The 54,261-nt window shown below is 64.8% G+C and carries 60 protein-coding genes, 1 pseudogene and 1 riboswitch (2 of these 62 running past the window's edge); of the genes and pseudogenes, 13 read left to right on the forward strand and 48 right to left on the reverse strand.

Features of this window, described 5'->3' with window-relative positions; all coding sequences use genetic code 11:
• The 6 genes from CK498_RS10760 to cobD all read right to left on the reverse strand — a co-directional run.
• Positions 1–713: the 5' end (the start) of a TonB-dependent receptor domain-containing protein gene (locus tag CK498_RS10760; RefSeq protein WP_095620875.1), read on the reverse strand. It extends 1,147 nt beyond the left edge of the window; 713 of the gene's 1,860 nt are visible here — the first part of the coding sequence; the start codon lies at positions 711–713; its stop codon lies beyond the left edge, outside the window.
• A 51-nt stretch (positions 714–764) separates the two neighbouring features.
• Positions 765–1,001: riboswitch (cobalamin riboswitch) on the reverse strand.
• 207 nt (positions 1,002–1,208) lie between these two features.
• Positions 1,209–1,625 carry a bifunctional adenosylcobinamide kinase/adenosylcobinamide-phosphate guanylyltransferase gene (locus CK498_RS10765; RefSeq protein ID WP_095620876.1) on the reverse strand — a complete coding sequence of 139 codons (417 nt, stop codon included), beginning with the start codon at positions 1,623–1,625 and terminating at the stop codon, positions 1,209–1,211.
• Positions 1,580–2,230 (reverse strand): histidine phosphatase family protein, encoded by a 651-nt coding sequence (locus CK498_RS10770; protein ID WP_095620877.1) that lies wholly within the window; start codon positions 2,228–2,230, stop codon positions 1,580–1,582. Before CK498_RS10770 ends, CK498_RS10765 begins: the two co-directional genes overlap by 46 nt.
• Positions 2,182–2,937, reverse strand: a complete 756-nt coding sequence (locus CK498_RS10775; protein ID WP_095620878.1) for an adenosylcobinamide-GDP ribazoletransferase — start codon at positions 2,935–2,937, stop codon at positions 2,182–2,184. The genes CK498_RS10770 and CK498_RS10775 overlap by 49 nt, the downstream gene beginning before the upstream one ends.
• Positions 2,934–3,470 carry a bifunctional adenosylcobinamide kinase/adenosylcobinamide-phosphate guanylyltransferase gene (locus CK498_RS10780; protein WP_095620879.1) on the reverse strand — a complete coding sequence of 179 codons (537 nt, stop codon included), beginning with the start codon at positions 3,468–3,470 and terminating at the stop codon, positions 2,934–2,936. The genes CK498_RS10775 and CK498_RS10780 overlap by 4 nt, the downstream gene beginning before the upstream one ends.
• Positions 3,467–4,582, reverse strand: coding sequence for a threonine-phosphate decarboxylase CobD (gene cobD / locus CK498_RS10785; RefSeq protein WP_095621302.1), 1,116 nt, complete (start codon positions 4,580–4,582; stop codon positions 3,467–3,469). Before cobD ends, CK498_RS10780 begins: the two co-directional genes overlap by 4 nt.
• A 156-nt stretch (positions 4,583–4,738) precedes the next feature.
• Between cobD and CK498_RS10790 the strand changes: the two genes are divergently transcribed.
• Positions 4,739–5,203: a hypothetical protein gene (locus CK498_RS10790; protein WP_095620880.1), complete on the forward strand. Its 465-nt coding sequence runs from the start codon at positions 4,739–4,741 to the stop codon at positions 5,201–5,203.
• A 22-nt stretch (positions 5,204–5,225) separates the two neighbouring features.
• Here CK498_RS10790 and cbiB read toward each other — a convergent pair whose 3' ends face one another.
• The gene (gene cbiB / locus CK498_RS10795) at positions 5,226–6,236 is read right to left on the reverse strand and encodes an adenosylcobinamide-phosphate synthase CbiB (protein ID WP_095620881.1); all 1,011 of its coding nucleotides are present in this window, start codon (positions 6,234–6,236) and stop codon (positions 5,226–5,228) included.
• Positions 6,237–6,247: 11 nt separating this feature from the next.
• Positions 6,248–7,294: a nicotinate-nucleotide--dimethylbenzimidazole phosphoribosyltransferase gene (cobT, locus tag CK498_RS10800; RefSeq protein WP_095620882.1), complete on the reverse strand. Its 1,047-nt coding sequence runs from the start codon at positions 7,292–7,294 to the stop codon at positions 6,248–6,250.
• 128 nt (positions 7,295–7,422) lie between these two features.
• On the opposite strand from cobT, the gene CK498_RS10805 reads away from it, so the two are divergent.
• The 3 genes from CK498_RS10805 (at position 7,423) to CK498_RS10815 (ending at position 10,784) form a co-directional block, all read left to right on the forward strand.
• Positions 7,423–8,505, forward strand: coding sequence for a PA0069 family radical SAM protein (locus tag CK498_RS10805; RefSeq protein ID WP_095620883.1), 1,083 nt, complete (start codon positions 7,423–7,425; stop codon positions 8,503–8,505).
• Complete coding sequence (locus tag CK498_RS10810; protein WP_095620884.1) at positions 8,505–9,533, forward strand: alpha/beta hydrolase; 1,029 nt, start codon at positions 8,505–8,507, stop codon at positions 9,531–9,533. Before CK498_RS10805 ends, CK498_RS10810 begins: the two co-directional genes overlap by 1 nt.
• A gap of 111 nt (positions 9,534–9,644) precedes the next feature.
• Positions 9,645–10,784, forward strand: a complete 1,140-nt coding sequence (locus CK498_RS10815) for a cation diffusion facilitator family transporter (RefSeq protein ID WP_095620885.1) — start codon at positions 9,645–9,647, stop codon at positions 10,782–10,784.
• Here CK498_RS10815 and CK498_RS10820 read toward each other — a convergent pair.
• Positions 10,781–11,473, reverse strand: coding sequence for a glutathione S-transferase family protein (locus CK498_RS10820; protein ID WP_095620886.1), 693 nt, complete (start codon positions 11,471–11,473; stop codon positions 10,781–10,783). The genes CK498_RS10815 and CK498_RS10820 overlap by 4 nt on opposite strands.
• A gap of 147 nt (positions 11,474–11,620) precedes the next feature.
• Here CK498_RS10820 and CK498_RS10825 point away from each other — a divergent pair, with 147 nt between their 5' ends.
• Positions 11,621–12,868: a glycosyltransferase gene (locus CK498_RS10825; protein WP_095620887.1), complete on the forward strand. Its 1,248-nt coding sequence runs from the start codon at positions 11,621–11,623 to the stop codon at positions 12,866–12,868.
• Between the two features lie 44 nt (positions 12,869–12,912).
• Entirely contained in the window at positions 12,913–13,710 is a 798-nt protein-coding gene (locus tag CK498_RS10830; RefSeq protein ID WP_095620888.1) for an inositol monophosphatase family protein, read from the forward strand.
• 93 nt (positions 13,711–13,803) lie between these two features.
• Here CK498_RS10830 and CK498_RS10835 read toward each other — a convergent pair whose 3' ends face one another.
• Complete coding sequence (locus CK498_RS10835; RefSeq protein ID WP_095620889.1) at positions 13,804–15,474, reverse strand: bifunctional metallophosphatase/5'-nucleotidase; 1,671 nt, start codon at positions 15,472–15,474, stop codon at positions 13,804–13,806.
• Between the two features lie 167 nt (positions 15,475–15,641).
• Here CK498_RS10835 and CK498_RS26170 point away from each other — a divergent pair, with 167 nt between their 5' ends.
• Positions 15,642–15,791 (forward strand): hypothetical protein, encoded by a 150-nt coding sequence (locus CK498_RS26170; protein WP_176475773.1) that lies wholly within the window; start codon positions 15,642–15,644, stop codon positions 15,789–15,791.
• A gap of 6 nt (positions 15,792–15,797) precedes the next feature.
• On the opposite strand, the gene CK498_RS10845 is transcribed toward CK498_RS26170, so the two are convergent.
• The 3 genes from CK498_RS10845 to CK498_RS10855 all read right to left on the reverse strand — a co-directional run bounded on the left by CK498_RS10845 (position 15,798) and on the right by CK498_RS10855 (position 19,703).
• Positions 15,798–16,916 carry an ABC transporter ATP-binding protein gene (locus tag CK498_RS10845; RefSeq protein WP_095620891.1) on the reverse strand — a complete coding sequence of 373 codons (1,119 nt, stop codon included), beginning with the start codon at positions 16,914–16,916 and terminating at the stop codon, positions 15,798–15,800.
• On the reverse strand, positions 16,913–18,655 hold the full coding sequence (locus CK498_RS10850) for an ABC transporter permease (protein ID WP_095620892.1): 1,743 nt from the start codon (positions 18,653–18,655) through the stop codon (positions 16,913–16,915). Before CK498_RS10850 ends, CK498_RS10845 begins: the two co-directional genes overlap by 4 nt.
• Before the next feature lie 64 nt (positions 18,656–18,719).
• A complete protein-coding gene (locus CK498_RS10855; RefSeq protein WP_095620893.1) occupies positions 18,720–19,703 on the reverse strand; it encodes an extracellular solute-binding protein in 984 nt (327 codons plus the stop codon).
• Positions 19,704–19,866: 163 nt separating this feature from the next.
• Between CK498_RS10855 and CK498_RS10860 the strand changes: the two genes are divergently transcribed.
• Positions 19,867–20,427 carry a hypothetical protein gene (locus CK498_RS10860; RefSeq protein WP_095620894.1) on the forward strand — a complete coding sequence of 187 codons (561 nt, stop codon included), beginning with the start codon at positions 19,867–19,869 and terminating at the stop codon, positions 20,425–20,427.
• Here the strand turns inward: CK498_RS10860 and CK498_RS10865 are convergent.
• From CK498_RS10865 to CK498_RS10910, 10 genes are all read right to left on the reverse strand, one after another.
• Positions 20,420–22,210: a TRAP transporter permease gene (locus CK498_RS10865; protein WP_095620895.1), complete on the reverse strand. Its 1,791-nt coding sequence runs from the start codon at positions 22,208–22,210 to the stop codon at positions 20,420–20,422. The two genes, CK498_RS10860 and CK498_RS10865, sit on opposite strands and share 8 nt — an antisense overlap.
• Before the next feature lie 92 nt (positions 22,211–22,302).
• Positions 22,303–23,268 (reverse strand): TAXI family TRAP transporter solute-binding subunit, encoded by a 966-nt coding sequence (locus CK498_RS10870; RefSeq protein ID WP_095620896.1) that lies wholly within the window; start codon positions 23,266–23,268, stop codon positions 22,303–22,305.
• A gap of 138 nt (positions 23,269–23,406) precedes the next feature.
• Complete coding sequence (locus tag CK498_RS10875; protein WP_176475774.1) at positions 23,407–24,072, reverse strand: SDR family oxidoreductase; 666 nt, start codon at positions 24,070–24,072, stop codon at positions 23,407–23,409.
• Positions 24,073–24,140: 68 nt separating this feature from the next.
• Positions 24,141–25,646 carry a tripartite tricarboxylate transporter permease gene (locus CK498_RS10880; protein ID WP_095620898.1) on the reverse strand — a complete coding sequence of 502 codons (1,506 nt, stop codon included), beginning with the start codon at positions 25,644–25,646 and terminating at the stop codon, positions 24,141–24,143.
• 17 nt (positions 25,647–25,663) lie between these two features.
• On the reverse strand, positions 25,664–26,155 hold the full coding sequence (locus CK498_RS10885; RefSeq protein ID WP_095620899.1) for a tripartite tricarboxylate transporter TctB family protein: 492 nt from the start codon (positions 26,153–26,155) through the stop codon (positions 25,664–25,666).
• Between the two features lie 66 nt (positions 26,156–26,221).
• Positions 26,222–27,190 (reverse strand): tripartite tricarboxylate transporter substrate binding protein, encoded by a 969-nt coding sequence (locus CK498_RS10890; RefSeq protein ID WP_095620900.1) that lies wholly within the window; start codon positions 27,188–27,190, stop codon positions 26,222–26,224.
• 73 nt (positions 27,191–27,263) lie between these two features.
• Positions 27,264–28,094: a citryl-CoA lyase gene (locus CK498_RS10895; protein ID WP_095620901.1), complete on the reverse strand. Its 831-nt coding sequence runs from the start codon at positions 28,092–28,094 to the stop codon at positions 27,264–27,266.
• Between the two features lie 11 nt (positions 28,095–28,105).
• On the reverse strand, positions 28,106–29,281 hold the full coding sequence (locus CK498_RS10900) for a CaiB/BaiF CoA transferase family protein (RefSeq protein WP_095620902.1): 1,176 nt from the start codon (positions 29,279–29,281) through the stop codon (positions 28,106–28,108).
• 193 nt (positions 29,282–29,474) lie between these two features.
• Positions 29,475–30,176 carry an RraA family protein gene (locus tag CK498_RS10905; protein WP_095620903.1) on the reverse strand — a complete coding sequence of 234 codons (702 nt, stop codon included), beginning with the start codon at positions 30,174–30,176 and terminating at the stop codon, positions 29,475–29,477.
• Positions 30,173–31,144 carry a hydroxyacid dehydrogenase gene (locus tag CK498_RS10910; protein WP_095620904.1) on the reverse strand — a complete coding sequence of 324 codons (972 nt, stop codon included), beginning with the start codon at positions 31,142–31,144 and terminating at the stop codon, positions 30,173–30,175. Before CK498_RS10910 ends, CK498_RS10905 begins: the two co-directional genes overlap by 4 nt.
• 215 nt (positions 31,145–31,359) lie before the next feature.
• Between CK498_RS10910 and CK498_RS10915 the strand changes: the two genes are divergently transcribed.
• Positions 31,360–32,010 carry an IclR family transcriptional regulator gene (locus CK498_RS10915; protein ID WP_095620905.1) on the forward strand — a complete coding sequence of 217 codons (651 nt, stop codon included), beginning with the start codon at positions 31,360–31,362 and terminating at the stop codon, positions 32,008–32,010.
• A 12-nt stretch (positions 32,011–32,022) separates the two neighbouring features.
• Here CK498_RS10915 and CK498_RS10920 read toward each other — a convergent pair whose 3' ends face one another.
• From CK498_RS10920 to CK498_RS10955, 8 genes are all read right to left on the reverse strand, one after another.
• Positions 32,023–32,613, reverse strand: coding sequence for a GNAT family N-acetyltransferase (locus CK498_RS10920; RefSeq protein WP_095620906.1), 591 nt, complete (start codon positions 32,611–32,613; stop codon positions 32,023–32,025).
• A gap of 96 nt (positions 32,614–32,709) precedes the next feature.
• A complete protein-coding gene (locus tag CK498_RS10925) occupies positions 32,710–33,378 on the reverse strand; it encodes a dihydrofolate reductase family protein (protein WP_095620907.1) in 669 nt (222 codons plus the stop codon).
• A gap of 396 nt (positions 33,379–33,774) precedes the next feature.
• Positions 33,775–34,062 (reverse strand): YciI family protein, encoded by a 288-nt coding sequence (locus CK498_RS10930; RefSeq protein ID WP_095620908.1) that lies wholly within the window; start codon positions 34,060–34,062, stop codon positions 33,775–33,777.
• A complete protein-coding gene (locus CK498_RS10935; RefSeq protein WP_095620909.1) occupies positions 34,062–34,655 on the reverse strand; it encodes a TetR/AcrR family transcriptional regulator in 594 nt (197 codons plus the stop codon). Before CK498_RS10935 ends, CK498_RS10930 begins: the two co-directional genes overlap by 1 nt.
• A gap of 234 nt (positions 34,656–34,889) precedes the next feature.
• The gene (locus tag CK498_RS10940; protein ID WP_095620910.1) at positions 34,890–36,341 is read right to left on the reverse strand and encodes a catalase; all 1,452 of its coding nucleotides are present in this window, start codon (positions 36,339–36,341) and stop codon (positions 34,890–34,892) included.
• 153 nt (positions 36,342–36,494) lie between these two features.
• Positions 36,495–36,842, reverse strand: a complete 348-nt coding sequence (locus CK498_RS10945; protein ID WP_095620911.1) for a hypothetical protein — start codon at positions 36,840–36,842, stop codon at positions 36,495–36,497.
• Positions 36,839–37,387 carry a cysteine hydrolase family protein gene (locus CK498_RS10950; RefSeq protein WP_217987752.1) on the reverse strand — a complete coding sequence of 183 codons (549 nt, stop codon included), beginning with the start codon at positions 37,385–37,387 and terminating at the stop codon, positions 36,839–36,841. The genes CK498_RS10945 and CK498_RS10950 overlap by 4 nt, the downstream gene beginning before the upstream one ends.
• Positions 37,388–37,662: 275 nt before the next feature.
• A complete protein-coding gene (locus CK498_RS10955; protein WP_095620913.1) occupies positions 37,663–38,412 on the reverse strand; it encodes a ferric reductase-like transmembrane domain-containing protein in 750 nt (249 codons plus the stop codon).
• A 286-nt stretch (positions 38,413–38,698) separates the two neighbouring features.
• Here CK498_RS10955 and CK498_RS26805 point away from each other — a divergent pair.
• A pseudogene (locus CK498_RS26805) lies at positions 38,699–38,854 on the forward strand (Glu/Leu/Phe/Val dehydrogenase dimerization domain-containing protein); the annotation flags it as partial.
• 65 nt (positions 38,855–38,919) lie between these two features.
• Positions 38,920–39,120 (forward strand): hypothetical protein, encoded by a 201-nt coding sequence (locus CK498_RS25760; protein ID WP_176475775.1) that lies wholly within the window; start codon positions 38,920–38,922, stop codon positions 39,118–39,120.
• Between the two features lie 12 nt (positions 39,121–39,132).
• Here CK498_RS25760 and CK498_RS10965 read toward each other — a convergent pair whose 3' ends face one another.
• The 9 genes from CK498_RS10965 to CK498_RS11000 all read right to left on the reverse strand — a co-directional run bounded on the left by CK498_RS10965 (position 39,133) and on the right by CK498_RS11000 (position 46,155).
• Complete coding sequence (locus tag CK498_RS10965; RefSeq protein ID WP_095620914.1) at positions 39,133–40,287, reverse strand: phospholipase D-like domain-containing protein; 1,155 nt, start codon at positions 40,285–40,287, stop codon at positions 39,133–39,135.
• Positions 40,287–40,757 (reverse strand): PepSY domain-containing protein, encoded by a 471-nt coding sequence (locus CK498_RS10970; RefSeq protein ID WP_095620915.1) that lies wholly within the window; start codon positions 40,755–40,757, stop codon positions 40,287–40,289. Before CK498_RS10970 ends, CK498_RS10965 begins: the two co-directional genes overlap by 1 nt.
• 95 nt (positions 40,758–40,852) lie before the next feature.
• Positions 40,853–41,011 (reverse strand): hypothetical protein, encoded by a 159-nt coding sequence (locus CK498_RS26525; protein ID WP_324615531.1) that lies wholly within the window; start codon positions 41,009–41,011, stop codon positions 40,853–40,855.
• A gap of 3 nt (positions 41,012–41,014) precedes the next feature.
• Positions 41,015–41,290, reverse strand: a complete 276-nt coding sequence (locus CK498_RS26530) for a hypothetical protein (RefSeq protein ID WP_229359044.1) — start codon at positions 41,288–41,290, stop codon at positions 41,015–41,017.
• The gene (locus tag CK498_RS10980; RefSeq protein WP_229359045.1) at positions 41,287–42,555 is read right to left on the reverse strand and encodes an amidase; all 1,269 of its coding nucleotides are present in this window, start codon (positions 42,553–42,555) and stop codon (positions 41,287–41,289) included. The genes CK498_RS26530 and CK498_RS10980 overlap by 4 nt, the downstream gene beginning before the upstream one ends.
• 30 nt (positions 42,556–42,585) lie before the next feature.
• The gene (locus CK498_RS10985; RefSeq protein WP_095620917.1) at positions 42,586–43,374 is read right to left on the reverse strand and encodes a sulfite exporter TauE/SafE family protein; all 789 of its coding nucleotides are present in this window, start codon (positions 43,372–43,374) and stop codon (positions 42,586–42,588) included.
• Between the two features lie 72 nt (positions 43,375–43,446).
• Entirely contained in the window at positions 43,447–44,427 is a 981-nt protein-coding gene (locus CK498_RS10990; protein WP_095620918.1) for an ABC transporter substrate-binding protein, read from the reverse strand.
• Between the two features lie 61 nt (positions 44,428–44,488).
• Positions 44,489–45,325, reverse strand: a complete 837-nt coding sequence (locus tag CK498_RS10995; RefSeq protein ID WP_095620919.1) for an ABC transporter permease — start codon at positions 45,323–45,325, stop codon at positions 44,489–44,491.
• Positions 45,322–46,155, reverse strand: coding sequence for an ABC transporter ATP-binding protein (locus tag CK498_RS11000; protein WP_229359046.1), 834 nt, complete (start codon positions 46,153–46,155; stop codon positions 45,322–45,324). The genes CK498_RS10995 and CK498_RS11000 overlap by 4 nt, the downstream gene beginning before the upstream one ends.
• A 271-nt stretch (positions 46,156–46,426) precedes the next feature.
• Here CK498_RS11000 and cobO point away from each other — a divergent pair, with 271 nt between their 5' ends.
• Positions 46,427–47,026: a cob(I)yrinic acid a,c-diamide adenosyltransferase gene (cobO, locus tag CK498_RS11005; RefSeq protein ID WP_095620921.1), complete on the forward strand. Its 600-nt coding sequence runs from the start codon at positions 46,427–46,429 to the stop codon at positions 47,024–47,026.
• A 165-nt stretch (positions 47,027–47,191) separates the two neighbouring features.
• On the opposite strand, the gene CK498_RS11010 is transcribed toward cobO, so the two are convergent.
• Together CK498_RS11010 and CK498_RS11015 are read right to left on the reverse strand one after the other, a co-directional pair.
• A complete protein-coding gene (locus tag CK498_RS11010; RefSeq protein WP_095620922.1) occupies positions 47,192–47,677 on the reverse strand; it encodes a YajQ family cyclic di-GMP-binding protein in 486 nt (161 codons plus the stop codon).
• Between the two features lie 120 nt (positions 47,678–47,797).
• Positions 47,798–48,271, reverse strand: a complete 474-nt coding sequence (locus CK498_RS11015) for a GNAT family N-acetyltransferase (RefSeq protein ID WP_095620923.1) — start codon at positions 48,269–48,271, stop codon at positions 47,798–47,800.
• Between the two features lie 156 nt (positions 48,272–48,427).
• Here CK498_RS11015 and CK498_RS11020 point away from each other — a divergent pair, with 156 nt between their 5' ends.
• The gene (locus tag CK498_RS11020) at positions 48,428–49,915 is read left to right on the forward strand and encodes a RimK family protein (RefSeq protein ID WP_095620924.1); all 1,488 of its coding nucleotides are present in this window, start codon (positions 48,428–48,430) and stop codon (positions 49,913–49,915) included.
• Positions 49,916–49,926: 11 nt separating this feature from the next.
• Here CK498_RS11020 and CK498_RS11025 read toward each other — a convergent pair whose 3' ends face one another.
• The 6 genes from CK498_RS11025 to CK498_RS11050 all read right to left on the reverse strand — a co-directional run.
• On the reverse strand, positions 49,927–50,724 hold the full coding sequence (locus CK498_RS11025; protein WP_095621303.1) for a DUF2797 domain-containing protein: 798 nt from the start codon (positions 50,722–50,724) through the stop codon (positions 49,927–49,929).
• Between the two features lie 32 nt (positions 50,725–50,756).
• Positions 50,757–51,008 (reverse strand): YeaC family protein, encoded by a 252-nt coding sequence (locus CK498_RS11030; RefSeq protein WP_095620925.1) that lies wholly within the window; start codon positions 51,006–51,008, stop codon positions 50,757–50,759.
• Between the two features lie 27 nt (positions 51,009–51,035).
• Positions 51,036–51,890 (reverse strand): rhomboid family intramembrane serine protease, encoded by an 855-nt coding sequence (locus tag CK498_RS11035; RefSeq protein ID WP_095620926.1) that lies wholly within the window; start codon positions 51,888–51,890, stop codon positions 51,036–51,038.
• A gap of 195 nt (positions 51,891–52,085) precedes the next feature.
• Positions 52,086–53,063: a metallophosphoesterase gene (locus CK498_RS11040; RefSeq protein ID WP_095621304.1), complete on the reverse strand. Its 978-nt coding sequence runs from the start codon at positions 53,061–53,063 to the stop codon at positions 52,086–52,088.
• A gap of 19 nt (positions 53,064–53,082) precedes the next feature.
• Entirely contained in the window at positions 53,083–53,964 is an 882-nt protein-coding gene (locus tag CK498_RS11045; protein WP_095620927.1) for an NAD(+) kinase, read from the reverse strand.
• Positions 53,965–54,045: 81 nt separating this feature from the next.
• Positions 54,046–54,261, reverse strand: partial view of a carboxylate/amino acid/amine transporter gene (locus CK498_RS11050; RefSeq protein WP_095620928.1) — the end only. Its footprint extends 666 nt past the window's final position; only the last 216 of its 882 coding nucleotides appear in the window; its start codon lies beyond the right edge, outside the window; the stop codon is at positions 54,046–54,048.

Consider the following 54,261-nt stretch of genomic DNA (forward strand, 5'->3'; position numbering starts at 1 on the left):
GTATGCGACATCCGCGCCAGCGCCGTCGTATTGTCATAGCCCTTGTCCTCACCTCCGCGGCGCACCGGCGTGCCGTCGGTACTGAAATGACTGCCGGCGAAGCTGTAGCGGGTGCCGCCCTCACTGCCGGTGAAGCCGGCACTGTAGCGCTGGGTGTTGAAGGAGCCACCACCCGCCGAGATGCGCGGGTGCGGGCCGCCCTCCTCGGCGTCGTGGGTGAACAGCTGCACCACGCCGCCCACCGCGTCGGCACCATAGAGGCTACCGCGCGGGCCGCGTACGATTTCGGCGCGCTGGAACATGCGTGGGTCCAGGAACTGCCAGGCCGCACCACCGGCGGTGGCCGAGCGCAGGCGAATGCCATCGATCATCAGCAGTGTCGATTCGTTGCCGGTGCCGCGTAGATAAACGCTGCTGTTCTTGCCGAAACTGCCGCTGGAGGTAACGTCGACGCCAGGCTGGCCGCGCAGCAGATCGGTCACGCTGGTGGGATCCTGGCGGCGCAGCGTGGCCTCGTCGAGCACCGTCACCGAGGTCAGGCTCTCGTCCGCGGTACGCGGCGCCAGCGCGGCGGTGACCACCATCGGGTTGAGCTGCTGCGGGTCGCTGGCATCATCAGCCTGTGATGCTGGCGAACTCTGGGCCTGGACGGCCAGCGGCAGCGCGGCCAGGGCGAAAGCCCCCAGGCCACGGGAAGAGAGTAGAGCGTTCATGGAGAGTCCCTTGCTCGCCGTGCTCACCCGCACGGCGTGATGTTCTTTAGGCTTGCACGAGGCTCTCGGGCCGGTCTCCGGGCTGACGAGCGAAGGCCACTGTGGGCCTTCTCGACCGTCGCCTTCCCATGCCCAAGCGGGCACAGTGGCATATCGACGGACGTTGACTCGATCACCGTTGCGGGGGCAGCGTCGGAGTGGCGAAAAACGATGGATAGGACTCGCGCACCGACTTCCCGTTTAACTGGCCGTGAGCTCACCGCCAGCACCTGAGAGTGGCGGTAAGCTAGCAATGCGCTTGGTAAAGGTCAATTCGTAGGGATTAGCGTCAATAATGCAGATAGCAACACCGCTCGGAACTGATCCGTCGGCAGGCCTACGAGGAGGCGCTGTAAACCCTTCCCTGGGCGCTACCTTGCGCCATCCATGGCGCAAACCTCCTCTTCGCCCTGCCCCCGGCGTTCCTCGCTGCGGGTTTATTGTCGTTGCCTTGGACTAACTCAACCTCCGATAGAGCCCGTGGCGCACATACCAGACCCGTTCGCAGCGTACCGCGGCGTCCTGGGCCAGCCAGCCGTTGAGATCGCGCAGGCGGCGCCGCGCAGCCCCCATCGGCACGATGCCGCGGCCCATCTCCTCGACGATCAGTACCACCTGGGCGGCCCGCTCGGCCTCGGCGGCCAACAGAACGTCGAGGCGCTCGGCCAGCGCCAGGCGCAGGGTGTCATCGTCATCTGCCCCACGCTCGACCGCCGCCTCGATCCAGGCCGCCCAGCCGCTCACCACCAGCCGCTCTCCCGGAGCCGGCAGTATGCCGTCCGCGGCACCCAGCAGATGCCAGCGCGCCTGTGGGTACCAGCCCCGGACTAGCGCGCGCTTGCCGGCGCAGGCACCGCCGATGACCAGCTGCATTGCCACGCCCCTCCCTGCTTGTCGAACATGAACCGCCGCCCTTCGGCCTGGGCGACGCTGCCGTCCCAGAAGTCGATGGCCTCGAAGCGGCGCCGCAGCTCGCGGATCACCCCGCCGTGGGTCACCACCAGCAGACGCTGCCAGGCGTGCGCCTCGGCGGCCTCGAGCAGGTCATCGAACCAGGCATCGAGCCGCGCGCGCAGCGCGGCAGCCGACTCCCCCTCGGGCGGTGCCTGCTCGCCCTGGCTGTCGATCCAGGCACGATAGGCCGGCAGGTCCTTGAGCTCCTCGTAGCACTTGCCCTCGTAGGCGCCAAAGTCCATCTCGCGCAGCCGCGGCTCGACGTGGAGCGCAGTATCCCCCTCGCGCCCCTCCAGCACATGGGCCAGGGTTTGGCGGCAGCGAATCAGGTCGCTGGAGTAGATCGCATTGAACGGCTGCTCGGCCTGATAGCGGCGCAGGTCATCGCGCAGGCGGTCGAGGCCCGGCACGGCATCCGGCAGCAGCAGCGGAATGTCGCGCTGACCCTGGTAGCGACGCTCGATATTCCAGGCCGTCAGCCCGTGACGGACGACAGTGATAGCCAAACGACCAGCAGCAGCCATAGTTCTCCTCCCTCGATGGCGGCACCGACGATATCGCCATTGATGCCCTTGAAAGCGCGTATGATCAGCGCGCCGTATGACAATAGAAAGAACAGCAGCGCCCCCAGCGCGAGCACCCAGCCGGGCGTCAGCCACCACAGCAGCGCCAGCGGCAGCATCGAGAGCAGCAGGTCGCGATGCCCGAGATGCTGCTGCCAGGACCACGCCAGCCCCTCTTTACGGGCCGCCGGCACCTGTACCAGCAGCGCCACCGCCGCCAACCGCCCCAGCCCCAGCACCGCCACCAGCCATAGCAGGCTAATGCCGGCCTCCAGCCAGGCCCACAGCAGCGCGCCCTTCCACGCCAGCTGGAACAGCAGCGCAATGATCGCGAAGCTGCCGACATGGGGGTCCTTCATGATCGCCCAGCGCTTCTCCAGCGGCGTATTGCTGCCCAGGGCATCGGCCACGTCCATCAGCCCGTCCAGGTGCAGCCCCCCGGACAGCGCCACCCACAGGCTGAGCAGCAGCAGCGTCAGCAGCGGCGCCGGCAGCCCCGCAAAGAGCTGCCCCGCCGCCGCCATCAAGGCGCCCAGCAGCATGCCCACCAGCGGGTAGCAGCGCACCGCCCAGCGGCTGGTGGCAAGCGTCCAGGGGCAGGCGACCGGGATCGGCACCCGGGTCAGGAACTGCAGTGCCAGCAGCAGCCCGTAGAACGCTGGCTTCATGGCAGGCTCCCCTTCCAGGCCTGGGGCAGGCCGGCGATCACCTGGATCACCACGTCGGCCTCCGCCGCCAGCTGGCAGTGCGCGGCCTGCAGCAGCGCCAGATAGCGCCAGCTGAGTTCATCGTCCGGCGGCATGCCCTCATTGAGGTCGTTGGAGACCACGACCAGGTCGATCTCCCGCGCCCGGGCTTGTGCCAGGGTGCCCTCCAGCAGCGCCGTGGCTGCGACTTGGTCAAGGGAGCTGTCGAACAGCACCCGGCTGGCCCACAGCGTCAGGCAGTCGAGCAGCACCACGCTGCCGGCCTCGACCTCGGCCAGGGCGGTGTTCAGCGCCAACGGCGCCTCTCGCGTGATCCAGCCGCTGCCGCGCTCGGCGCGATGCCGGGCGATGCGCGCCGCCATCTCGCCATCGTCCGCGCTGGCGGTGGCCAGGTAGTAGCGCGCCCCGCCGCGCTGCTGCTGCCAGCGGCGCACCAGCGCTTCGCCGTAGGCGCTCTTGCCTGAACGGGCGCCGCCGCTGACGAAGGCAATCATGATGGCCTCCAGGCGGCGAGCGCCTCCAGCAGTTGGCAATTGGCGTCGCGCTCACCCAGCGCCACGCGCAGCCAGCCGCCGTCGAGGCCAGCAAAGTTATGGGTGTGCCGGGCCAGCAGGCCGTGAGCGAGCAGGTGGGCGAACAGCGGGTCGGCGCTACCGGGGCCAGGCGCGGCGCGGGGATCGCGCAGCAGCAGGAAATTGGCCTCGGTCAACGGCGCCTCGAAGCCCAGACTCGCCACGCCCGCCTGCATTCGCTCACGCTCTGAGCCGAGCCAGGCCCGAGTCTGGCGCTGGTAGTCATGGTCTTCCAGTAGCGGTGCCACCAGGTCGGCGGCCAGGGCATTGACGCTCCACGGCAGCTGACACCCGGCGGCGCGCGCCACGCTGTCGGCACTACCGAGCAGATAGCCCAGGCGTAGCCCGGGCAGGGCGTAGTACTTGGTCAACGAGCGCAGCAGCAGCAGGTTGGGATACTCGGCCAGCAGCGGCGTCAGGCACTCGTCCTCTGCCGTAAAGTCGACGAAGGCTTCGTCGACGACCAGCTGGCAGCCGTGGCTCAACCCGGCGTGCAGCAGCGCCTCGATCTGCGCCCGCGGCACCAGGGTGCCGCTCGGATTGTTGGGCCGGCACAGCCACATCACGTCGGCCTCGGCCATGGCCGCCTCGGCGGCGACCTGATCGAGGGAGAAGTCCTGCGCCATCAAGGCCAGGCGCTGGATGCCGACACCGTAGTGGCGGCAGGCCCGGGCGTACTCGCCGAAGGTCGGCTCGACGATCACTCCGCGCTGGCCGGCGTGCAGCGCAGCGGCGAGAAAGATCGCTTCAGCGCCGCCGTTGGTCAGCAGCACCTGGGCCGGGGCCAGCCCTTCACGCTCGGCGATGGCCTGGCGGGCCTGGCGGTAGTCGGGATCCGGGTAGCGCGCCAGGGCCGGCAGGGTCGCGCGCAGCTGCGCCTCCAGCCAGGCCGGCGGACCCAGCGGGTTGATATTGGCGCTGAGGTCAATCAGCGGTCGGTCGCCGGGCCAGCCGTGGCGCTGGGCCAGGGCTGTAAAGGCGCCTGGCTGGCCACCGTGTAGCGGCCAGGCACCACGGCCTGTCGCATCGGTCATGTTCATGAATCTCCCTGCAACAGCAGCGACGCTACCATGAGCAGCAGGACATTGCCTGCCGACCTGATAACGGTCAAGGCGAACCGCCCTATTTCGGCTAGGGTGTAAGTAACGGCCACTATTCGAGTGCTGCCTCTTGCTGCGGGAGAATCCGCCATGCGCTTCCATCAAGTCAGGGAATTGGTGTCCTGGGCAGCGAATTTTCATGCCCGTATGGCTGAGCAGTATCGTCAGCTGGCGGCTATCTCCGAAAGCGAGCGTGAACGCATGGCGCTCGAGTATCTCGCACAGCGTGAAGATAAACAGCACACCGAGCTGACCCGCTATGCAACCGAGAATGGCGACCATCGAGCTGTGCTAGAGACCTGGTTCGACGACCCTACGGACTTTCCCCATCCGCCGGTTGTCGAGCGCTTGCCAGAGCGAATTGGCGGCAGCGAGATACAGAACGTGATGTCCACCGCCCTGACCGCGCACCGCACCTTTCAGGATCTCTACACCCACCGGGCGGAGCGAGCCGCCGGGGCCCGAGAGCTAGCCTTTTTTCAATCACTGGCTGACGGTCATGAAGCCGAAGTGCGCCACATCGTCAGGGACCTGCAGCGACTCGACGCCTACTGATAACGCTTTACGCTGAACTGGCTCACGGTACGACACTTCGCAGTATCAGTAGCGCCATGACCAGCAGCAGCAGGCTCACCACCCAACCACCGTGCATCAAGCGTATCGCAGCGCCGATATCCGCCGCGCACAGCGGCCGGTGCGGGCTGCCCAGGGTTGCGCGATGCGATACCTCGCCGGCGTAGTAATTGACACCACCCAGCTGCACGCCGAGCAGGTTGGCCACCATCGCCTCCGGCCAGCCGGCGTTGGGGCTGGGGTGCCGCGGTGCCTCGCGCCACGTGGCCGCCAGCGCCCCGCGCCGTTGCCACTCACCAGGCAGCCACCCGCTCGACAGCCAGATCGCCAAGGCGGTGAGCCGCGCCGCCGGCCAGTTGGCCAGGTCATCGAGCCGCGCCGAGGCCCAGCCGAAGTCGCGATAGCGGGCGTTGCGATAGCCGACCATGGAGTCGAGGGTGTTCACCGCCTTGTACGCCAGCGCCAGCGGTGCACCGCCGATCAGTGCCCAGAACAGCGGCGCGGTAATGCCATCGACGCTGTTCTCGGCGACGGTCTCGACGGCGCCGCGGGCGATTTCGCTCTCATCAAGCGCCTGGGTGTCGCGACCGACGATCATGCCCAGTGCCCGGCGCGCCGCGGGCAGGTCCCCCTCGGCAAGCGGTACTGCCACCGCGCGCCCGGCGTCGGCTAGGCCCTTGATCGCCAGGCAGCTCCACAGCAGCCATAGCTCAGCAGCCCAGCCAAGCCAGGGGTGCAGCCACCCCAGCAGGGTGAGCAGCGCCCAACCGACGGCATAGGCGCCCACTACCACCAGCGCGGTCATCAACGCCCCCCGGCGGCGGCGCGATGCAGCCGGGCCGTGGTTCCAGCGCGCCTCCAGCCAGGCGATGGCACGCCCGATACCTACCACCGGATGCGGCAGGCGCCGCGGGTCCCCCGCAAGCAGATCGAGAATGATCGCCGCCAGCAGCAGGCCCAGGCCGGCGAGGGTCAAGGGCACGGCGAGCGCGCCGGACAGCAGCCATTGCGACATGCGCGAGCCTCTTACGCTGGGCCGGCGCTGATGCCGGCGGTCTCGAAGGTGGCCATCTCGCTGAGCATGCGACAGGCCGCCTCCAGCAGTGCAAAGGCCAGCGCCGCGCCGCTGCCCTCGCCGAGGCGCAGCTCGAGGTCGAGCAGCGGGCTGGCCTCCAGGGCCGCCAGCGCCTCACCGTGCCCCGCTTCATGTGAGCGGTGGGCGAAGATCAGGTAGTCGCGCAGCTCAGGCGCCAACCGACACGCCAGCAGCGCCGCCACCGTCGCGATAAAGCCATCCACCAACAGCGGTACCCGCCGCGCCGCGCCCTCCATGAAGGCCCCGGCGATGGCGGCGATCTCCAGGCCACCGAGGCTAGCCAGCACGCCGAGGGGGTCGTCGGCATCCGGCGCCCGCGCGGCAATGGCCGCCTCGATCACGGCCCGCTTGCGCACCAGGCCGGCGTCATCGATGCCGGTGCCGCGCCCCACCAGTTCGGCGACCGGCCGCCCGGTCAGAACCGCCAGCAGCGCACTGCTGGCGGAGGTGTTGGCGATGCCCATCTCGCCGACGATCAGGCAGCGGCAGCCGGCCTCCACGGCGCGCTCGGCGGCGCGCTGCCCCACGCCGATAGCCTGCATGGCCTCGCCGCGGGTCATGGCATCCTCGACGGCGAAGTTGCCGGTGCCGGCACGAACCTTCTCGTCGACCACGCCCGCCCCCGACACGACGCTGGCAACCCCGACATCGATCACCTCGAGCCGCGCGCCGATCTGCCGCGCGAAGACATTGATCGCCGCCCCGCCGGCGACGAAGTTGGCGACCATCTGTGCCGTGACCGACTGGGGAAAGGCCGAGACGCCCTCGGCGGCGATGCCATGGTCGGCGGCGAACACCAGCACCCCGGGCGGGCTGACCCGCGGGAAGGATTCCCCGCGGATGCCGGCCAGCTGCACCGCCAGCGGCTCCAGCCGCCCCAGGCTGCCGGGTGGCTTGGTCAGGGTATCGAGATGTGCCGCCGCCTGCGCAGCGCAGGCGGCATCGACATCGGGAAGGGAAGAAAAGGCGTCGCTCACGTGCCGCTCCTGGCCGCAGGTCCTGGGAAGGCGCCAATGGTAGCAGAGTCGCCGGGGCAGTTACCTTGCAGGCTCGGGCCACACCTCTATACTGTATATCCATACACACATCCTGCGAGGTGCCAACGATGCCCGCCTCACACTCAGCCGACTACCGGGCCCCGCTCAAGGGCCGTGGCGCCACCTATGATCCTCACAATCGCTTCGCCCCCACCCACAGCGACGCGGTGGACGACGGCTGGTGGCAGGACGAGGCGCCGGCAACGCTGGCCACCGAGGTGCGCGAGGAGCATCCCAAGACGGCGCTGTCGTGGAATCGCTCGCCGGATCTCGGCTTCGACCGCTCGATCAACCCCTACCGCGGTTGCGAGCACGGCTGCGTCTACTGCTACGCGCGGCCCAGCCACGCCTACTGGGACCTCTCGCCGGGGCTCGACTTCGAGACCAAGCTGATCGCCAAGAGCGGCCTGGTGGAGCGCCTCGAGGAGGAGCTGTGCAAGCCGGGCTATGTATGCCGACCGATCAACCTCTCCGGCAATACCGACTGCTACCAGCCCATCGAGGCCGAATGGCAGACCACTCGCCGGGTGCTGGAACTGCTGCTGGCCTGCCGCCATCCGGTCACCCTGGTGACCAAGAGCGCGCTGATCCTGCGCGACAGCGAACTGCTGGCCGAGATGGCCGAGCAGCGCCTGGTGCGGGTCTTCGTCAGCCTCACCAGCCTGGATGCCAATCTCAAGCGCAGCCTGGAGCCGCGCACCGCCTCGCCCCAGGCGCGGCTGCGGGTGATTCGCGAGCTCAACACCGTGGGTGTGCCGGTGGGGGCACTGCTCTCACCGATGATTCCCGGCCTCAATGACCATGAGTTAGAATCACTGCTCGAGGCCGCCTGCCGCGCCGGTGCGCGCACCGCCGGCTGGATGCTGCTGCGCCTGCCCCACGAGGTGGCGCCGCTGTTCGAGGCCTGGCTCGAGGCCCACTACCCCGAGCGCGCCGCCAAGGTGATGAGCCTGATTCGCCAGTGCCGCGGCGGCAAGGACTACGACGGCCGCTTCGGGCATCGCTTCCGCGGCGAGGGCGTCTTCGCCGACCTGCTGGCTCAGCGCTTCCAGCACGCCAGGCGCCGCCTGGGCATGGCCGAACGTATCGACGAGGGCCTCGATTGCAGCCAATTCAGACCACCCACTGCACAGGGCGATCTCTTCCTTTGATGTCAGGCAATCCGCCATCCCGCTGCCCATTTGCCGTGCTGCTGCCCCTGCTGATGCTGTTGGCGGGGTGCAGCGGTGGTGCCACGCTGCAGCCACCTGGGCCAGGGGGAGAAGCGCCGCAGCTGGATGGACACTACGTGACCGCCGAGGATGGCTACCGCCTGCCGCTATGGCACTGGCCACCGGCCGGTGAGGCCCCCGACGCAGTGGTACTGGCGGTGCACGGCTTCAACGACCACGGCGGCAGCTTCGACGTGCTGGCCGAGGCGCTGACCGAGCACAACATCGAGGTCTATGCCTTCGACCAGCGCGGCTTCGGCGTTACCCGCCAGCGCCGGCTGTGGCCCGGTCACCAGCGAATGGTCGATGACATCGACCTGCTCGCCCGGCTGCTGCGTGAGCGCCACCCAGAGACGCCGCTGTACCTGGTCGGCAAGAGCATGGGCGGCGCGCTGGTAATGCTCACCATGAGTCGCAATACCCCACCGCCGGTGGATGGCAGCGTACTGATTGCCCCGGCGGTGTGGGGCCAGGTGGCGATGCCCTGGTACCAGCGCGTGGGGCTATGGCTGGGCGTGCGGTTGATACCCGACGTGGCCTTCTCGGCGCGCGCCGCCGAGCGGCTGGGTATCGAGCCCACCGACGACCCAGAGATCATCGCCAAGCTGGCCGAGGATCCGCGTATCCTGCGCCGCGCACGGGTCGATACGCTCTACGGCCTGACCCGCACCATGGATCTAGCGCTGGAGCGCGCCGCCCAGGTCGCCGGCCCTACCCTGCTGCTCTACGGCGACAACGATCAGGTGATCCCCCCGGAGGCGATGTGCGCCCTGCTCGAACGGCTGCCGGCCGACGTTACGGCGGACTGGCGCCTGGCGCTCTACCCGGACGGCTACCATATGCTGACCCGCTATACCCAACGCCAGCGTACCGAGGCCGATATCGCCGCCTGGTTGAAGGCGCCCTCGGCGCCGCTGCCGTCGGGTTCGGAGGCCTCTTTGCCCGAGGCGCGCCAGACGCTGTGTTGAGCGCAGTATGATATTGCTCATACAGGACTGATTCGGTACTATTTAGCCATTGATCATACGACTACGACGAGTATGCATCGTCGAGCGACCTGAGCAGACCGTAACCTGACCATGACTGCTGACCAACGCGCCACCCGCAGTATCACGATACTGGCCATCTGGGTCGATGCCCTGGTGGGTATCATCAAGGTAATTGTCGGGGTGATGGTGAGCTCCACCGCTCTGATCGCCGACGGCATCCACTCCTTCTCCGACCTGATCACCGACGGGTTCGTACTGGCCGCCACCCACTATGGGCAACAAGGGCCAGACCACGACCACCCCTACGGTCACGGCCGCATCGAAACCCTGGCCACGCTGTTCCTGGGCAGCATGCTGATTTTCGTCGCCGGGGCCATCGCCTGGTCGAGCGTCGAGCGCCTGCTCTCGAATACCGCGATCCCCCCTCCCGGCTACTGGGCCGTCGGCATCGCCTTGGTAACACTACTGGCCAAGGAGGCGCTCTACCAGGCCACCATGCGGGTGGCGCGACGCACCCAGTCACGCCTGCTGGAGGCCAACGCCTGGCACTCGCGCTCCGATGTATTCTCCACCGCAGTGGTCATCGTGGCGATGCTCGGTACCCAGTGGGGTTACGGTTGGCTGGATACCCTCGCCGCAGTGGTCGTCGGGCTGCTGGTGGGCAAGGTCGGCTGGAGCTTGCTGTGGGACGCCGGCCGCGAGCTGATCGACACCGCCCTGCCGGTGAGTACCCAGCACGCCATGCGCGATGTTGCCATGAGCGTGCCTGGGGTTACCGGTATTCACGACCTGCGCACCCGGCTTTCCGCCGGGCGCACCATGCTCGACCTTCACGTAGTGGTATCACCGCGGATCAGCGTCTCCGAGGGCCACGAGATCGGCAATGAGGTCAGCCGGCGGCTGCGCCGGTCCTTCCCCGCGCTGACCGACCTCACCTTCCATATCGATCCGGAAGACGACGCCGGTGAGGGCGACCCCAGCCGCTTCCCCGGCCTGCCGCTGCGCCCCGACGTGGAAGCGACACTGGCCGAGCGCTGGCAGCCGCTCGAGGTATGGCCCGAGATACGCGATATCGAACTGCACTACCTGGAAGGCGCGGTCACCGTGGTGGTGTGTCTCGATGAGCAGGCGGCCTTCTCCAGTCCGGCAGTGATCGAGCAGTTGGGCGAGCGGGCACAGGATATCGACTGGTTCGCCCAGGTCGAGGTCAAGCGCCTGGCCAGCGCCTAGTCTCGTTCAGGCGTTCGATAGTCGGCCAGCACGCTGCCACACGCCTCCACCTCCTGCTCATGCTGTGGGTCGATCCACGGCTCGGCCAGGGCCTCAGCATACCACTGTTGCATGGCGGGCAGCGCCAGCAGCCGCTCGACATAGGCGGTAGAGGCCTCGCCCAGCGGCAGCCCAAAGCTCTGCACCCGAAAGGCGACCGGGGCAAAGAAGGCGTCCACGGCACTGAACGCCTCGCCGGCCAGGAAGGGCCCACCGAAGCGCGCCAGGCCCTGCTGCCATAGCTCCTCCAAACGCGCCAGATTGCCGAGCAGGGCGTCGTCGAGGCGCGCCATGCGCACCCGTACGCCACAGCTCATTGGGCACTGACTGCGCAGCGCCGAAAAACCGGCATGCATCTCGGCGCTGGCACTGCGCGCCCAGGCCCGCGCCGCGCCATCCGACGGCCACACCCCTGGATGGCGCTCGGCAAGGTACTCGACGATGGCCAGCGACTCCCACACCACCTGCTCGTCATCTACCAGGCATGGCACCAGGCCAGTCGGCGAGAAGTCGCGAAAGCGCGTCCAGCTGGAGTCGGGCTCGAAGGGACTCAGCTGCTCGTCGAAGGCGATGCCCAGCTCGCGCATCAGCACCCAGGGGCGCAGCGACCAGGAGGAGTAGTGCTTGTTGGCGATATGCAGGCGGTACATGGCAGTCCTTGCGAAGGGTGGAGGGCCCTTCAATATAGCTGCCATGGCAAGTGCCAGGCCAGCCGCCTCATAACGCCTCATTGTCACCATGACGTCACCGTGAGCGCACAGGATGGTGGAAATCAGCCGCCATGCCGAGTCCTCTCCATGAAGATACTGATGCTGTCCGACGTCTATTTCCCGCGCATCAACGGTGTCGCCACTTCCATCGCCAGCTTCCGCGACGCGCTGGAACGGCTCGGCCATTCAGTCACGCTGATCTGCCCGGACTACCCGGTGGGCCAGGTGGACGAGCCGAACGTGCTGCGCGTTTCATCGCGCGGGGTGGCAAACTCTCCCGAGGACCGCATGATGCGCTACCGCGAGGTGATGGCTCTGCTGCCGAGCCTCGCCGTGGAGCGCTTCGATCTGGTGCATATCCACACGCCCTTCGTCGCCCACTATGCCGGCACGGCGCTGGCAAAGCGCCTGGGTCTCCCGGCGCTTGCGACCTATCACACCCTGTTCGAGGAGTACCTGCCCCACTACGTGCGCGGCGTACCCAGCGGCTGGTTGCGCTTTATCGCTAGGCGCCTCTCGGTGCGGCAGTGCCGGCGGCTCAAGGCGCTGGTGGCGCCCTCCCACGCCATGCGCGAGACGCTGGAGCGCTATGGCGTCAAGACCCGCGTGACGGTGATCCCCACCGGCCTGGCGCTGGAGCGCTTCAGCCAGCCCGCCGATGAGGAGGACTTTCGCGCCCGTTACGAGCTCCCGGACAACGCCCGCCTATTACTGTTCGTCGGGCGTCTCGCCTTTGAAAAGAACATCGCGTTCCTGATCGACCTGCTGCCGCGAATACTCGCCGAGCACCCTGACACGCGTCTGATCATTACCGGCGAGGGGCCGGCCCGCGTCGAGCTGACCCGCCGCGCGCGGCAGATTGGCATGGAGTACGCCGTACGCTTCCTCGGCTACCTGGATCGCCACGGCCAGCTACAAGCCGCCTATCGCGCCGCCGATGTCTTCGTCTTCGCGTCACGCACCGAGACCCAGGGGCTGGTGCTGCTGGAGGCCCTGGCGCTAGGCACGCCAGTGGTCTCCACCGCCATGATGGGCACCCGCGACGTATTGATAGAAGGCGAGGGTTGCCTGATTGCCAACGAGGAGCTCGACGACTTCGCCGCCAAGGTGAGCCGGCTGCTCGGCGACGAGACGCTGCGCAGCGAGCTCGCCCGCCGTGCCAAGCACTATGCGACAGGCTGGCACGAGGACGCCAAGGGCATCGAACTGGCCGCGCTCTATGCACGGCTGTGTGCCAAGCAGGGCCCTCAGCCGAATGCCGTTGCAGAACTGCCTGCCGCATCGGTAGGCGCACCACCGCCGCTGGCGCCGCTGACATCCCGAGTAGAGGACTAGGCTGAGTCCAGGGTACGACCACTAAACCCATGGAGCGTAAGTAAATGACCGATAACCTTGAAGCGCTGAGCGACACCCTGCAGCGCGCAGCCAGAGCGGCCGGCGATATCCTGCGGGAGGGCTACCACGCTGCCGGCACCATCGAGTTCGACAGCAAGGGGGCCTCGGACTTCGTCAGCCATTATGATCGGGCGGCGGAGCAGGCGATCATCGACACGATCCGTCTGATTCATCCCGAGGTGGGCTTCCTTGGCGAAGAGAGCGGCATCACCGCCGCTGGCGATAGCGACCTTCGCGTGGTCATCGATCCGCTGGACGGCACCAACAATTTCCTGCACAAGGTGCCCCACTTCTCGGTCTCCATTGCCGTGGAACGTGGCGCCGAACTGCTGATGGGAGTGGTCTACCAGCCGCTGCTCGATGAAATGCTGTGGGCCGTTCACGGTCGGGGCGCTTTCCTGGGTGATCAGCGCCTGCGCCTTCCCCCAGCCAGGCCGCTCAACGAAATGCTGGTCGGCACCTGCCTGCCCTACCACGGCAAGGGCGATTGCCAACTCAGTTGCCGCCAGCTAGCCCAACTCATGCCGCAGGTATCTGGGATTCGCAGTCCAGGCTCGGCCGCGCTGGAAGTCGCCTATGTAGCACTCGGACGTTTCGATGCCTTCTGGTCCCAAGGTGCCGAACTGGAGTGGTGGGATATTGCCGCCGGCATCGTCATCGCCCGCGAAGCGGGCTGCAAGGTTACCGATCTAAGTGGCAACTCGGCGCCACGCGAGTGGCACAGCCTGCTGGTTGCCCACCCTGACCGGCATGGGCCCTTGGCCGAGTGTCTGACCAGCTGAGTACGGCGACTGGCATGCTGCCCCACTTCGGCAGATTACCAGTACACCGCACCCAGGCCCGAGATCGCCACTACCGCGACCAGTAGCCACCACCTATTCACCGTCGTCCTCGGTCGCCAGGTCGACGATGCGCCCTTGCGGCACATGGCTTACCTCGTCGAGTTCGAGCAGATGGTCGCGCAGCATTTCCCAGTCGGTGGTGCCGACGATGGTGCCTCGGCCATCGTCGTAGGCCGCTCCCAACACGTGATGGCTGTCACCCCCGGCGGCGGTGAAATTGTTGGTAGCGACGATATAGCGCTGGTCGGGTGCGATGGCATCCAGCGAGCCGTCGACCTCGACCTCCAGGGTCACGACCCGCTCACCCGGCGCTTCCCGGCTGTCGTAGGTGAGTCGGGTACCGTCGGAGACGTGCAGGAAGCCGCCATTCTCGCCTGGCGCATCGGCCAGGGCGATCTCGAACGTCTCGATCAACTCGGCACCGCTTAGCTCGACCAGCGTCAGGCGGTTGCCGAACGGCTGCACGGTGATGAGATCGCCGACGGTGACGTCGCCTGCCGGCAGCGGCTCACGGATGCCGCCGCCGTTCTGCAGCGCCATCAGCGTGTCGGCTTCCACCCGCCGGGCGGCAGCCAGCTGGCCATCGGCGATCAAGTTGCCCAGCGCCGTCTCGTTGGCACGCACGCTCCGTTCATCGCCATCACCATGGCGGGGATTGGCCAGGGTCTCCGTCAGCGTCACGCCTACCGTCTCGTCGCGCAGGGACTCGATGGCCGCCGTGTAGGGCGCCAACAGCTCGGCGGCTTGGGGGTCGGGGTCGCTGTTCTCCACCGCCAGCAGCTCGCCGCTGACATCCACCACCATGCCGTCGCCGTCGAAGATCACCTCCATCACACCGAGATATTCACCGTACTCGCCGGCCTGGCCGATCACCGTTGGTGCCATGGTCTCGCCGCGCTGGTTCTCGGTGACCAGGGTCGGCGGATCGAGCCGGGTATGGCTATGCCCGCCGATGATGATATCGATACCTTCGACCTGCTGGGCCAGCAGCAGGTCATTGCCGACGCTGGGATCACTGTCATAGCCGAGGTGGGTCAAAGCGATGATCTTGTCGATGCCTTCGGCTTCGAAGCGCTCGACCATCGCCTCGGCGACCTCGCGGTAGTCGCTGAAGCTCACGTCACCAGGGCTCGAGATATTCGGCGTGTCTTGGGTAGTGAGGCCGAAGATGCCGATGCGCTCACCTTGATGCTCGACCACGATGCCATCATGGATCGTGCCGCCCTCGGGTGCCTCGACCAGCGACTCGCCGAGCAGCGCCTCGAACTCGGGTGACGCGGAAAAGTCCATGTTGGCGGCGACGATCGGGAACTCGGCGGCCTCGAAGAAGGCCGCCAGCGCCAGATGCCCCTCCTCAGGGTCGCCTAGATCGAACTCATGGTTACCGGGTACGAAGGCGTCGTAGCCCATCAGGTTCATGAACTCGACGGCGTCCTGGCCATGGAACTCGGTGAAGTAGAGCGTACCGGAGAAGATGTCGCCGGCGTCCAGCAGCAGGCCGTCGCCGTAGCGATCGCGCGCCTTGTCGAGCGTGGTGACCAGCTGCGGATAGGCGTCGGTGCGGCCATGCAGATCATTGGTATGGAATAGCGTGAGGGTATAGCGCTCATCGGCGGGATCGGCACTCACCAGCCCCGCAACCAGCAGGCCCGCAACCAGCAGGCCCGCAAGGCCTACCACCAGACGCCCTTGTCTATTTCGCATCGTGACGACTCCTTTCGTTGATGAGGCACGTTCCCCGGGCATGATGAGCTGTCTCCCATCTCTGCCTATATTAGCACTCACCCCTGGGAGAGCCGACATCTCACTGTCATGCCGTGGCCTTAGGCTGGACGCTCAAGATGAAGCAAAGCGCGACCCAGGAGGCCGATATGGCCAATAACGAACGCCCTCCGCTCAGCGACGACGAGATCGAAAGTCTGGTGCAACTGGCCAATGGCAACGCCCTGTCCAGGCAGCGCCGGCGTGACCGCGAGGCCGCCCGGCGGCGCCAGCAGCGCCGCCGCGGACGCGACGAATAGCACGCCTCAGTCGAACAATACGCTGTCCCGCTCGCCGTCAGCGGCGCTGACCACGAACCCCTGACGCACGCCGACGGCAACCTCGCTGCCCTCCTCAAGCGCCTGGGCGCTGTCGGTACGCACACGCACCAGGCAATCGCCGACCCGCACGTGATACTCCCAGGCGTCGCCGAGGTAGGCGCGGATCTTGATCGTGCCGCGGGCAAGCCCTGGCTGGGCAGCCTCCTGCGATGCCGTCAGTTGCACATGCTCGGGGCGCACGGCGAGGCTGGCCGGCCCCCGCTCGGGGGTATCGAGGTTGACCTCTAGCGTCGCACTGGCCTCCCCCGCGTCGCCCCAGCGAATCGCTACCGTATCACCCTCGCGGCGCAACACCTCGCAGGGCAGGTAGGAGACGGTGCCGATGAAGTCGAGCACGAAGCGGGTCGCCGGCCGGGTATAGACCTCGGTGGGCGTACCGATCTGGTGCAGCACCCCGGCCGACATCACGCCAATACGGTCGGACATCGCCAACGCTTCGTCCTGGTCGTGGGTCACGTAGAGGATCGGCAGGCCGGTATCGCGCTGGACCTGCTTGAGCTCGGCGCGCATCGACTCGCGCAGTTTGGCGTCGAGGTTGGAGAGCGGTTCGTCGAGCAGCAGCAAGCTAGGCTCGATGGCCAGCGCCCGTCCCAGCGCCACGCGCTGCTGCTGGCCGCCGGAGAGCTGACTCGGCATGCGTGCGCCGAGGTCGCCCATTCCGAGCATGTCCAGCACCCGCTGGACGCGAGCCTTGATCGCGTCGCGCGGCAGGCCGCGAACCTTGAGCGGGTAGCCGATGTTCTCGAAGATATTCATGTGCGGCCACACCGCATAGCTCTGGAAGACCATGCCGATGGGCCGCTTGTTGGGCGGCAGGTCGCGCCGCGTGGCTGCATCGAACACGGTACGGCCGGCCATCTGGATGGCGCCCTGCTGGGCACTCTCGAGCCCCGCCACGCTGCGCAGGGTGGTGGTTTTGCCGCAGCCGCTGGGCCCGATCAGCGAGAAGAATTCGTTGGCGTCGATGGACAGCGAGACGTTGTCCACCGCAGTGACCTGACCGTAGCGCTTGGTCAGGCCGTCGAGGGTCAGAATGGCAGTCATGCGTCAGATTTCCCCGCGCGTCGCTCGCGGCGCCGCGCTTCGAGTTTGGTAAGCCACTGGGTAAACAGGTAGAGCAGCAGAATCACCGGCAGGGTCAACACCGCCAGCGCTGCGGCGCGCCCGGTAAAGCCGGAGTCCTGCATCAGGAAGATCCATACGCCGATGGTCTCCGCGCCGGTGGTCCAGATCAGCACCGAGACGGTCAGCTCGTTGAACGCCGAGATGAAGATCAGCACCCACCCGGCCAGCATCCCTGGGCGCAACAGCGGCAGGGTGATGTCACGAATGGTGCGCAGCCGGCTGGCGCCGGAGGTCCAAGCCGCCTCTTCCAGCGAGTCGTGGATCTGCTGCAGGGTGCTGCGCGTGCTCTGCAGGCCGAAGGCCATGTAGCGCATGATGTAGCCCGCCAGCAGGATCCACAGCGTGCCGTAGAGCGTGGGGCCGAAGGCCGGGTTGCTCCAGGCCAGGATCATCGACACGCCGATCACCGAGCCCGGCAGCGCAAAGGGCACCGTGGCGATACCGTCGAGCAGGCCGGCACCGCGCTGGCGCGCCTTGACGTTGAGGTAGGCGATCATCGCCGAGACGATGACGATGATGGTCGCCGCCGCCGGCGCCAGGATCAGGCTGTTGACGATGCCGCGCCGCGCGCCGCTCTGATTGAGCACCGCAATGTAGTGGCGCAGGGTGAAGTTCTCGGCGCTGAGGTCGGCCCCCCAGAAGCGCAGCAGCGAGGTGAGCACCAGCGCGAACACCGGCATCACCACGATTACCACCAGCGTCAGATAGAGCACCATCAGCACCCAGGGACGCCCCCGCCCCAGGCGAATGACGTTGGGCGTCACCGACTTGCCGGAGATCACTGCATACTGGCCGCGGCTGCCCTCCAGGCGTCGGAAGGCCACCAGGCAAACGATCGCCACCAGCACCAGCAGCACCGACATGGCCGTGGCCAGCGGCATGTTGGGAATGGTCAGCGCCTCGTAGATGCGCGTGGTCAGCACGTAGAACTGGGCGCGCATGCCCAGCACTGCGGGAATGCCGAAATTGTCGATGGACGACACGAAAGCCAGCAGCGCCCCGCCGAGGATCGCCGGGCGCACCAGCGGCAGAGTAATGTCCTTCATGATGCGCAGCGGCCCTACCCCCGAGGTGCGCGCCGCCTCCTCCAGGCTGCTGTCCATGCGCGCCAGCGCCCCGGCCACGGTGATGAACACGAACGGGTAGTTGGTCACCGCCAGTACGAAGATGATGCCGCCCGGCGAATAGATATTCCATGGCGGCGGCGCGCCGAACAGCTCGCGCCACCACTGCGTAAATAGCCCCACCGGGCCGGCCAGCTGCACCCATCCGATCGCCGAGAACAGCGGCGGAATCGCGAACGGCAGCACCAGCAGCACGCTGAGCAGCGCCTTGTGGGGCACATCGGTACGCTGCACCACGAAGGCCGCCAGAGTACCGATCACCACCGCAAGGCCAGTGGCCAGCACCGAGACCCACAGGGTATTCCACAACGCCATGTAGTTGGAGGGGCGCAGAAACACCGCCGAGTAGTTGGCCAGCGACCACTCGCCGTCGACCATCAGGCTGCGCCAGAACACCTGGTAGAGGGGGTAGACGATGGTGATGCCGACGAACAGTGCCAGCAGCAGCAGCAGCACTCGGCGATAGTCCAGCCACCAGCGCAGTAGCGCCGGCGCCTGGCTCACCTCATGCAGCGGGGTAATACGTTGCGACATGCGCGAACACCATGACGCGGCGCCCGCTGGGGTGCCGCGCTGCGTGGAAGGGTGAAGGCGTCAATCAGTACAGCTCGGAGAAGCGCTCGCGCAGCTCGTCACCGTTCTCGGCCATCCAGTCGAAGTCGATCTCCAGCGCGACGATCTGGTCGGCGGTGGGCAGCCCTTCGGGCGGATCGACGTCGGTGCGAACCGGCATGAAGAACTTGTCGACCAGCACCTGCTGGCCCTCTTCGGAGAGGATGAAGTCGAGGAAGGCGCGTGCCGCGGCATCGCTCTCCGACTCGGCGGTTACCGCCAGCGGGCTGGGCAACGCCAGTACGCCATCTTCGGGGAAGCTGAAGGCCACCGGCGCACCCTCGGCGGCCTGGCCGGCCATGATGTAGTCGATACCCTTGATCACCGCGAACTCGCCGCTGACCACCCCGCGGGTGACGTCACCAGTGCCGCGCACCACCTGCATGCCGGCCTCGCGGGCGCGCTCGTACCACTCGAAGCCGAGCTCATCGCTCTGGGTGAAGGCACCCAGCATGTTGAAGTTGGTACCGCTATGTAGCGGGCTGGCCGAGGCCGCCTGGGGCCCCCACTCGAGGAACTCCTCCCAGCTACGCGGCACTTCGTCCTCGCTGACCATGTTGGTGTTGTAGCCGATGCCCATATGGTGGACGCGGCCGGCGAAGAACATGTCGTCCGCGTCGCGCAGCCCCTCGGGAATCGCGTGCTTGTGTTCGCTGTCGTGGGCGGCCAGCCAGCCCTGCTCCTTGAGATTAAGGAACAGCGCCGGGTTGGCGGCCCAGATCACGTCGGCGCGCAGCCTGCCAGCCTCGATCTCGGAGAAGATCCGCTGCTCGAGCTCCACGCTGCCAGAGTAGAGCAGGTCAATCTCGATCTCCGGGTGGCGCTCCTCGAAGGCCTCGATGATCGGTTCGACCACATCCAGCTGCATCGATGAGTAGAAGGTCACGGTGCCGGACGGCTCGGCCCAGGCGGTAGAGGTCATGCCAACGGCCAGAGCCGTGACAGCGGCAAGCGAGGTCAAGGTCTTCATGGAGGCGCTCCCATATGCTTACGTATGTTGTTGTTTTACCCTAGGGGCCATAAATGACGGCTAGGTGGCGAAGCAATGACGTTGTTGCCACAGCAGCATAGTCACACTTTTTATAAGCCACCATGTTCCGCCTTGTACTCAACTTGACCCCAGGTTACGCAGCATGAAATTCGCCACCCTCGGCCCCGCCGGCAACAACCACGAACTGGTGCTCGAGCGCTACCTCGAGCGCCGCGCCATTCAGGATGCCGAGATCGAGCTGCATGAAGACTTCGATAGCGCCTTTGCGGCGCTGCTGAACGGTGGGGTCGACTTCCTGCTGCAGTGCACCGCCCACCCCAGCCACGCCGAATGGGTAGGCCGCAGCATGCATCGCGCCTTCCCGGTGGACAGCTTCATCGCCCCCAGCAAGCCGCTGGCGATCCTCGCCCGTAGCGACGTAGCGCGCCCCCGGCAACTCGGACTGCAGCCGGCCACCCGCTACTACGCCGACCTCTCCGGCTACGCCGAGCTGGTCGAGGAGCCGACCACCGTCAGCGTTGCCGAGGGGCTGCTGGCCGGGCGCCTCGAGGCGGGCATCTGCGCCCTCGAGTACCTCGAGCGCCACCCCGAGCGGCTGCGCCTGGTGGCCGATCTTGGCCCGGCGCTGGATACCTGGGTGGTGTTCGGCCGCCGGCCACTGGACGGCGACCTGATCCACTGCGCCCCGGTGCCGGCTAGATAGCGAAGATCACCACTGCCCCGGCCACGATCAGCGCCAGCCGCAGCCACCACGCCTTGCGCGCGATCACCCCGAACGAGATGCCGGTGAGGCCCACGGCGATCTTCAGCGCATCGACCAACGCACCGACGGGGTTGCTGTCGAGGCGGATGATGTCGGGGTTGCTGATCATCGCCAGTGGGATGATATACAGCCCGATGCCCAGCGCCATGGCCTTGAGCGCCACCTTGAGCCAGTTTTCGCCGACCATGCCCGCGGCGATGAACACCCCGCCACATACTGGCGGCGTGATCGTCGACAGCAGCGCGAACCAGAACACGAACAGGTGCGCCAGCAGCGGCTCCAGGCCCAGCGCCGTCAAGGCCGGACCGGCCACCGAGACGCAGATCACATAGGCCGCGGTGGTCGGCACCTCCATACCCAGGATCAGACAGGCCAGCGCGGTGAGCAGCAGCGCCGGCCACAGCATGTCATTGGAGAGCGACAGGATCCCCGAGGTGATCTTGACCCCCAGCCCGGTCAGCGACAGCACGCCGATCACCAGCGAGGCGCAGATGATGATCGCGCCGATCACCGCAACCTGGCGCCCGGCAGTCACCGCCGCATCGGCCAGGCGGGTCAAGAAACCGCGCAGCGAGAAGCTCAGCGTGACGTCGAAGAACAGCAGTGCCATGCCAGCGAAGATCGCGATGCTCGCCGCATACTGCGGGGTATAGCCGCCCAGGAATATCCGCTCCAGCAGCAGCACGAACGGCACTGCGAAGAACAGCGAGGTGATCAGCACCTCCTTGGGGCTGGGCCGCTCGCTCTCGGCCACGGGCTTGAGGTCGTGGCGGGTGGCGTAGGCGTTGATACCCACCCACACCGTGACGAAGTAGAGAATCGCCGGCAGCAGCGCCGCGGCCATGATCTGGGTGTAGGGGGTGCCGGTCAGCTCGACCATCACGAAGGCGCCGGCGCCCATCAGCGGCGGCATGATCTGCCCGCCCGACGAGGCCACCGCCTCCACCGCGCCGGCCAGCGCCCGCGGGTAGCCCAGCCGCACCATGGAGGGAATGGTGATCGCCCCGGTAGAGGCCACGTTGGCCGAGGCCGAGCCGGAGATCGAGCCCATCAGCGCCGAGGAGATCACCGAGACCTTGGCTGCGCCGCCGGTCAGGCGGCCGGCGAAGGCGCTGGCCAGGTTCATGAAGCCCTGCCCCGCTTCACCGGCATTGAGCACCGCGCCGAAGATAACGAAGATCGCCACCACCCCGACGCTGACCCCGGTCAGCGAGCCCCACAGCCCGCTCTCGGCAATGGTCAGGGTGCCCACGTAGCTGGCCATGGGCATGCCCGGGTGGCCAAACACACCGGGCAGGTACTGCCCAAGGGCGCCATAGGCAAGTGCGGCAAGCGCCACCAGTGGCAGCGGCCAGCCGATGGCGCGCCGCGCCGCTTCCAGGGCCAGGAAGATCAGGAACCCCCCGATGGCCATCTGCAGCGAAGTGTCGATAAAGCCATATTGGTTGGCCAGCGTCCGTTCGTTGAGGGCGATATAGGCGCAGGCCGCGACACCCAGGCCGGTCAGCAGCCAGCCGCTGATGCGCTGCCAGGGCGTCCTGGCCATGAAGATCAACACCCAGGGCAGCGCCAGCGCCATGTGCATCGGCCGGCTGACCAGCGCCGGGGTCAGGCCGTAGAAGATCAGGCCGAGATGGAATACCACCGTGGCCGCGCCCAACGCCACCCAAGCAGGATGCAGGCGACGCCCACCATCGGCATCAGAAGTGAGTAGTAACGACATCAGGAGAATTCAGTCAGGGAGTAACGGCCGCCGCGGCCACCCCTGGGGGTAACCGCGGCGCATGGAAGGAGGGAACCAGCAGCGAACATTTGCTAGCGCAGCACGTCGGGGACCTCGATATCGGCCTCGTCATAGTAGCGCAGCGCCCCCGGGTGCAGGGTGCCAGCGATGTTGCCCACCATGTCGTGCTCGATGCTGCCCCACCAGGGCGACTCCTCGGCCATCGTCTCGCGGCGTTCCCAGAACGTCTTGGTCAGCTGGTAGGCGGTGTCGTCGTCCATGTTGCTGGTGGTGTAGGCGATCACCGGCAGCGACGTGGTCTCCACGTCCTCGCCGACCCCGGAGTAGGTGCCGCCGGGAATGGTCTGACGCGCAGCGCCGGTCTGCTCGATCTCATCGTCGCTCAGCGACACCAGGCTGATCGACATGCTCGCGGCGGTCTCGATCACGTTGGGCGTGGGGAAGGAGCTGGCGGTGACGAAGGCATCCACCTGGCCGTTCTGCAGCGCGTCCGGCCCGCTGCCGATGGAGGCATCGGCGATATCCACCTTGTCGAGCAGGTCGAACAGCTCCAGGTAGCGCTCCGCCTCGCGGGCGCCGAAGGTGCCGCGACCGATCAGGATATGCTTGCCTTCCAGGTCCTGCATCGAGATCACGCCCTCGTCGCCAGCGGCCACGAAGTGCATGGTGATGGCGGGAATCGGGAACAGCCCGCGGATCTCCTGGAAGCGCGGGCTCTGGCGCTCGGCAAAGGGTCCCTCGCCGGCCAGCGCCTGCTCCACCAGTCCCGGCGGCGTGGTGAACACATAGTTGCCCTGGCGCGCCATCACTTCCATGACGTTCTGCACCGAGCCCTGGCTCTCCTCGAGGGTCAGCACGATCTCGTCGTCGGTGCCGCGGCGGATCGCCTCGGACAGCTCGACGCCCATCTGGTAGTAGGCGGTGCCGGCAGAGGCCGACTTGTAGGTGACGCGGGTCTCGGCCTGGGCCTGGAAGGCCAGGGTGGTCATGGCGACCGCCGCGGCAGAGGCCAGCAGGGTGCGTGGGAAGTGGCGCATATAGATCTCCCGTGGGGCGCGTCCAGTGGCAGCGCCCTCCAATCGTTGATTATCGGCGGTGCAGCGGCGACACCGCTTCGTTATTAGGCAACTACGTAATAGAGCATCTCCGTTGCCGCGAGACAACTGCTCATCACGCTACCAGGGCAGCGGCTCACCGTTGCTGTGCCAAAAACCGCCGCTGGTTTCCAGGGAGAGCGCCTCGATACGCGCCGCGATTCCGGCCGCCGCCTCATCCGGCGAAATCAAGCCGCCGAAGTTGACCATGCGCGTCTGCACATAACCGGGATGAAGCTGGGCAACAGCGATACCGCGCGGCGCGAGGTCCACCGCCAGCGACTTGCCGAAGGCGTTGAGCGCCGCCTTCGAGGCGCGATAGCCGTAGCGACCGCCGGAGTCGTTGTCGGCGATGGAACCCATGCGGCTGGTGATATTGGCGATCTTGCTGCCCTCCCCCAGGCACCCCAGCAGCGCCTCGGCTACGCGCAGCGGCGCATAGGCGTTGATCTCCATCTGCTCGCGAATCGTGTCGAAGTCGATCTCGCCGAGCTGCTCGTCGCGCAGCAGGCCGGCATTATTGATCAGCAAGTCGAGCCGGGTACCGTCCAGCGCCTCTGCCAAGCCCGCCACATCGGCCTCTCGGGTCACATCGATACCCTCGATGACCCGTTCGGCCACGTCAGCCAGCTCCGCGGAGGCCGAGCGGCATACCCCGATGACCTGCCAGCCCTCGCGATGGTAGTGCTGTGCCAGCGCAAGCCCGACGCCGCGATTGGCGCCGGTGATCAATACCGTGGACGTCATCTCGCCTCCTGACATGGTTAGGGTTCCAACCAAGCCTGGGGGCAAGTGGGTAAGGACGCAAGGGCGACTTAATGTGCCGCTGCACGCGCCTTGAGGCGCTGCCGCACGACCTTCAGAATCGGTGATATCACGGCGAGCAGGGTAATTGCCGCCAGCCCCATCGACAGTGGGCGTGCCACCAGGGCGCTCCACTCACCCTGACCGATCAGCAGCGCCAGGCGCAGGTTGGACTCAGCCATGGTGCCCAGCACCACGCCCAGCACCACCGGTGCCAGTGGGTACTGCATGCGGTCGAGAAATACCCCCACCACGGCAAAGGCCAGCAGCAGGAACACATCGAACATGCTGTTATTGACCGAGTAGACCCCGACGATGGTCAGCGAGAAGACGATCGGGATCAGTAGCAGCGGCGGCAGCTTGAGAATCTTGACGAATACCCGCGACCCCAAGTAGCCACCCAGCACGATCAACAGCGCCGCAGTGATCAGCATCTGTAGCATGAAGCCATAGACGATCTCGCCACTATCGCGAAACAGCGCCGGCCCGGGTTGCAGGCCATGCACCAGCAGGCCACCGAGAATCACCGCCGAGACGGAGCTACCGGGAATCCCCAAGGTGAGTGCCGGCACCAGAGCGGCGGCATTATCGGCGTTATTGCCACACTCGGCAGCGGCTACGCCCTCTTCGGCACCGTGGCCGAAGCGCTCAGGTGTTTTCGAGGCGCGCTTGGCCTCGTTATAGCTCATGAACGAGGCCATATTGCCACCGGCCCCGGGCAGGATCCCGACCACCACACCGATCAGCGAGGAGCGCAGCCAGGTAGGCCATAGCAAGCGATACGGTACGCGCTCGGACTGAGCAAGATCTAGCCTGGCCTCCTGTACCGGCTTGCGTTCACGCACCGCTCGTTCGGCCAGGCGCAGCGTCGGCGGGATACCAAACAGACCGATCAACACCACGACGATATGGAAGCCACCGGTCAGCTCACTCTGGCCGAAGGTCAAGCGGCCAGCCCCTGATACAGTGTCGATCCCGACCATGCCGATCAAGAGCCCTATGGCAGCCGCCACGATCCCCTTCCAGGGATCGTTGCCGACAAGCACTGCGATGCTCGCCAGGCCAAAGAAGGCAACCCAGAAGTAGTCGGCGGGCCCGAAAGCCAGCGTTACCCGCGAGAGAGGTGGCGCCAGCGTAATCAACGCTACCGCACTGGCAATGCCGCCGATGGCAGAGGAAACCACGGCAATTTTCAGCGCTAGCGGCGCGCGGCCCTGGTCCGACATCGGGCCACCATCAAGAATCGTCGCAACCGAAGCCGGCGTACCAGGAATCCGCAGCAGAATCGAAGGGATCGCGCCACCATACATAGCACCATTATAAATACCGGCCATCATGCCCAGCCCCACCAGCGGGTGCAGCCCAAAGGTCAGCGGGATCAGGATGGCGATGCCCATGGTCGCGCTGAGGCCAGGGAGCGCGCCGATGCATATCCCCAGAATCGTGCCGCCCACCATGGCCAGCAGGTTTTCCCACTCGAGGATTAGTACGAGAGACGTCGCAAGTGAATCCAGCATGTCGTTCTACCGCCTCCTCAACGCAGGAAGAATTCTCGCGGCAGGGGCCGCTCGAAGACCCCGATGAAAATCAGATACAGCATGCCCAGCACGATCGCTGCATTAATGGCGATGCCCAGCAGGTGGCGATAGCCGAGAGCATAAGGCAGCGCCAACAACATCAAGCCCGTAGCGGAGAAGAACCCCAAGGGACGCACTAGCAAGGCGTAGAGCAGCAGCCCCACCGCAGCGATCAGGATCTGGCGCAGCGCCAACCAGTCTTCGCGCTGCCACTGTTTGCGTGGCGCCGTCCATAGGCGGTGGCGAAGGAGCAGCAGCGCCTTGAGCCCGAGACCCAGCGAACCGAACAGCATGACTGCGCCGATCAACATCGGAAACATGCCGCTGTCACCCCGCAGGGTGGTGCCGTAATAGAACACCGAAACTGCCAGTAAGCCGGTGATCAGCGACGAGACGGCATCGCGTCTCGCGGCTCCGATCTCACCCCTTTCTTCGCTCAACTCACTCATGAGATACACCCGTTATGCATGCCAATGAGCGCGGCAGCCGCCGCGTTCGTGAGTGGGATGGCGGCATCACTCCGCCCAGGGGTCCTCGTCCCAGATCGCCGACATCTCGGTATAGGTTTCATCGATCAGGGCTGCGTACTCGTCGGGAGCCATATAGTCCACCAGCAGTAACCGATCGTCAGCGCTGGCCAGGAACGCATCGCTTTGCACCGCTTGTGCGACAGCGTCGACCAGCGCGTCTCGCACCTCGTCAGGTAGCCCGGCCGGCGCCATCAACCCACGGTAGGAGCCCGCCACGATCTCGGTGCCCACCTCGCCCATGGTCGGCACATCGGGCACCAGATCGATGCGCTCGGCAGCCATTACGCCGAGGATCTTGAGTTCACCGTCGTTATGCAGCGGGCCGGCTTCACTGATGCCCATTACGCTGGCATCGACATGGCTACCCAGCAGCGCGGCGCGGCTCGGCGCGCCGCCAGCAAAAGGAATGTGATTAACGCTGAGGTCCGAAGCGCGCAAGAAGCGGATTAGCGCGGTATGCATGGCGCCACCGCCACCCGAGTTGCCCACCGAGACGCTGCCAGGGTTCGCCTCGACGTGCGCCATCCACTCCTCAAGACTGTTATGAGGACTGTTCGCCGGCACCACCACGGCCCCCGGCTCGGTCACCACGTTGGCCAACAGCTGAAAACTATCGAGATCGTAGGACGGGGAACGCTCGATCATCGGGTTGAGAATCGACGGTACATTGATGATGCCAATGGTGTAGCCGTCCGGATTGGCGTCGGCCACCGCCGTAAAGCCAATCTCGCCACCGCCCCCCGGACGGTTTATCACCGCGATCCGAGTGCCCTCGCCCAGCGCCTCCTCAATGTGCGGCGCCAAGGAACGGGCCAGCACATCGGAACCACCGCCGGCCGAGTAGCCGACGACCATTTCGATATTGGCACTGGGATAGTCGGCCTGGGCCGACACGGCGAACCCGGCCGCCATCGCGCCGGCAAGAAGCGTCTTGGTAAGTGTGATGCGTGGCATAGTATATCTCCTGATGCGTTGTTGTTGATGAAGCGTCTGAATCGCCTGACAGGGGCCAGCCCCGCCTCAGCAATCAGCCGTTACTTACATTGCGGGATACTTGCCCGCGGTAGTCCCACAGCCAGCCCTTGGGCATCGGGCCCTTGTTGCGCCCTCCCTGGCACTGCTGCTCCCAAGCGTGAGCAAGAATGCCCACGCTGCGCGACAGGCAGAACAGCCCCCGCGCCAGCGGCGCAGGAAATCCCAGCTCGGCATGGATCACGGCCGTGGCCCCGTCGATATTGAGCGGAATGGGCTTGCCCTTCTTCGCCTGCAGCTGACGCTCGATCTCACGTGCGATACCGGCATAGGTGCCGCTCACTTCGCCGCGCTCGGCGGCATCATCGACCAGCGCCAAAAGACGCGGCGCCCGCGGGTCGACCGGGTGAAAGCGATGCCCGAAACCCGGCACGATCTTGCCGTGCTCCGCTCGCCACGCCTCTAGCCCCTGCGCCACGACTTGCGGCAACGTCCCGCCTTCCTGCAGCCGCCCCTCAATGGCGCGGTACAGCTCGATCGCCTGCTCGCCAGCCCCGCCATGGATGTCATCGAGCACGTTGATCGCCGAGGCCATGGCATTGTTGAGGCTGCCACCACAGGTCATCGCCATACGCGCAATCGCAATGCTCGGCGCTTGGGGGCCATGGTCCACCGCCCCCACCAACGTGGCCTCGAGCAGCGCTGCCTGGGCGTTGCTAGGCAACTCGCCACGTGTCATCAACCACACCATCTCGGCGAAGCCAACACGGCCGATCAGCTGCTCGATGGGATAGCCGTGGTAGCGGATCTCGCCTGGGCGCATATCGATGATCTCGGTCTGCCACCAGTCGGCAGCCTGGGTATCGAGCGTCGTGGTCTCTGACATCGTTATCTCCGTTAGCTGTCGCGGTGTGTGGCGGGCATGGGCGTGGCACGGCCCAGCAGGCGCGCATTGTCGGCGCCCAGCCGAGGCGGCGGAGTCGCCACCCGCGGCGCCTGGCCGTCGAAGCGGTAGCCGCCGCTAACCACTTCGAGCGGTCGCCCAATACCGCTATCGTCGAAACGTTCGATCAAGCCGCGGTCACGCACCTGAGGGTGCGCCAGCGCCTCGGCCACGCTATACACCGGCCCCGCAGGCACGCCGACGGCCACCAGCGCTTTCCACCAATGCGCCGTGGTCGCGCCTGCCAGAGCCGACTCGATCAGCTCGGCCAGTGCCTGGCGGTGCTCGAGACGCGCCTGGCGCTCGGCGAAGCGCGGATCAACGATCAACTCCTGGCGGCCGACCACTCGGCACAGCGCCTCGAACTGCTCCTGTTTGTTGGCGGCGATATTGAGCAGGCCATCCGCGGTGCGAAAGGTGCCCGAAGGGCTGGCAGTGACGTTGTCGTTACCCAGAGGGCCGGGCGCACGATCAGCCACCAGTAGGTTGGAAACTGCCCACCCCATGGTCGCTAGCACCGAATCCAGCATTGATACATCGATAAAGTGTGCCTTGCGTGGCGTTTCGGCCAGAGCGGCATTGATGGTCATAGCGGCAGTCAGCCCACCGATGGTATCGGCCAACGGGTAGCCCACCCGATATGGGGCGTTATCCGGAGCGCCGGTGATGCTCATCACCCCCGACATGCCCTGGATGATCTGATCGTAGGCGGGATAGTTGGCCAGCGGTCCATCCTGGCCAAAGCCGGAGATGGCGCAGTACACCAACCTTTCATTGACGGTTTTCAGATAGTCGAAAGCGAGCCCCAGGCGCTTCATCACGCCGGGGCGGAAGTTCTCCACCAGCACGTCGGCGTTGGCGACCAGCTCGATGAAATGAGCGCGATCGCTTTCCTCCTTGAGGTCTAGGGTAACCGAGCCTTTGCCCGCGTTCTGGGCCAGAAACGATACCCCCATCAGCTCACGATTGAGGGCAGAGTCGGCACCGAGCTGACGGGCCAAGTCGCCACCCTGAGGCCGCTCCACCTTGAGGACTTCTGCTCCCAGGTGTGCCAACTGGTGGCAACAAAAGGGGCCCGCCAACACATTGGTCAGATCCAACACGCGGACGCCGGTGAGCGGCTTCGACATACAATTCCCTCTAGCAGAATTTATTTCGCTAGACGGAATATAAATCATCCATTCCGCCCAATGCAATGCGTTCTACCCATCGCTATACTAAGGTCTAATCAGGAAAATATGTCACTGAGGATGACGACCCTCGCTCGAGCGTTGGGTAAAACGTAAAGAGAGGTCCGTTCAGTCGGGACGCCGCCTTGGGCGATCAGACCGGGCAACCTTTCTGGCGCAGACTTGCATCGAAGCGCTCGGTATCCAGCTTGCCGGCTTCGTTCTCAGCGCGGATGCGCGCTTCTTTTTCCGCATGAGCTTGGCACTGGGCCAGGATGGCCTCGGCCTCGTCGGCAGGAATTGCGATGACACCATCGGCATCGCCGAGAATCAGGTCGCCAGGCTGGACAGACAGACCGGCGCAAGCGATCGGTACATTGACCTGCCCCGGCCCCTCCTTGCTGGGGCCGCGGTGGGTGTGACCGAGCGCGTAGACAGGCAACCCACCTTCCGCCCACTCGGCAACATCGCGTAGAACACCATCGATCACGAAGCCACCCAGCTGTCGAGAGATCGCCGTTGTGCGCATCAGGCCACCGGTAACGGCCGTGGAGAGGTCTCCGCCGCCATCGATGACGATGATGTCGCCCGGCTGGGCCCGCTGCATTGCGGCATGAACCATAAGGTTGTCGCCGGGACGAGTACGCACGGTAACCGCGGGGCCGCACATCGTGAGGCCAAGATCGTTGTGGTAGGCCCGTAATCCCACCGTCCCGGTATGGCGCCCCATCACGTCGCCGGCATGCGCTACGGGCACCCGACGAAAGGCGTTTACCAACGCCGTGGTTAGCGTGGTGCGGCGCGGATGGATATAAAAACCCATTGGCCAACGCCCAGTCTCGGTGTTCGCACTCATGGTGTTGCCTCCAATAAGTCTTCGTTGACAATCCGCCCATGCGCGGGACGCTGTCCGACCAGCATGGCCAAGGCGTTCTCTGCGGCAGCGCGAGCGGTCCATGCCAAGGCGGCATCACTGTTTCCTCCCACATGGGGCATGATGACCACCTGGGGCATCTGTAATAGGCGATGCCCGGGGTGGGCCGGCTCTTCGGCCAGGGTGTCGAGCCCCGCTCCCCGGAGATGGCCACTGGCAATGCTCTCGGCCAGTGCATCCTCGTCGACCAGCCCACCGCGTGCGGTGTTGATGACGATCGCTCCGGGGCGCAACGCAGCAAGTGCTGTCGTATCCATCAAGTGGCGTGTCTCAGGCAGCAGAGGGCAGTGCAGGGACACCACATCGCTTGCGGCTAGCAGCTCCATCAGGCTTGCTGCCTGGCGAACGCCGTCATGCATCTCGCCTACTGCTGGGTCATAGGCCATCACGTGCATACCGATGGCGCTGGACATGCGTGCGACATGTCGAGCGATGACGCCATACCCCACGAGTCCCAATGTACGGCCGGAGAGCTGCATACCAGGGGCTTGTCTTGGCCACTCTCCTGCACGCACGCGTTCGCTAAGCGTTGGGATGTCGCGGGCTACCGCGAGCATCAAGCCGATAGCGAGTTCTGCTACTGACTGTGCATTGGTACTCCCCACCACTGTGACGGGAATATTGCGTTCCGCTGCGGCTTGAATGTCCACGGCATCGTGACCGACGCCATGACGCGATATCACACGTAGCCCTTGGCATGCGGTAATCGCCTCTCGCCCAATGGGCAGCGTGCGCGCTATCACCGCGTCAATGGGCTGGCTGGACATGATGTCGACGAGGAGATCCTCCTCGCCGAGTGGGATGAACAATAGGCGGCAACCGGCTTGTTCCAGCACCTCCAGTCCATCTTCAGCCAAGCGCGGCGCAGTAATCAGAACGGTGTAGCTCATCGCTTACCCTCTGCATATATCACCATCCAAGGGTCATGACCTGTTGGCTTCGAACGGCGCGAGCTTGCCTGGGGATGCTGGTGAATAAGTGGTTTAGACATGAAATTCCCTCTGACAGAATACATTCCACCAGAAGGAATATAAGGCAAAAATTCCGCCTGTTGCAATGCGTTCTATCCGGCGACATACTAAAGTCTGATCAAAGGAGAGATACCATGGCCGAGCAACGCGTCGAATCCGTGGAGCGTGCCCTGACCCTGCTCAACGCCTTTCGCGCTGATAAACCAGCCTGGACTCTGGCCGAGCTGGCTAACGAAACAGGGTTCTACAAGAGTACTATCCTGCGCTTGATGGGCTCGCTAGAACGCTTCGGTTACGCCCAGCGCGACCGTGATGGTCTCTACCACCCCGGGCCGGCCCTGCTGCGGCTGGGCCAACTAGGGCAGACAAGCGTCAGCCTCGAGGCAGTGGTTAGGCCGATACTGGAACAGCTACGCGACCAAACACGCGAGACCGCCTCGTTTTTTATACGCGATGGCGACGAGCGAGTGTGCCTATACCGCGAGAACGGCCGCCATGAGGTGCGCCATCACGTTGAGGAAGGGGCGCGTCTAGCGCTGGGCCAAGGTGCCGCCGGCCTGGTGCTCGCCCACCCTAGCCCGCAGCGTGGCGAGGTCATTCACTCTTTTGGCGCCCGCGAAGCCAGCCTGGCAGCGATTGCCGTTCCCATCATCGACAGCCGTGGCAAGCTGCACGGCGCACTGGCCATCTCGGGACTGATCAGCCGCTTCGATGACGACGCCTGTGTGCGGTTTGGAGAGGTGCTCAAGGAGAAAGCCGTTCAACTCGAACGGCAGATTGGGTGACAGGGACTGATATTATCGTTCAGCATGTGCCTGGTAAGTGTTAATCGAGCTTGGCGGCTCATCACTTGCCAGTCTTCCATACAGTGCGGAGTCGGAAACAAATCCATTGACTTCCCAACGCTGCCTAAGCAGGCCCTCTTTAGTGAAACCGAGTTTTTCCAGAGCCTTCGCCGAGGACTGGTTTTCTGGATCAATTTCAGCCTCAATGCGGCGCAGCCCTAATGCATCGAAGCCGTAGTCAATCAATACTTCACCTGCCTCACTGATATAGCCTTTCCCCCAACAAGAGCTGCTCAATCCAAAACCGATTTCAGCACGCCTGGACTCTTTATCATAATTGAAAAGCATGCATTTCCCAGCCAACGTCCCATCAGGTTTCAAATATATACCCAGGACAAGGGACTCTTGACGCCACATAGAGTCGTTGCTGCTATTTATAAAGTCAACAGCATCTTGAAGATTCGTCCAGGGTGCGGTGTTCCAGTATTTCATCACCTCAGGATCAGAGAATATTTCCAGTAAACCTTCCGATTCATTGATGGCTAGTGGCCGCAACGTTAATCGATCTGTCTCAATCACCGGGAAAAACACTTCTTCGGACATATATTCTCCGACTGGATATGCTTTTTTCAGCTTAGTTATACGCCACCATGATGATGTCAAGCTATGCCATGGGTAGCAACTGTTTGTCACTGCCCACTAGCCTTCCCGCTGCAGCTTCGCGCGCCGCGCGACTTCTGCCGGCGTCGGGGGATCCATGCCGAAGTCACCGGTTTCAACCCTGCCTTGGCGCAGGTACTTGGCAATCACAATACCGTTGGGCGATACGCGATGGGTCGCGAGCCGATACGCCGCAGCACTCGCAGCGTCGTCGAACAGCCGCTTGCCGCGGCCGAGCACCACGGGGAAGGTAAAGGTAGTGATCTCATCGACGAGGTCGCTGGCAAGCAGCGTCTTAACCAGCCCAGAGCTGCCTTGCGTGAGTAGCGCAGGCCCCTCCTCCTGCTTCAGCCTGGCGACCTCGCTCGCCGCATCGCTCAAGACCACCGAGCCCTCCCAGGTCAATGCCAGGCCCTTGCGAGTCGCAACATACTTGTTGATCGAGTTGAAGGTTCTGGCGATGGCATCGTCAGGCCCCTGCTCGGCATACGGCCAGTGCGCGGCGAAGATCTCGTAGGTCTTGCGCCCCAATAGCAGATCGAATGGCTGGCTGAACAGCTTGTCGATCTCTTCTCCAAATACCTCGTCCGCCAGCGGCGCGACCCAGCCACCGTAGCGGAATCCGCCGGTCGGGTCCTCCTGCGGCCCACCAGGGGCCTGTATCACGCCGTCGAGCGACAGCATGGCGCCAACGATCACCTTGCGCATAAACTCATCCTCCTGGTTGGCTGCTACCCCCCGTAGTCGAATGAGGCATCACGGAATCGACACAGCCTGCTTGTCGAATGCTGAAGCGGCGGGCTTCTTGGCCAGCAGCGATGCTTTCAACAAAGATGTGCGAGGCTCGCTGTGCACAACGCAAAGTGCAAGTGAGTGGCCCCCGACGAACGAGCCCCTCACCCGAATGCACTGTGCGCCCTGCTTTTACTACCGAAGCGCCGCCGATAGCCGGGATCACGCCAATGACGAGTCAGAAACTCTTGGAACACGGAATCTTTACAACCGTCGGAAGCCCTGAAAGGCACCGAAACGCCCCGTTACACGCAAGTAGCAGTGAGTGGAAAATTCTAGGATGCCCCGATACACATTATCCTTCATGTTCCATCAGTCTAGAAGAAAGTTCAGCCTCTCATCAGTCTTCTTCGGGTCAATTTCGAGTATTTCTGCGGTAACAATATTTTCTGCTACAAAAGGATCCTGATTGACACGGTGTTCAAGGTCTTCGCGTGAAATGCCATGAGCCATAATAGAGCCGCCTAGGCTGGGCTTGAGACTACCGGCCATCAAGAAAACACCATCCTCGAATCCACTCTTTATCCATTGATTGTGTAACTCCATGAAGGCACTTGCCTGGCTTTTATTTTCCGAAAACCGTAAGAGAACGATAAACATCAGGACACCTCCGATTTAGCATTTCTATGACGTTCAAGAGAGATTAGCCATTCATTCAGGCGACCTACTTCGCTACTGATGAACTCTTCGTCCTGGAAAGCACTAGCTAGTGTCGCCACCCCCTGACTGGCTGCCAGAAGGTGCATTGCCAGCTGGTCAGCATCACCGTGACGACCAAGCAGTTCAAACTGCCGTCGCAACCAGGCTCTGAAAAGAGTGAACAGTTCATTGGCATTGCTCTTGGCAGGATGCTCCAGTTTGGCGAGCTCCGAACAGAGTGTGCCGACCGGACAGCCATAGCGCTTAATCTTTGCCCGATTCATGATCAGAATATTGATAAAGCTTCTAATTCGGTCACCAGGGGAATCTCCTTGCACTTCCCACTCCTCCAGCATTGATCTCGTACGGGCCAAACGACGATTGATTACACTATCAAGGATTTCGTCCTTGGTCTTGAAGTGATAGTAGAAGTTTCCGCGGGAAATGCCTACGGCTTCCGCTATTTGTGAAAAAGTAGTGTGCTCAAAGCCCTGCTCATAGAACAGTTGATCCGCTTCAGCGATGATGCAGTCTCTTGTCTGCGTGTTGGCCACCAGAACACTCCTTTCTTATCACCCGAGCATGTAGGACGCTCATCCTATATAGCAAATCTAGGACAAGCGACCTAATGCGTCAAGCGGCAGACGCCGCTCTTTTACATTAGCCTGGGTAGTAGCGTGCTGGCTGCAAAGAGGTGAAGTGCAGGCCAACGCAACTCGCCCCGCCATGTAGCATGGCGAGGCGAGATGGTGGGCAGGCTGCCCAGTAGCTGGTGAAGTCGCAGCCGGCTAGCCGTTGACCGCCTTGGCGATGCGCTCGCCGATGTCCTGGTCGATGTTGCGCCAGTATTGGATGGCACGTTCCAGCACCTCGGGGGAAACGCCATCCTTGAGGTGGCCGCTGGCGTTATTGACCAGCCGCTCGCGCTGGGCGTCGTCCATCACCTCGTTGATCAGGGTATTGGCCTGGCTGACGTCGTCATCGTCCGGGCGCAGGGTATAGGCGGCACGCACGAATTCTCCGTCGGCTGCCCAGGTGGTGTCCTCGGGGTAGCGTTCGGGGTCGGCGTGGGGGCCACCCTTGCTGTTGGGCGCATAGACCGGGTCGGTGACATTGTGCATGCGCATGGCACCGTCCTTGCTGTAGCTGTGCACCGGCACCTTGGGCGAGTTGACCGGGATATGCTTGTAGTTGACCCCGAGCCGCGCGCGATGGGCATCGGCGTAGGAGAAGCCGCGGGCCAGCAGCATCTTGTCCGGGCTGAGGCCGATACCAGGCACCAGACTATTGGGCTCGAAGGCGGCCTGTTCGATCTCGGTGTGGTAGTCGGTGGGGTTGCGATCCAGCGTCAGTCGGCCCACTTCGTGCAGCGGGTAGTCGCCCTTGGGCCACACCTTGGTGAGATCGAAGGGGTTGATGCGGTAGGTCTTGGCGTCGTCGAACGGCATGATCTGGACCTTGAGCGTCCAGCTCGGGTGGTTGCCGTTCTTGATGGCGTCGTAAAGGTCGCGGGTATGGTAGTCGCCATCGGCACCCGCCAGCTGATCGGCCTCTTCCTGGGTCAGGCACTCGATGCCCTGGTCGGTCTTGAAGTGGTACTTGACCCAGAAGCGCTCGCCCTTGGCGTTGACCCACATATAGGTGTGGCTGGAGTAGCCGTTCATGTTGCGCCAGGTCTTGGGAATGCCACGATCACCCATCAGCCAGGTGACCTGGTGGGCGGACTCCGGCGAGAGCGTCCAGAAGTCCCACTGCATGTCGTGGTCGCGCAGGTTGGTGTCGGCGCGGCGCTTCTGGGAGCGGATGAAGTGCTGGAACTTCAGCGGGTCGCGGATGAAGAACACCGGGGTGTTATTGCCCACCATGTCGTAGTTGCCCTCGGAGGTGTAAAACTTGAGGGAGAAACCACGCGGGTCGCGCCAGGTGTCGGGGCTGCCCCGCTCCCCCGCCACCGTCGAGAAGCGGATCAGCGTCTCGGTGGTGGTGCCGGGCTGGAACACAGCGGCCTTGGTGTACTGGCTGAGGTCCTGGGTCACCTCGAAGCGGCCGAAGGCACCGCCACCCTTGGCGTGGGGCTGGCGCTCGGGAATCCGCTCGCGGTTGAAGTTGGCCATCTGCTCGATGAGGTAGTGGTCGTGCAATACGAGCGGGCCATCCGGGCCTACGCTGAGCGAGTGCTCGTCGCTTGAGACCGGGATTCCTGCATCATTGGTGGTCGGTTTGCGGTCATCGCTAGTCACGGTCAATCCTCCTTGTCTGAACGCGAGGCGTAGTCGCTACGCCTGCTCAGCCTAGTGGAAGCTCCGCCTTCCTTCACACAACCTGGGATAATTGTGGCGATAGTCTTTACGCTATCGCCTGGCGACGCTGCGCCTTACAAGGCACACTAGCGCTCACTGGCTCGCCTCTTGACCACGCCACCACTCGGCATATGAGCTGTTGCGCGGATGCTTGCCGGTCTCGTCCGGCGCGTTGTCATCCCACCATACCGGGCCGCGCTCGCCAAGGGCGATCTTCGCCACATCCACCGCCTGGCGCGCCTGGCGCGCCTCGCGCAAGGCCTCGTCATCCTCGGCCTGCTTGGCGAGCTTGACCGCGCGGCGCGCCTGCATCAGCGCCTTGACCCGCGCGCGTCGAGTGGTGTCGTCGAGGGCGGGATCGGTCTTGCGCCAGAGCTTTTGCTTGGCAACGAAGTAGCGGCCATCCGGCGTCTCGGGGTAATCGGCGCGGCGCTTGCTCATAGCGTTGCCAGTACCTCGGCGGTGCTACGCACCGTGCAGAACTCACCGTGCAGGCTCGCCAGGTTAGCGCCGTGCATCTGTTCGGCGCTGTAGTGGGTGCCATCCGGCCCGGTGCGCTCGAAGGTGGCGGTGGCATCGCCAACCAGCGTCACCGAGAAGCCGAGGTTGCCGGCCATGCGGGTGGAGGTGGAGACGCAGTGGTCGGTGGTCAGGCCGACGATCACCAGTTCGCCGATGCCACGCTCGCGCAGATAGGCCTCGAGGGTGGTGCCGATAAAGGCGCTGTTGACCGATTTGCAGAACTCCGGCTCGCCGTCGCGGGGTTGGGCCTCGGGCTTATAGGCATTGCCGGGGGCGTCGGCACGCAGCGGCGACCCCGCCTCCACCGAGCAGTGACGCACGTGCAGCACGGGGCGCTCGGCATTGCGCCACGCCGCCAGCAGTGCGGCGATATTGGTCTCTGTCCCGGGGTTGTTGCGGGCGCCGTAGGCAGCATCGTCGAGGCCCTGCTGTACATCGATGACCAGTAGTGCGGGCGGTTGCATTGGCATCTCCTTGGCGGTGGGGGTAATGGCGGTGCGCCTGACAAGTCGCGTATTCCCCGGCACCATGATAGGCCACTCATCGCGCTCGTGGTGCCTTTGATATGCACCGCAGAGCGGCTTGGTGCCAGCGCGCGCCCCTTCACGCGCGTCTGCGGCAGATGAGCGTTTCGGTCAGCGAGTCAACGCCACGGCAGCGCCAATCGCCACGGCGATCAGGACCAGGCCAGCCAGGTTACCGGCATAGCGGACGTATTGATGTAGCATGCTGCACTCCCTCAAACGATGGCGAAACGGTCGGATGTAAGCCGGGTGGCGGGCACCCCAAGCTCGATCAGGGCGCACTCTGACGCGTTCATCATCGGCGGTGGCCCGCAGATGAAGTACTCGCGCTGGCCATCGTCTTGCGGTAGGCAGCGCTCCAGCAGCGCCTTGTCGATATAGCCCTCCTCGCCCTGCCAGCCCGCGGGCGGGTCGCTGAGCACGTGGATCACCTTGAGCGGCAGCTCGGCCTCGTGGGTCAGGGTAGTGGCATCGCCCAGCGCCGGCTGGTTGTCGACCACTTGCCAGGGCCGCCTGCGCAGCCGCCACCACTCGTAGGAAAGCCCCAGCTGCACCCGCCATAGGGAGCTTACGATCAGCACCACGCTGGCACCCAGCAGGCCGACCAGCGCGAAGGCACGCAGGGTGTCGTCGCGGGGGTCGAGAAACTCGAGATAGCTCGGGTCGGCGGCGAAGATCAGCAGCGGATGCAGCAGCACCAACCATAGTGCTAGCAGGCCGGTCTGGCGGTGAAACTGCAGGATATTGTCGAAGCCGACGCTTTCGGCAAACCAGCGGTGCCGGCCGGAGATGACCACCTGCATGCCGAACACGCCCAGCGCCAGCAGCCCGAACATCACCCCGGTGGCGCCGAGCAGGCCGCGGGTTTCCTGGGGCGGAGAGAGTAGCGCGATGCCCAACGGCAACAGCGCCATCAGCACATACAGGCTGCCCCACAGCAGCCCACGGCGAGTGATGGGTCTCATCGGTCCTCCTTGGCTCGCATCCATGCTTGCCCGGCCAGTGTGGCCCAGGCCAGTGGCATATCTAAGTCGCTCCGTTCGCTGCTAGGGGATGTATATCACTACCCTGCTCACTGCCATTAAGGAGGATGACATGAGCCAGGACGCCACCCGGCAAGCTCACACCCACCTGTTCGACGATGCACGCTCGCGCCTGGAGGAGGTCTTCGAGACCCTCGATATCAGCCCTGACGCCCGCGAGCGGCTGATGCAGCCGGCGCTATCGCTGCAGGTCAGCGTGCCGGTGCGCATGGACGACGGCAGCCTCAAGGTATTTCCCGGCTGGCGGGTGCAGTACGACACCAGCCTCGGCCCGGCCAAGGGCGGCATTCGCTTTCACCCTGCAGTCGACCAGCTCGAGGTCACCACGCTGAGTTTCTGGATGGCGGTCAAGTGCGCGGTGGTCAGCCTGCCCTTCGGCGGCGGCAAAGGGGCGTACAGGTCGACCCCAAGCAGCTCTCACACGAGTGGGTGCAGAACCACAGCGGCGACCGCTGGACGGAGGAGAGCGTCAACCAGCGCCTGGATGCGGTGTTGGAGCGCGAGGCGCGTCGGGTACTCGACCGCGCCGAAGAGGAGAATATCTCCTACCGCAAGGCGGCCTATCGCCAGGGCATCGAGCGTATCGCCGGGGCGATTCGCGAGCGCGGCAACAACCAGGACGGTGAGTAGCCTCCGCCAGGGCTACACCTGTTCCAGCACCAGGCGTGCGGCGCGCTCCTTACAGCGCGTCCATGCGCCGCGCTGACGGAATTCGTCGGCGTCGAGGCACCTGCTGCGCTGGCAGTCTTCATCGAATTGGCGGTTGAGGATAGCGGCCAGGTCTTCGCTGAGTATCAGCGCGCTGCACTCCTCGTCCTTGCCCATCGAGCGGTGATTGACGTTCACCGAGCCGATACAGGCCAGCAGGTCGTCGACGATGGCCAGCTTGGCATGCAGCATGGTCGGCGCAAATACCCACACCTTGGCACCGGCTGTGAGCAGGCGCTCGACGCTGGGCTGCCCGGCGAGCTGCGAGATGCGGCTATCGTTATGCTTGCCGGGCACCAGGATCTCGACCTCGACGCCGCGAGCCAGAGCGTCGAGCATGGTCTGCACCAGGGTCTCGTCGGGGGCGAAATAGGCCGTGACAATGCGCAGGCGGACATGACTCACCGACACCAGCGAGCGCATCATCGCCGCGGACTCGGTCCAGCCGATGGTCGAGGAGGCACGCACGAACTGGATCGGCACGCCGTCATGATGAGGCTTCACGCGCTCGCGGATCGCTTCCCAGCGCCATGCGCCGCACTCGTTCCAGTTGTCGAGAAAGGCCGCATAGAGGCCGATCACCGCCGGCCCTTCCACCCGCACGTGGGTCTCGCGCCACTCGCCGGGATGACGTGCATCGCCCTCCCACTCCTCGGCAATCCCCACCCCTCCGGTGAATCCGATACGGTCGTCGCACACCAGGATCTTGCGGTGGGTGCGTTTGTCGAAGCGCCACGGCCGCCACAGCTTGAGTGGACGGAACCAGCGAATCTCCACGCCGGCCTGAGACATGTGATCGACCAGCTCGCGCGACATCTTCTTGGCGCCGATGGAATCGAGCACCACGCGAACTCTCAGGCCCTCTTCGGCACGGCGCGACAAGGCATGACCAAAGCGACGCGCAATGTCGCCGGTCCAGTAGACGAAGGTCACCAGCTCGATGGAGTACTTGGCTTGCTCAATGGCCTCGAGCATGGCGGGAAAGATTTCCACGCCATTGCGTAATATCTCGACCCGGTTGCCATCGACGAAGTGTGCCCCCAGGGTGTACTCCATCTCGGTGCGGTAGTACTCGGGCGAGCGGCGCATCAATCGCGGTCGACGCGGCTGGCGCTGTCGCTGCCTTGGTTGACGTAGACCTCGAGCTCACGGCCACTTTCATCGTCGCCCTCGATCTCGATCATGCCCTGCTTGTCGATCTGGATCTCCTCGAACTCGACCATGCCTTCGCTGGCGGCGATGGCAAAGACGCTGCGCACGTCCTCCTCGCTCATGCCCCAGGCGCCGGTGATACGCCGTTCGCGCTCTTCCTGCAGCAGTTGGCCATCGCTCAACGACAGGCGCACATCGACGTACCACTCGTCATCGGACCAGCCTTCGATCTCGACGCTGGCATTGCTCTTGGCCTCGATCTCCTCGAAGTGGGTAATGCCGTAGTCGCTGGCCGCGCCCAGGATGTCATCCAGACGATCCATCGCCAGCCGGTCGGCGTGGGCTACGCCCACGGCCATCAGCATCGTAGCGGCCGGTATCAACAGGCAGCGCTTGAAATACACCATCGCAATCCTCCATGAATATGCCATGCCTGCGCCCTGCGGCGCAGATCACTAGCTAATGACCCTAGGCACGGCTATTGGTTCTTCAACGAATACTGTTACTCGCAGACGATGCGCGGCAGGTAGAAGCTCACCACCCAGTTGGGTGCGTCGACGATCTCGCTGATACGCAGGTCACCGCACACCGAGCACAGCATGTAGGCCTGCTCGGCGGGCAGGTTGCGTGTCTTGACCAGCCACTCAATGGCACCCTCCAGCGCCTAGCGCGCGCCGCTCATCAGGTCCGGGCCGATGCCGGTGAAGACCTCGTAGCCGGCGCCGTCGAGATGGCGCGTCACCGGGTTGATGCGCTCGAACGGCATCGACGCCACCGCCTCGATACCCGAGTCGCGATTGAAGTGGCCACCCGCGGCATCGTGGCAGACCACCGTCAGGGTGATGCCCGGCGCCACCTGCTCCACCGCGGCGATGCTGTTGTCCCAGCCGTGGTGGCAGTGGTGGCCGTGAATGGTCTTGATCGGCAGCGCTTGGCTCATGCGGGTACCTCCTGGCTCATCAGGGTACGGGCGATCTGCAGCAGCCGCTGGTCCTGCCAGCGGTCCGCCACCAGTTGAACGCCCACCGGCATGCCGGCGGTGCCGTGACTGAGCGGCAGGTTGAGGCACGGCACGCCGAGCAGCGTCCAGGCGCGGCAGTAGAGCGGGTCGCCGGTGGCCTCGATACCTTGCGGCGCCACCCCGGCGGCGCTGGCAGCGAGAATCACGTCGACCTGCTCATCGAACACGCCGCTCAGCGCCTGCTGCATGGCATTGGTGGCGCGGCGCGCTTCGAGATAGCGGGCGTGGCTGATGGCTCTGCCCTCCTCGAGCAGCTCGACCAGCTTGGGGCCCATCTGCGCGGCGAAGCGCGCGTACTCGCTGGCCAGGGTCTGGGCGGCCTCGTAGGCCATGACCACCTTCTGGTGTTCGACCAGCGCCTCGTAGCGCGCGTCCAGCGCCAGTGGCACCAGCGTGGCGCCGGCCTGCTCGAGACGCGACTGGGCATGGGCCAGGGCCTGTTCGACGTCGTCGTCCGGCGCGACGTCTCCCGGCAGGCTGCGCACACCGACCCGCACCCCGGCGAGGCTCTCCAGTGGCGTGATCCGCGGGGCACGGGTCAGCGCCGAGAAGGTGGTGCAGATATCCTCGATATGCCGCGCGAACCAGCCCAGGGTATCCAGCGACGGTGCAAAGGATTTGACCCCGGCGGCGCTCACGGTGTCGAAGGTGGGCTTGAAACCGAACACCCCGCAGAAGCTTGCCGGGCGAATCATGCTGCCGGCGGTCTGGGTACCGAAGGCCAGTGGTACCATGCCATCGGCCACCGCCGCCGCCGAGCCGCTCGACGAACCGCCTGGGGTGCGGGTGAGATCGTGGGGGTTGTGGGTCTTGCCGGGCGTGAAGTAGGCGAACTCGGTGGAGACCGTCTTGCCCTTGATCAGCGCGCCCTGCTCCCTGAGCAGCGTCACCAGGGCGGCGTCCACCAGCGCCCCGTCGGAGTGCAGATAGCCGCGGGTGCCCCAGCGGGTCGGCAGATCGACGGTCTCGATGATGTCCTTGAGCCCCACCGGGACACCGTACAGCGGTCGCTCGGCGAGCCGCTCATCCAGCGCGGCGGGGGCCTCGGCCAGCGCTTCCCAGGCCTGAACCTCGGGTTCGCGCTGATCGATGCGCAGGCTGCAGGCATGCCACCAGTCGAGCGGCATGGCGCGGCCCTCGGCCAGAGCGGCGTGATAGGCGTCGATGGTCATATCTTGATTCACGTGGCTTATCTCCTAGGTCGATGGAGCGGCTCATACGATCAGCTTCAGGCCGACCACCAGCATCAACAGGGCAAACAGCCGCCTGAGCAGCCGCGGCGAGAGGTGGTGGGCGAGCCGCACGCCGACGCGGGCGCAGGGCACGCTGAACAGCGCGATGCCGATAAAGGCTGGCCAGTAGAGGTAGCCGCTGCTGTAGGCCGGCAGGCTGGCCTGCCCCTGGCCGGTGAACATGAAGGTTGCGGCCCCTACCGCCGCGATCGGCAGGCCGCAGGCCGCCGAGGTGCCAATGGCGCGCGCCAGGGTGGCGCCGCTGCGCGCCAGCCAGGGCACGCTGAGCACCCCACCGCCCACGCCGAACAGCGCCGAGAAGGTGCCGATCGAGGTACTCACCACCAGCATGGCCGGCATGCCGGCCGGCTGCCGCCCCGGCTTGGGTGGCCTGGCCAGCAGCATGCGCAGCGCCAGCAGCAGCATGAAGATACCGAAATAGCGCTCCAGCAACTCGGCGCGCAGCTGGTCGGCGATCAATCCCCCCAGTACCGCGCCGAGCATCAGCCCGGGCAGCATGCGTTTGAGCAGGTCGACGACCACCGCGCCCTTCTGCCAATGCCCCAGCGCCGAGGAGGCGCCAGTCACGGTGATGATGGCCAGCGAAGTGCCGATGGCCAGATGGATGACCACGGCAGGATCGACGCCCTGCTGATTGAGCGCCACGATCAGCGCCGGCACGATCACCACGCCCCCACCAATACCGAACAGCCCGGCGATCATGCCGGCCACGGCACCCACCAGGCAGAAGAACAGCAGCGCAGACAGCATTCGAACCTCGCTCCAGACACCATGACGGATGGGGCCCTAGGGATCCCATCCGAGAATACGCTGCCAGAGCGCTTATTGAACGACCTCGCTGGCAAAGGAGGCGTCGACGATATCGTCGTAGTACATCTCGCCCTGGATATTGCCGACGAACTGCTGCATCTCGATGGCGTTGGTGAAGGCGTCTTCGGTGATCGTCACGCTCTCGGGGTAGACGTTGTTGTCGATCATGCGCTGTACCGCGGCGTCCACCACGTCGCCCTGCAAGTCACCGAACTCCATGCGCGCCACCGCCTTGGCAGTATCGGCGTCGGCGTGGATCAGCGCCAGCGAGTCGTTGATGGCGCTGACGAAGCGCATCACCAGGTCGGGGTTGTCGTCGATCATCTCCTGGGAGGTGTTGATGGTCGAGAAGGCATACTCGGGATAGTCGTCGGTGAAGGCGTGAATGATCTCCAGGCCCTGGGAGATGCCCTGCTCGACCTGCGGCTGATAGGCCACCGCGATATCGCCGCGTCCAGACAGCACCGGGCCGAGCTCGGAACCATTCTGCACTTCGGTGAGGGTGACCTCACCATTGAGGCCGGCATCCTCGATCAGGCGCTTGATCAGGGTGTTCGACGTGCCCGGGGCCAGGCCTACCACCACCTCCTTGCCTTCGAGGTCGGCCGGCGACGAGTAGTCGAGATCGGGATGTGCCAGCACCCACACCGGGGCGCTGTTGGCCACCGCGCTGATCGCCTTGCCGCTGCCGCCCTGCTCCTGGGCGAAGCCGACATGCTCCGGGCCATGTACCGAGAACTGCGACTCACCGGACAGCACCGAGGCCAGCGCCGCCGGCCCCGAGCCCGCTGAACGCACCACCGGCACATCGATGTTGTGAGCATTGAACAGCCCCTCGTGCTTGGCCACATAGACCGGCAGATAGAGCAGCGAATGGAAGGCCTCGTTGATCAGGATGGTGTCCATATCGTCGGCCTGGGTATGGGCAGAAGCGCCCAGTGCCAGCAGGCCGGCGCCGAAGGCGATACGCTTGTAAGTTGTTGAGATGCTCATGGTGCAGTGCCTCTTGTGGTTATGGTCAATGCTACTCGGGGTATCAACTCAATGAGTGGTGCTATTGTTGTCCTTTTTCCCACGGCAACAGCCGCTTCTCGACCTGCGATACGATCACGTAAAGCACGATGGCCACGATCATCAGCATGATGACCCCGACCCAGACGACGTTGAGATTGAACAGGTTGCCGGCGACGAAGATCATGCGACCCAGGCCACGGTCGGAGGAGATGAATTCACCGCCGATCTCGGCGATCAGGGCGAAGCCGATATTCAAGCGGAAGGCGGAGATGATCCATGGCAGCGTGGCCGGCGCGACCACCTTGGTAAACACTGCACGCCGGCTGGCGCCCAACGAGCGCATCAGGTTGATCAGGTTGCGGTCGATCTGGTGGGTACCCTGGTAGGCGGAGAGCAGCGCGACCACGAAGGTGGCAACGAACGCCAGCATGATCTTGGAGAACATGCCCGAGCCGAACCAGATGATGATCATCGGCGCCAGGGCGATCTTGGGCAGGCCATTGAGGGCGACCATGAACGGATCGATGATGCGTGCCACGCTGCGCGAGAACCACAGCAGCAAGCCGCAGATGGAGCCCAGAATACTCCCCGCCAGGAACCCCACCACGGTGGCATAAACGGTGGCGATGGTATCGTTGAGCAGCTGACCGGACTGGATCAGTCGCCAGGCTTCACCGGCGATGCCTACCGGCGAGCCCATCAGGAAGGAGTTGATCCAGCCGACGTTGACCCCGACTTGCCACAGGATGATCACCAGCGCCAGCCCGGCGCCGCGCCACAGGTTATCGGTCAGCAGCGTATTGCCGGCCAGCTGTTCGTCGTTCTCCTTGACGCTGCCGGCGCGAATCACATGGGTATGCAGCTGTGCTTCGCTCATGACTCGCCCCCGGCGATCTGGATATCCAGGTCGTCCCAGATGCTGTCGAAGAAGCCCTGGTAGCGGGAGTCGCTGCGCGCCTTGAGACATGATCCCAGTTCGCGGGACAGCCCCACGTCGTAGATCTTCTTTACCGAGGTAGGACGCTGGGTCATCACCGCCACGCGGTCGGACATGGCAATCGCTTCGCCGATATCATGAGTGATCAAGACCACCGTCTTGTGGTGCTCCTTGAGGATCGAGACGATCTCCTCCTCGAGAACAAGACGTGTCTGGTAGTCGAGTGCCGAGAACGGCTCATCCAGCAGGATGAGGTCAGGGTCGGTAATCAAGGTGCGGATCAATGCCACCCGCTGCCGCATGCCGCCGGAGAGGGTATTGGGGTATTGATCGGCAAAATCGGCCAGGCCGTAGCGTGCCAGCTGGTCGCGCGCCATCTCATAGCGGCGAGCCTTGCGCACGCCCTGAATCTCGAGACCCAGGCAGACGTTGTCGATGATGGTGCGCCACGGAAAAAGCAGGTCGCGCTGCAGCATGTAGCCGATCCGTGCGCCGCAGTTGGGGTCGCTGCCGCGCAGCGTGATGCTGCCATCGCTGGGCTCCAGCAGGCTGGCAATGATGTTGAACATGGTGCTCTTGCCACAGCCACTGGGGCCCACGATGCTGACAAATTCTTCCTGCTTGATATCGAGGCTAATGTCTTCGATCACCTCGATAGATTCAGCACCCGGGCTGCTGAAGGTCTTCTTGATGCCATCGAGAGTGATGACGCTGTGGCGCTGCACGCCCTGCGCACCAGGCGGGGCTGCTCGGCTTACGGAGGCGGCCATTGATGCATTCATCGCTTGATCCTTTGGGGATGCCTGAGTCAAGCAGACGCTGCATAGAGCGTGCCAAAAATCGATTTCAAAGCATGAAATCAATGTGATGTCTAAATAACGAGAAGCGGTGCCTTTACCGCCATTCACCAAGGTGAGCAATTCCAGTGTCCTGGCGACAGCACCATGCACCATGATAATGAATGCATCCCCTCGGGCAGGCTGACGAGCCGCCGCCAGTGGCGTAGGCTTTGACCTCCTTCGTCCATCACCAGGAGCCACCATGAGCGACCGCCAGGCGCGCCATCAGCAGTCGATGCAGAAACTCAAGAGTCATGTCGATGACAAGGTCGCCCAGGCCACCGAGCAACGCGGCCAGCTGCTGGTGTTCACCGGTAACGGCAAGGGCAAGACAACCGCCGCCTGGGGCACGGTGACCCGCGCGCTGGGCTATGGCTACAAGGTCGGCGTGGTGCAGTTCATCAAGGGGCTATGGGAGTGCGGCGAGCGCCAGCGGCTGGAGGAGGATGCCAACCTGGAGGTGGCGATCATGGCCACCGGCTTCACCTGGGAGACCCAGAATCGCAAGCTGGATACCCAGGCGTGCCAGGCGGTGTGGCGCGATGCCGAGCGCATGCTGGCCGACCCGCAGGTGTATCTGGTGGTCCTCGACGAGATCACCTATATGCTCAAGTTCGGCTACCTCGACATTGCCACCGTCAAACAGGCGATCGAGGCGCGCCCCGGCGAGCAGACGGTGATCGTCACCGGGCGCAACGCACACCGCGAGCTGGTGGCGATGGCCGACACCGTGACCGAGATGCAGGAGACCCGGCACGCCTTCAATAGTGGGCTGCAGGCACGCCGCGGCATCGATTACTAGGAAAACACTGCACAAATGCCTACACGAGCGAATCACTGCGTTGCGCGGTGCTCGGAATCCTCACATATACCCCATATGCTCCGGTTCCTGTGCTCCGGGCGCCTTGTGCTTCATCTCGCTCGGCGATTTGTTCAGCGCTTCCATAGGGCTGTCTAGTAAGACGTATCAGTCGCGGAAGTTATCATACTGCAGCGCCAGGTCGGGGCCCTGCTCGCCCTTGAGCAGCGCGATCACCTGCTGCAGGTCGTCGCGCTTCTTGCCGGTCACGCGCACCTTGTCGCCCTGGATCTGGGTCTGGACCTTGAGCTTGCTGTCCTTGATCTGCTTGATGATCGCCTTGCTGTCGGCCTGCTCCAGGCCCTGCTTGAGCTTGACGTCCTGGCGCGCCTTGACGCCTGACAGGACCGGGTCCTGCTCGTCCATGCAGCGCGCGTCGATACCGCGGGCGATCAGCTTGTTGCGCAGCACGTCGAGCATCTGCTTGAGCTGAAAATCGACATCGGCCTGCAGCGAGACCACCTCGCCGTTGAGCTCGAAGCTGGCATCCACGCCCTTGAAGTCGAAGCGCGTCTGGATTTCGCGGTTGGCCTGGTCGACGGCGTTGCTGGCTTCGTGCTTGTCGAACTCGGAGACGATATCGAAAGAGGGCATTGGCGTGGGCTCCTTGGAAAACTGGCGACGATTCTATGCCAGGCCCGCGGGCATTGCACCCGCTGCCCAGTGCCTATCGCAGATAGCCACACGATTCGAGACGGATCGGCCGGCTCGACCCTACACCGCCTCGCGCGCCTCGCTCTCGAGGCGCTTCTGCATCTGCCAGGCGGCGCAGCCGTCGACGTAGTAGTCGTCGAGCCAGCGCACCAGCTGGAAACCGGCGCGGCGGTAGAGCCCCAGGGCGACACGGTTGTCGGCACGAACTTCCAGGGTTATTGCCGCCAGTTCGCGGTAGCGCGCCTCGGCCTCCAGCGCGTCGAGCAGGCGCCGCCCCAGGCCGCCACCACGGGCCTCGGGGCGCACGCAGAACGAATAGAGCCGCGCCTGGCGGCTGTTGCGCCGCAGCAGCAGGGTGCCGTAGCCGAGCAGCGTGCCGGCATCGGCCACCGCCAGCAGGGTCACCGCGTTGGCGCCCTTGAGCAGATGGGCCAGCTGGCGTCGGCTGAAGCGGTCGCCGTCGAAGCAGTCGTGCTCCAGCTGGCAGAGGGCGTCGAGATCGGAGGGGTGCGCCGAGCGCAGATAGGTGGTCATGGTGGCGTATCGTGACGTTTGCGCGGATTGTCGCTGTACTGCCAACGCATGTCAGCGTCTGGCAAGATGAAATTATTTCACCATGATGCGCTATTGTTCCTGCGCCACCTTGGTCGCATGCTAGCGCCGAATCTCCCCTGCCCCGGAGCCCATGACATGTGTCCGCTGCGAATCGTCGTCGACCAGCCCGCCGACTGGCGCCCCTACTACCCCAGCGACGACTTGATCAGCGCTGCGGACTTTCTTGCCGATGAGCGGCTCTCGCCACAGCACGACGCCGCGACGCATGTCATCAACCTGTGCGCCGGGCTCGACTATCTCGACACCGGCTACTATGTGTCGCTGCTCGCCCAAGCCCGTGGCCAGCGCGTGTTACCCAGCGTTGAGACCCTCAACCAGCTGTCGCGCAAGGCGCTGATCGACCTGCAGCTGGAGAGCCTCGCCCCGCTGCTCGGCGACCTGTCACGGCGTGGCGCCCTGAGCGGCGATGAACTGACCCTGCGGGTGATGTTCGGCGAGTGCCAGGATCCTGCGCTGGCCAAGCTGGCCCGCCGACTGTTCGAGCGACTGCCCTGCCCGCTGCTCGAGGCGCGCTTCAGCCACCGCGGTGACGGCTGGCGGCTGAGCCGGCTCAAGCCGCTGCCGCTGACCTCGCTGGCCCCGGACGAACAGGATCTGTTCGCCAGCGCGCTCAACCGCCACTCGCGCAAGGTATGGCGCACGCCCAAGGCGCGGCGCCGCTATCGCTTCGACCTGGCGATCCTGGTCGACCCCCAGGAGGCGCTGCCGCCGAGCAACAAGAGCGCGCTGAAGCAGTTCATCCGCGCTGGTCGCCGGCTGGGTATCGATGTATCGCTGATCACCCGCCGCGATGCCGGTCGCCTGGCCGAGTTCGATGCGCTGTTCATACGCGAGACCACTGCGCTCGACCATCACACCTACCGCATGGCGCGCCGCGCCGAGCATGAGGGACTGGTGGTGATCGACGACCCGCGTTCGATCCTGCGCTGCACCAACAAGGTCTACCTGCACGCGCTGCTGCGCGCCAAGCACATCGCCTGCCCCGACGGCCTGCTGCTGCATCGCGACGACCTCACCGCGCTGCCCGGCAAGGTTGCCGACCTGACCTACCCCATGGTGCTCAAGGTGCCCGATGGCGCCTTCTCCCGCGGCATCGTCAAGATCGAGTCCCACGCACAGCTGGTCGAGGAGGCGCGCCGGCTGTTCGACAGCTCGGCGCTGCTGCTGCTGCAGGAGTGGCTGCCCACCGAGTACGACTGGCGCATCGGCGTGCTCGACGGCCAGGTGCTGTTTGCCAGCCGCTACTATATGGCGCGCGGCCACTGGCAGATCTACCAGCACGCCAACGGCAAGGTGAAGAGCGGCGGCTTCAGTACCCACCCACCCCACGAGGTGCCGCCGGCGGTGCTCAAGGCCGCCCTCAAGGCCACCCGCCTGATCGGCGATGGCCTGTACGGCGTCGACCTCAAGCAGATCGGCGAGCGGGTGGTGGTGATCGAGATCAACGACAACCCCAACGTCGACGCCGGTATCGAGGATGCGGTGATGGGCGCCCGACTCTACGAGCGCATCATGGCAGTGTTTCTGGAGCGGATGGAGGCACGCCGCCGCTTGCAGCGCTGAGCCTCTCTACGTCAGGCCACGCAGACCTCGTAGCCGGTGAACTTGCGCAGGTTGATCACACCCGTGTCGAGCAGCAGGTACTGGCCCTTGAGGCCCAGCAGGGTACCGGCGACCTCGGGCTGCTTGTCGAAGTTGTGCGAGACGATCTTTTGCGGATGCTCGAGCACCGGATAGTCGAAGTGCAACGCTGCGGCATCCAGCGGGCGCAGGCTGTCGGCGCCGAAACGCTCGCGCAGGCCGGCCAGGCCGCTATCGAGGCTGGCCATCAGGCGGTCGCGCTCGGCGATCAGGTCAAGCGGCTCGACCTCGCCCTTGAGCATCGCCCGCCAGTTGGTTCGATCGGCGACCTGCTCCTTGAACAGCATCTCGACGAACCCCGACTGCTGGCGGGTGTCGACCTCCATGATCGGCAGCGCCTGGATCGCCCCTTGGTCGAGCCAGCGGGTCGGCATCTGGGTGGCGCGGGTAATGCCCACCTTGAGCCCCGAGGAGTTGGCCAGGTAGACCACATGCGGCTGGAAGCAGTGGCGTTCGGCCCACTCCGGCTCGCGGCAGGTGCCGGCATCGAAGTGGCAGGTCTCGGGCTTGACGATACAGGTATCGCACTGCGCCAGCTTCTTGAAGCACGGGTAGCAGTAGCCCTGGGCAAAGCTCTTCTTGGTAGCGCGTCCGCAGTGGGTGCAGGCGATGGCGCCGGTATGCCGCAGCACAAGCGGCTGGCCGAGACGCGCATTGAGGTCGAGGCGCGCCTCGCCGGCGCGCAGCGTGTACTGGGCCGGCGCATCGCCACTGCCCGGGACGATTGCCATCTTGGTCAGACAGCCCTGCACGGCGGTGTCGATCAGTTCACCCACTTGATGCTGTCCTCGCCGTCGCTGCTGCAGCTGGTGCGTTCCAGGTAGCCGACGCGCTCCTCGGCGGGCACCTTGTGCTCGGCTTCGTACTTGATCACCGCCTCCAGGCACAGCTCGACCTGCTCGGCACTGAGCACCCGCCCGTCGGGCCACTTGCGCAGCGCCACCGCCTGCTTGAGGCTTGCATAGATCGCCGGCGACATCTGCTCCACCATGCGATCGAAGGTCATCTCACTCATTGCTCTCTCCCGTTCGCGTCACGCGGCTCAGCGGCGCCGCGCACGCTCGCTATAGTACCAGCCCAGCACCAGACCCACCGCCAGTCCGCCGACGTGGGCCTCGTTGGCGACGTTGCCGAAACCGACCATGCCGGCAAAGCCGGTCATGGTGAAGACCATCCAGCCGAGCATGAACACCACCAGCATCTGCGGCACGAAGAAACCGCTGTGTGGTGCACGCCGCGACATCAGCCAGACGTAGCCAAGCAGCGCATAGTCGACCCCCGACATGCCGCCGAACAACACCGTGCCGGTAGCGTACTGGGCCAGGTTGGCGCCGATGCCGCTGACCAGCACCAGCATCAGTATCTGCCGTGAGCCCTGCAGCGCCTCGATCTGGCGGCCGAAGTACCACAGCCACAGCATATTGAAGATCAGGTGCATCCAGCCGAAGTGCAGGAACGCCGGCGACAACAGCCGCCACACCTGCCCCGACGCCAACGCTTCGCCCAGCGGCATGGCCACCAGGCTGCCGTTGGATACCCCCAGCGGCACGATCGCCAGCATGGCAATGACCATATCGCCGAACAGCGCCATTAGCCCGAACACCGCGAGGCTCAACGCTACGCAGCCGGCAGTGATCGGCGCCAGATGAAACGGGGTGACCAGCGAGGCGGTCCCGCCACCGCTGGCCGCGCGGCGTTTGCCCTCGGGCATGAGCGCCTCGCCGTTGCGCCAGCGCTCGAGCAGTTCCATCAGCGCCTCGCGCTGTTCGAGGTCGGCCAGCCACAGAGTGTAGCCGTGCTCGTTCTCGGTGAAGCGGTGGCCGATGCGATGGGCCCACAGCGCCTCGCGCAGCGGGCGGGTGTCGGTATCGCGGGGCAGTTCAAGCACCTTGTACATGGCGTCTTCCTTTCTCGACGGCGCCTATCGGCCAATCTATGGCGCACATGATACCCGACGCACAGAAAAAATCCGGCGGAGGGGGCCGCCGGATCGAAAAGCAAGGGATCATTCAAGGGAACACTTACTCTGATAGGCCCAGCGGCCATGAGTTCAGCCGCTGGCATAAAAAATCGTGTAACGATTTGTTTCGAGCTAGTCGAAGTCGATTTCCCACGGCTGCGGCCGTGCCTGCTCTTCACGGGGCACGCTGACCCACACGAAATGATTGGCATCCAGGCGCTGCTCACCGCTCCAGCGATAGGCCACCAGTCGGCCGTATTTCACCGCGCTGTAGTCGAGGCAGGCGATGTTGGGCGCCGGTAGCGCCGGGATGCCCTCGCACCAGTAGTGACCGATGAACAGCGGCGGCTTCTCCGGGCCGTAGTAGCTGAGGCGCTGGCGCTCGGCGTCGCTCAGCGGGCGCAGTTCGAGATCGTCAGGCAGGTTGTCGGGCTGGAAGATCACGTCACCATAGAACTGCGGATCACGCGCCCAGAAATGGGTGCGGAAGGTCTTGCGGGTAAAGCCGTCGCCGGAGTGAATTTCGATGCCTTCGGGAAGCGGCAGGTGGCTGCCGCGGGTCAATCTATCGAGGGCGCGGAAGGCCAGGGTATCGGAATCCACCGAGGCCTCGAGCATGGCCCGGTCGAGGCATGCGTCGGGACATTCATGGCGCAGCGCGTCGATCAGCGGCTGGTCCCAACAAGCGTGCACCACGCGCAGCTCGCCGAGGTCGAGGAACAGCGGGATCTGCATGAACCAGGCCAGCACATCGTCCCACTCGCCGGGGTGGTCGCGGTACTGCTCGAGGGTATTCATGATGATGCGATTGTGGCGTGGCGTATGCGGCCGCAGCCAACCATGGTCGCCGAGGCGATGACAGTAGGCCAGGGCGTTGTACTCGTGGTTGCCCATGACGATCTGCGCCTCGCCCTCCTCGACCATGCGCCGCGCGATATTGACCGCGAGGCGAATCCGCGGCCCGCGATCGATCAGGTCGCCGAGGAAGATGACCTTGCGCCGCGGATGGCGATAGACGCCACCGCGCTGATGGTAGCCGAGCTTCTCGAGCAGCGCGGCCAGGGTCGCCCCGCAGCCGTGCACGTCGCCGATCAGATCATAGCCTTCGATAGTGGACGCCAGGGTCACCTCAATCTCCCAACCGGCTGCTCCAGCCGAGCTTGCTGCGACACACTTCGTAGTAGTTGTAGCCGTGGGGATGCAGCAGCGTCAGGCGCTGCGGCTTGCGCCGCACGTAGAGGATGTCGTCCGGCTTGGAGACCACCTTGGTCTGGCCGTCGCAGCTGACGTGGGGATAGGCCTCGTTGGTCTCACCGATATGGATGCGAATCTCGGACGCCGCGTCGACCACGATCGGCCGGCTCGACAGGGTATGCGGAAACATCGGCACCAGGGTAATGGCATCGAGCTTGGGATGCATGATCGGCCCGCCGCCGGACAGCGCATAGGCGGTGGAGCCAGTTGGCGTGGCGATGATCAGGCCGTCGCTGCGCTGGCTATAGACGAATTGGCCGTCGATGAACAGCTCGAACTCGATCATCCGCACCGCCTTGCCGGGGTGCATGACCACGTCGTTGAGGGCATCGGCGGCGCCCACCAGCACCTCACCACGATACACCTCGGCGTCGAGCAGGAAACGCTCTTCGACCTCGTAGTGTCCGGCCAGCACTTCGCCGACCCGCTCCTCCAGCTCGTTGGGCGAAATATCGGTCAAGAACCCCAGCCGCCCACGATTGACGCCGAGCACCGGGGTGCCGCTACGGCACATCGCCCGGCCGGCGCCAAGCAGGCTGCCATCGCCACCGACCACGATCGCCAGGTCGCAGATCTCGCCAAGGGTCTCGCGGCTCGCCTCGCGGTGGCCGTGGTCGAGCAGCACCGTGGCAGTACGATCCTCGATCACCAGCGCATAGCCGTGGCCGTCGAGAAAGCGGATCAGCCGCTTGAGGGTGTCCACCACCTTGGCGCTGCCCAGCCGGCCAATCAGGCCGATGGTCTTGAAAGTCGTCATGTTATCGCCCTTGTGCCGAGGCCAATCATTATGCGGTGTGCCCTCGGCCCGGGCAAACGCCCCCATTACTGCGGGTATGCTTCAGGCCTGACGATAAGCGTGCAGCGCCTTGCGGCGCTTGCCCCACCACTCGTTGATCAGCAACGCAGCGAGGATGATGCCGCCGCCCAGTGCCAGCCGAAGCAAGTCGGCATCGCGATTCCAGATCACCAGATTGACCAGCAGACCGGCGGGGATCAGGGCGTTGTTCATGATCGCCAGCGCCCCGGCATCGACCAGCGTCGCGCCCTTGTTCCA

Origin of the sequence: Halomonas salipaludis (genome assembly GCF_002286975.1) — a bacterium.
GTDB lineage: Bacteria > Pseudomonadota > Gammaproteobacteria > Pseudomonadales > Halomonadaceae > Franzmannia > Franzmannia salipaludis.

What these genes read in the sequence shown, in the direction of transcription:
- CK498_RS10895 (WP_095620901.1), bottom strand. Translation starts at nt 28,094, where the DNA reads ATGTCAGAGACCACGACGCTCGATACCCAGGCTGCCGACTGGTGGCAG.
- cobD (WP_095621302.1), bottom strand. Translation starts at nt 4,582, where the DNA reads ATGACCGATGCGACAGGCCGTGGTGCCTGGCCGCTACACGGTGGCCAG.
- CK498_RS10920 (WP_095620906.1), bottom strand. Translation starts at nt 32,613, where the DNA reads ATGTCCGAAGAAGTGTTTTTCCCGGTGATTGAGACAGATCGATTAACG.
- CK498_RS10925 (WP_095620907.1), bottom strand. Translation starts at nt 33,378, where the DNA reads ATGCGCAAGGTGATCGTTGGCGCCATGCTGTCGCTCGACGGCGTGATA.
- CK498_RS10885 (WP_095620899.1), bottom strand. Translation starts at nt 26,155, where the DNA reads ATGAGTGAGTTGAGCGAAGAAAGGGGTGAGATCGGAGCCGCGAGACGC.
- CK498_RS11030 (WP_095620925.1), bottom strand. Translation starts at nt 51,008, where the DNA reads ATGAGTGAGATGACCTTCGATCGCATGGTGGAGCAGATGTCGCCGGCG.
- CK498_RS10910 (WP_095620904.1), bottom strand. Translation starts at nt 31,144, where the DNA reads ATGAGCTACACCGTTCTGATTACTGCGCCGCGCTTGGCTGAAGATGGA.
- CK498_RS10830 (WP_095620888.1), top strand. Translation starts at nt 12,913, where the DNA reads ATGACCGATAACCTTGAAGCGCTGAGCGACACCCTGCAGCGCGCAGCC.
- cbiB (WP_095620881.1), bottom strand. Translation starts at nt 6,236, where the DNA reads ATGTCGCAATGGCTGCTGTCCGGCGCGCTCGCCGTGCCCTTGACCCTC.
- CK498_RS10815 (WP_095620885.1), top strand. Translation starts at nt 9,645, where the DNA reads ATGACTGCTGACCAACGCGCCACCCGCAGTATCACGATACTGGCCATC.
- CK498_RS10890 (WP_095620900.1), bottom strand. Translation starts at nt 27,190, where the DNA reads ATGCCACGCATCACACTTACCAAGACGCTTCTTGCCGGCGCGATGGCG.
- CK498_RS11010 (WP_095620922.1), bottom strand. Translation starts at nt 47,677, where the DNA reads ATGCCCTCTTTCGATATCGTCTCCGAGTTCGACAAGCACGAAGCCAGC.
- CK498_RS10990 (WP_095620918.1), bottom strand. Translation starts at nt 44,427, where the DNA reads ATGAGCATCTCAACAACTTACAAGCGTATCGCCTTCGGCGCCGGCCTG.
- CK498_RS10825 (WP_095620887.1), top strand. Translation starts at nt 11,621, where the DNA reads ATGAAGATACTGATGCTGTCCGACGTCTATTTCCCGCGCATCAACGGT.
- CK498_RS10880 (WP_095620898.1), bottom strand. Translation starts at nt 25,646, where the DNA reads ATGCTGGATTCACTTGCGACGTCTCTCGTACTAATCCTCGAGTGGGAA.
- CK498_RS10790 (WP_095620880.1), top strand. Translation starts at nt 4,739, where the DNA reads ATGCGCTTCCATCAAGTCAGGGAATTGGTGTCCTGGGCAGCGAATTTT.
- CK498_RS11000 (WP_229359046.1), bottom strand. Translation starts at nt 46,155, where the DNA reads ATGGCCGCCTCCGTAAGCCGAGCAGCCCCGCCTGGTGCGCAGGGCGTG.
- CK498_RS26530 (WP_229359044.1), bottom strand. Translation starts at nt 41,290, where the DNA reads ATGAGCCAAGCGCTGCCGATCAAGACCATTCACGGCCACCACTGCCAC.
- CK498_RS26170 (WP_176475773.1), top strand. Translation starts at nt 15,642, where the DNA reads ATGGCCAATAACGAACGCCCTCCGCTCAGCGACGACGAGATCGAAAGT.
- CK498_RS10855 (WP_095620893.1), bottom strand. Translation starts at nt 19,703, where the DNA reads ATGAAGACCTTGACCTCGCTTGCCGCTGTCACGGCTCTGGCCGTTGGC.
- CK498_RS10945 (WP_095620911.1), bottom strand. Translation starts at nt 36,842, where the DNA reads ATGAGCAAGCGCCGCGCCGATTACCCCGAGACGCCGGATGGCCGCTAC.
- CK498_RS10810 (WP_095620884.1), top strand. Translation starts at nt 8,505, where the DNA reads ATGTCAGGCAATCCGCCATCCCGCTGCCCATTTGCCGTGCTGCTGCCC.
- CK498_RS10765 (WP_095620876.1), bottom strand. Translation starts at nt 1,625, where the DNA reads ATGCAGCTGGTCATCGGCGGTGCCTGCGCCGGCAAGCGCGCGCTAGTC.
- CK498_RS10850 (WP_095620892.1), bottom strand. Translation starts at nt 18,655, where the DNA reads ATGTCGCAACGTATTACCCCGCTGCATGAGGTGAGCCAGGCGCCGGCG.
- CK498_RS10835 (WP_095620889.1), bottom strand. Translation starts at nt 15,474, where the DNA reads ATGCGAAATAGACAAGGGCGTCTGGTGGTAGGCCTTGCGGGCCTGCTG.
- CK498_RS11020 (WP_095620924.1), top strand. Translation starts at nt 48,428, where the DNA reads ATGTGTCCGCTGCGAATCGTCGTCGACCAGCCCGCCGACTGGCGCCCC.
- CK498_RS10870 (WP_095620896.1), bottom strand. Translation starts at nt 23,268, where the DNA reads ATGCGCCACTTCCCACGCACCCTGCTGGCCTCTGCCGCGGCGGTCGCC.
- CK498_RS10965 (WP_095620914.1), bottom strand. Translation starts at nt 40,287, where the DNA reads ATGCGCCGCTCGCCCGAGTACTACCGCACCGAGATGGAGTACACCCTG.
- CK498_RS10865 (WP_095620895.1), bottom strand. Translation starts at nt 22,210, where the DNA reads ATGTCGTTACTACTCACTTCTGATGCCGATGGTGGGCGTCGCCTGCAT.
- CK498_RS10875 (WP_176475774.1), bottom strand. Translation starts at nt 24,072, where the DNA reads ATGACGTCCACGGTATTGATCACCGGCGCCAATCGCGGCGTCGGGCTT.
- CK498_RS10820 (WP_095620886.1), bottom strand. Translation starts at nt 11,473, where the DNA reads ATGTACCGCCTGCATATCGCCAACAAGCACTACTCCTCCTGGTCGCTG.
- CK498_RS10770 (WP_095620877.1), bottom strand. Translation starts at nt 2,230, where the DNA reads ATGGCTGCTGCTGGTCGTTTGGCTATCACTGTCGTCCGTCACGGGCTG.
- CK498_RS10780 (WP_095620879.1), bottom strand. Translation starts at nt 3,470, where the DNA reads ATGATTGCCTTCGTCAGCGGCGGCGCCCGTTCAGGCAAGAGCGCCTAC.
- CK498_RS10860 (WP_095620894.1), top strand. Translation starts at nt 19,867, where the DNA reads ATGAAATTCGCCACCCTCGGCCCCGCCGGCAACAACCACGAACTGGTG.
- CK498_RS10985 (WP_095620917.1), bottom strand. Translation starts at nt 43,374, where the DNA reads ATGCTGTCTGCGCTGCTGTTCTTCTGCCTGGTGGGTGCCGTGGCCGGC.
- CK498_RS10805 (WP_095620883.1), top strand. Translation starts at nt 7,423, where the DNA reads ATGCCCGCCTCACACTCAGCCGACTACCGGGCCCCGCTCAAGGGCCGT.
- CK498_RS11035 (WP_095620926.1), bottom strand. Translation starts at nt 51,890, where the DNA reads ATGTACAAGGTGCTTGAACTGCCCCGCGATACCGACACCCGCCCGCTG.
- CK498_RS10950 (WP_217987752.1), bottom strand. Translation starts at nt 37,387, where the DNA reads ATGCAACCGCCCGCACTACTGGTCATCGATGTACAGCAGGGCCTCGAC.
- CK498_RS10970 (WP_095620915.1), bottom strand. Translation starts at nt 40,757, where the DNA reads ATGGTGTATTTCAAGCGCTGCCTGTTGATACCGGCCGCTACGATGCTG.
- CK498_RS11025 (WP_095621303.1), bottom strand. Translation starts at nt 50,724, where the DNA reads ATGGCAATCGTCCCGGGCAGTGGCGATGCGCCGGCCCAGTACACGCTG.
- CK498_RS10900 (WP_095620902.1), bottom strand. Translation starts at nt 29,281, where the DNA reads ATGTCGAAGCCGCTCACCGGCGTCCGCGTGTTGGATCTGACCAATGTG.
- CK498_RS10995 (WP_095620919.1), bottom strand. Translation starts at nt 45,325, where the DNA reads ATGAGCGAAGCACAGCTGCATACCCATGTGATTCGCGCCGGCAGCGTC.
- CK498_RS10775 (WP_095620878.1), bottom strand. Translation starts at nt 2,937, where the DNA reads ATGAAGCCAGCGTTCTACGGGCTGCTGCTGGCACTGCAGTTCCTGACC.
- CK498_RS10955 (WP_095620913.1), bottom strand. Translation starts at nt 38,412, where the DNA reads ATGAGACCCATCACTCGCCGTGGGCTGCTGTGGGGCAGCCTGTATGTG.
- CK498_RS11015 (WP_095620923.1), bottom strand. Translation starts at nt 48,271, where the DNA reads ATGACCACCTATCTGCGCTCGGCGCACCCCTCCGATCTCGACGCCCTC.
- CK498_RS10915 (WP_095620905.1), top strand. Translation starts at nt 31,360, where the DNA reads ATGGCCGAGCAACGCGTCGAATCCGTGGAGCGTGCCCTGACCCTGCTC.
- CK498_RS10845 (WP_095620891.1), bottom strand. Translation starts at nt 16,916, where the DNA reads ATGACTGCCATTCTGACCCTCGACGGCCTGACCAAGCGCTACGGTCAG.
- CK498_RS10930 (WP_095620908.1), bottom strand. Translation starts at nt 34,062, where the DNA reads ATGTTTATCGTTCTCTTACGGTTTTCGGAAAATAAAAGCCAGGCAAGT.
- CK498_RS11045 (WP_095620927.1), bottom strand. Translation starts at nt 53,964, where the DNA reads ATGACGACTTTCAAGACCATCGGCCTGATTGGCCGGCTGGGCAGCGCC.
- CK498_RS10905 (WP_095620903.1), bottom strand. Translation starts at nt 30,176, where the DNA reads ATGAGTGCGAACACCGAGACTGGGCGTTGGCCAATGGGTTTTTATATC.
- cobO (WP_095620921.1), top strand. Translation starts at nt 46,427, where the DNA reads ATGAGCGACCGCCAGGCGCGCCATCAGCAGTCGATGCAGAAACTCAAG.